General features: G+C 68.4%; 60 protein-coding genes and 1 pseudogene (2 of these 61 cut by a window edge). 45 read left to right on the top strand and 16 right to left on the bottom strand.

The window, feature by feature from the left end:
- The 3 genes in view from AB0M48_RS10170 to AB0M48_RS10160 are tightly spaced (at most 16 nt apart) and all read left to right on the top strand, a layout consistent with a single transcriptional unit that may run on beyond the window.
- Position 1: a 1-nt sliver of a TAXI family TRAP transporter solute-binding subunit gene (locus AB0M48_RS10170; RefSeq protein ID WP_363838242.1), read on the top strand. Its footprint begins 977 nt before the window's first position; a 1-nt sliver of its 978-nt coding sequence is all that appears in the window; its start codon lies off the left edge, out of view; its stop codon straddles the left edge of the window (only 1 of its three bases is visible, at position 1).
- Between the two features lie 16 nt (positions 2–17).
- Positions 18–1,274, top strand: coding sequence for a phosphoribosylamine--glycine ligase (purD, locus tag AB0M48_RS10165; RefSeq protein WP_363838239.1), 1,257 nt, complete (start codon positions 18–20; stop codon positions 1,272–1,274).
- Positions 1,271–2,179, top strand: a complete 909-nt coding sequence (locus AB0M48_RS10160; RefSeq protein WP_363838236.1) for an ADP-ribosylglycohydrolase family protein — start codon at positions 1,271–1,273, stop codon at positions 2,177–2,179. Before purD ends, AB0M48_RS10160 begins: the two co-directional genes overlap by 4 nt.
- Here AB0M48_RS10160 and AB0M48_RS10155 read toward each other — a convergent pair.
- Positions 2,169–2,993, bottom strand: coding sequence for an AraC family transcriptional regulator (locus AB0M48_RS10155; protein ID WP_363838232.1), 825 nt, complete (start codon positions 2,991–2,993; stop codon positions 2,169–2,171). The two genes, AB0M48_RS10160 and AB0M48_RS10155, sit on opposite strands and share 11 nt — an antisense overlap.
- A 138-nt stretch (positions 2,994–3,131) precedes the next feature.
- Between AB0M48_RS10155 and AB0M48_RS10150 the strand changes: the two genes are divergently transcribed.
- The 10 genes from AB0M48_RS10150 (at position 3,132) to AB0M48_RS10105 (ending at position 11,081) form a co-directional block, all read left to right on the top strand.
- Positions 3,132–3,278, top strand: coding sequence for a hypothetical protein (locus AB0M48_RS10150; RefSeq protein ID WP_363838229.1), 147 nt, complete (start codon positions 3,132–3,134; stop codon positions 3,276–3,278).
- A gap of 118 nt (positions 3,279–3,396) precedes the next feature.
- A complete protein-coding gene (locus AB0M48_RS10145) occupies positions 3,397–3,849 on the top strand; it encodes a hypothetical protein (protein ID WP_363838226.1) in 453 nt (150 codons plus the stop codon).
- 2 nt (positions 3,850–3,851) lie between these two features.
- Entirely contained in the window at positions 3,852–4,442 is a 591-nt protein-coding gene (locus AB0M48_RS10140; RefSeq protein ID WP_363838223.1) for a DUF3558 domain-containing protein, read from the top strand.
- 9 nt (positions 4,443–4,451) lie between these two features.
- A complete protein-coding gene (locus AB0M48_RS10135) occupies positions 4,452–5,750 on the top strand; it encodes a hypothetical protein (protein WP_363838220.1) in 1,299 nt (432 codons plus the stop codon).
- 23 nt (positions 5,751–5,773) lie between these two features.
- A complete protein-coding gene (locus tag AB0M48_RS10130; protein ID WP_319983242.1) occupies positions 5,774–6,511 on the top strand; it encodes an ESX secretion-associated protein EspG in 738 nt (245 codons plus the stop codon).
- A 135-nt stretch (positions 6,512–6,646) separates the two neighbouring features.
- Positions 6,647–6,952, top strand: a complete 306-nt coding sequence (locus tag AB0M48_RS10125) for a hypothetical protein (RefSeq protein WP_363838215.1) — start codon at positions 6,647–6,649, stop codon at positions 6,950–6,952.
- A gap of 1 nt (position 6,953) precedes the next feature.
- Complete coding sequence (locus AB0M48_RS10120; RefSeq protein WP_363838212.1) at positions 6,954–8,123, top strand: transglycosylase SLT domain-containing protein; 1,170 nt, start codon at positions 6,954–6,956, stop codon at positions 8,121–8,123.
- Positions 8,124–8,896: 773 nt separating this feature from the next.
- The gene (locus tag AB0M48_RS10115) at positions 8,897–10,027 is read left to right on the top strand and encodes a pyridoxal phosphate-dependent aminotransferase (protein WP_363838209.1); all 1,131 of its coding nucleotides are present in this window, start codon (positions 8,897–8,899) and stop codon (positions 10,025–10,027) included.
- Positions 10,028–10,167: 140 nt separating this feature from the next.
- Positions 10,168–10,317, top strand: coding sequence for a hypothetical protein (locus AB0M48_RS10110; protein ID WP_363838206.1), 150 nt, complete (start codon positions 10,168–10,170; stop codon positions 10,315–10,317).
- 38 nt (positions 10,318–10,355) lie between these two features.
- A complete protein-coding gene (locus tag AB0M48_RS10105; RefSeq protein ID WP_363838203.1) occupies positions 10,356–11,081 on the top strand; it encodes an ion channel in 726 nt (241 codons plus the stop codon).
- Here AB0M48_RS10105 and AB0M48_RS10100 read toward each other — a convergent pair.
- A complete protein-coding gene (locus AB0M48_RS10100) occupies positions 11,025–11,621 on the bottom strand; it encodes an HAD family phosphatase (RefSeq protein WP_363838200.1) in 597 nt (198 codons plus the stop codon). The two genes, AB0M48_RS10105 and AB0M48_RS10100, sit on opposite strands and share 57 nt — an antisense overlap.
- Positions 11,622–12,623: a GntG family PLP-dependent aldolase gene (locus AB0M48_RS10095; RefSeq protein WP_363838366.1), complete on the bottom strand. Its 1,002-nt coding sequence runs from the start codon at positions 12,621–12,623 to the stop codon at positions 11,622–11,624. It abuts the gene before it with no gap.
- Between the two features lie 123 nt (positions 12,624–12,746).
- Between AB0M48_RS10095 and AB0M48_RS10090 the strand changes: the two genes are divergently transcribed.
- Genes AB0M48_RS10090 through AB0M48_RS10060 form a run of 7 tightly spaced genes read left to right on the top strand, consistent with a single transcriptional unit; the run spans position 12,747 to position 18,153 of the window.
- Complete coding sequence (locus AB0M48_RS10090; RefSeq protein WP_363838197.1) at positions 12,747–13,265, top strand: SigE family RNA polymerase sigma factor; 519 nt, start codon at positions 12,747–12,749, stop codon at positions 13,263–13,265.
- A gap of 23 nt (positions 13,266–13,288) precedes the next feature.
- Positions 13,289–13,963 carry a hypothetical protein gene (locus tag AB0M48_RS10085; RefSeq protein WP_363838194.1) on the top strand — a complete coding sequence of 225 codons (675 nt, stop codon included), beginning with the start codon at positions 13,289–13,291 and terminating at the stop codon, positions 13,961–13,963.
- 27 nt (positions 13,964–13,990) lie between these two features.
- The gene (locus AB0M48_RS10080; protein WP_363838192.1) at positions 13,991–14,572 is read left to right on the top strand and encodes a TetR family transcriptional regulator; all 582 of its coding nucleotides are present in this window, start codon (positions 13,991–13,993) and stop codon (positions 14,570–14,572) included.
- A 57-nt stretch (positions 14,573–14,629) separates the two neighbouring features.
- Positions 14,630–15,163: a SigE family RNA polymerase sigma factor gene (locus AB0M48_RS10075; RefSeq protein ID WP_363838190.1), complete on the top strand. Its 534-nt coding sequence runs from the start codon at positions 14,630–14,632 to the stop codon at positions 15,161–15,163.
- Entirely contained in the window at positions 15,160–15,918 is a 759-nt protein-coding gene (locus AB0M48_RS10070; RefSeq protein WP_363838187.1) for a hypothetical protein, read from the top strand. The genes AB0M48_RS10075 and AB0M48_RS10070 overlap by 4 nt, the downstream gene beginning before the upstream one ends.
- Before the next feature lie 25 nt (positions 15,919–15,943).
- Positions 15,944–17,362 carry an adenylosuccinate lyase gene (gene purB / locus AB0M48_RS10065; protein WP_363838183.1) on the top strand — a complete coding sequence of 473 codons (1,419 nt, stop codon included), beginning with the start codon at positions 15,944–15,946 and terminating at the stop codon, positions 17,360–17,362.
- Between the two features lie 2 nt (positions 17,363–17,364).
- The gene (locus tag AB0M48_RS10060; protein ID WP_363838180.1) at positions 17,365–18,153 is read left to right on the top strand and encodes an MOSC N-terminal beta barrel domain-containing protein; all 789 of its coding nucleotides are present in this window, start codon (positions 17,365–17,367) and stop codon (positions 18,151–18,153) included.
- On the opposite strand, the gene AB0M48_RS10055 is transcribed toward AB0M48_RS10060, so the two are convergent.
- Positions 18,150–18,587 (bottom strand): hypothetical protein, encoded by a 438-nt coding sequence (locus AB0M48_RS10055; RefSeq protein WP_363838177.1) that lies wholly within the window; start codon positions 18,585–18,587, stop codon positions 18,150–18,152. The two genes, AB0M48_RS10060 and AB0M48_RS10055, sit on opposite strands and share 4 nt — an antisense overlap.
- Positions 18,588–18,675: 88 nt before the next feature.
- Between AB0M48_RS10055 and AB0M48_RS10050 the strand changes: the two genes are divergently transcribed.
- Together AB0M48_RS10050 and AB0M48_RS10045 are read left to right on the top strand one after the other, a co-directional pair.
- Positions 18,676–19,551 (top strand): phosphoribosylaminoimidazolesuccinocarboxamide synthase, encoded by an 876-nt coding sequence (locus tag AB0M48_RS10050; protein ID WP_363838174.1) that lies wholly within the window; start codon positions 18,676–18,678, stop codon positions 19,549–19,551.
- Between the two features lie 50 nt (positions 19,552–19,601).
- Positions 19,602–20,252 (top strand): DUF2334 domain-containing protein, encoded by a 651-nt coding sequence (locus AB0M48_RS10045; RefSeq protein ID WP_363838171.1) that lies wholly within the window; start codon positions 19,602–19,604, stop codon positions 20,250–20,252.
- On the opposite strand, the gene AB0M48_RS10040 is transcribed toward AB0M48_RS10045, so the two are convergent.
- Entirely contained in the window at positions 20,215–20,838 is a 624-nt protein-coding gene (locus AB0M48_RS10040) for an MBL fold metallo-hydrolase (protein ID WP_363838168.1), read from the bottom strand. The two genes, AB0M48_RS10045 and AB0M48_RS10040, sit on opposite strands and share 38 nt — an antisense overlap.
- 237 nt (positions 20,839–21,075) lie before the next feature.
- Between AB0M48_RS10040 and AB0M48_RS10035 the strand changes: the two genes are divergently transcribed.
- Entirely contained in the window at positions 21,076–22,029 is a 954-nt protein-coding gene (locus AB0M48_RS10035) for a serine protease (RefSeq protein ID WP_363838165.1), read from the top strand.
- Here the strand turns inward: AB0M48_RS10035 and AB0M48_RS10030 are convergent.
- A complete protein-coding gene (locus tag AB0M48_RS10030) occupies positions 22,013–22,993 on the bottom strand; it encodes an NAD-dependent epimerase/dehydratase family protein (protein WP_363838162.1) in 981 nt (326 codons plus the stop codon). The genes AB0M48_RS10035 and AB0M48_RS10030 overlap by 17 nt on opposite strands.
- A 149-nt stretch (positions 22,994–23,142) precedes the next feature.
- Between AB0M48_RS10030 and AB0M48_RS10025 the strand changes: the two genes are divergently transcribed.
- The 5 genes from AB0M48_RS10025 to purL all read left to right on the top strand — a co-directional run bounded on the left by AB0M48_RS10025 (position 23,143) and on the right by purL (position 27,075).
- Positions 23,143–23,463: a hypothetical protein gene (locus AB0M48_RS10025; RefSeq protein ID WP_363838159.1), complete on the top strand. Its 321-nt coding sequence runs from the start codon at positions 23,143–23,145 to the stop codon at positions 23,461–23,463.
- A gap of 19 nt (positions 23,464–23,482) precedes the next feature.
- Positions 23,483–23,677 carry a hypothetical protein gene (locus tag AB0M48_RS10020; protein ID WP_363838155.1) on the top strand — a complete coding sequence of 65 codons (195 nt, stop codon included), beginning with the start codon at positions 23,483–23,485 and terminating at the stop codon, positions 23,675–23,677.
- A 235-nt stretch (positions 23,678–23,912) separates the two neighbouring features.
- Positions 23,913–24,152, top strand: coding sequence for a phosphoribosylformylglycinamidine synthase subunit PurS (gene purS / locus AB0M48_RS10015; protein WP_030477798.1), 240 nt, complete (start codon positions 23,913–23,915; stop codon positions 24,150–24,152).
- Positions 24,149–24,820 carry a phosphoribosylformylglycinamidine synthase subunit PurQ gene (gene purQ, locus AB0M48_RS10010; protein WP_363838150.1) on the top strand — a complete coding sequence of 224 codons (672 nt, stop codon included), beginning with the start codon at positions 24,149–24,151 and terminating at the stop codon, positions 24,818–24,820. Before purS ends, purQ begins: the two co-directional genes overlap by 4 nt.
- A complete protein-coding gene (purL, locus tag AB0M48_RS10005) occupies positions 24,817–27,075 on the top strand; it encodes a phosphoribosylformylglycinamidine synthase subunit PurL (RefSeq protein WP_363838147.1) in 2,259 nt (752 codons plus the stop codon). Before purQ ends, purL begins: the two co-directional genes overlap by 4 nt.
- A gap of 33 nt (positions 27,076–27,108) precedes the next feature.
- Here purL and AB0M48_RS10000 read toward each other — a convergent pair whose 3' ends face one another.
- Together AB0M48_RS10000 and AB0M48_RS09995 are read right to left on the bottom strand one after the other, a co-directional pair.
- Positions 27,109–27,903 carry a lysozyme gene (locus AB0M48_RS10000; RefSeq protein WP_363838145.1) on the bottom strand — a complete coding sequence of 265 codons (795 nt, stop codon included), beginning with the start codon at positions 27,901–27,903 and terminating at the stop codon, positions 27,109–27,111.
- Positions 27,904–27,945: 42 nt separating this feature from the next.
- Positions 27,946–28,785, bottom strand: a complete 840-nt coding sequence (locus tag AB0M48_RS09995; RefSeq protein WP_363838141.1) for an aldo/keto reductase — start codon at positions 28,783–28,785, stop codon at positions 27,946–27,948.
- Positions 28,786–28,863: 78 nt separating this feature from the next.
- Between AB0M48_RS09995 and AB0M48_RS09990 the strand changes: the two are divergent.
- Positions 28,864–29,664 (top strand): annotated as a pseudogene (locus AB0M48_RS09990) (LysR family transcriptional regulator); the annotation flags it as partial.
- Here AB0M48_RS09990 and AB0M48_RS09985 read toward each other — a convergent pair.
- Positions 29,581–30,552, bottom strand: a complete 972-nt coding sequence (locus AB0M48_RS09985) for a hypothetical protein (RefSeq protein WP_363838137.1) — start codon at positions 30,550–30,552, stop codon at positions 29,581–29,583. The pseudogene AB0M48_RS09990 and the gene AB0M48_RS09985 sit on opposite strands and share 84 nt — an antisense overlap.
- A gap of 289 nt (positions 30,553–30,841) precedes the next feature.
- Here AB0M48_RS09985 and AB0M48_RS09980 point away from each other — a divergent pair, with 289 nt between their 5' ends.
- Positions 30,842–31,366 (top strand): hypothetical protein, encoded by a 525-nt coding sequence (locus tag AB0M48_RS09980; RefSeq protein ID WP_363838134.1) that lies wholly within the window; start codon positions 30,842–30,844, stop codon positions 31,364–31,366.
- 95 nt (positions 31,367–31,461) lie between these two features.
- Here AB0M48_RS09980 and AB0M48_RS09975 read toward each other — a convergent pair whose 3' ends face one another.
- Positions 31,462–32,328 (bottom strand): pentapeptide repeat-containing protein, encoded by an 867-nt coding sequence (locus AB0M48_RS09975; protein WP_363838131.1) that lies wholly within the window; start codon positions 32,326–32,328, stop codon positions 31,462–31,464.
- Between the two features lie 71 nt (positions 32,329–32,399).
- Here AB0M48_RS09975 and AB0M48_RS09970 point away from each other — a divergent pair, with 71 nt between their 5' ends.
- From AB0M48_RS09970 to AB0M48_RS09960, 3 genes are read left to right on the top strand one after another with little or no spacing between them, the layout of a single operon-like run.
- Positions 32,400–33,212, top strand: coding sequence for an SAM-dependent methyltransferase (locus tag AB0M48_RS09970; protein ID WP_363838129.1), 813 nt, complete (start codon positions 32,400–32,402; stop codon positions 33,210–33,212).
- A gap of 60 nt (positions 33,213–33,272) precedes the next feature.
- A complete protein-coding gene (locus tag AB0M48_RS09965; protein WP_363838127.1) occupies positions 33,273–35,438 on the top strand; it encodes an EAL domain-containing protein in 2,166 nt (721 codons plus the stop codon).
- Between the two features lie 20 nt (positions 35,439–35,458).
- Positions 35,459–37,255, top strand: a complete 1,797-nt coding sequence (locus AB0M48_RS09960; RefSeq protein WP_363838124.1) for a glycoside hydrolase family 15 protein — start codon at positions 35,459–35,461, stop codon at positions 37,253–37,255.
- Here AB0M48_RS09960 and AB0M48_RS09955 read toward each other — a convergent pair.
- Positions 37,252–39,891, bottom strand: a complete 2,640-nt coding sequence (locus tag AB0M48_RS09955) for a glycoside hydrolase family 2 TIM barrel-domain containing protein (RefSeq protein WP_363838121.1) — start codon at positions 39,889–39,891, stop codon at positions 37,252–37,254. The two genes, AB0M48_RS09960 and AB0M48_RS09955, sit on opposite strands and share 4 nt — an antisense overlap.
- A gap of 150 nt (positions 39,892–40,041) precedes the next feature.
- Here AB0M48_RS09955 and AB0M48_RS09950 point away from each other — a divergent pair, with 150 nt between their 5' ends.
- The 5 genes from AB0M48_RS09950 to AB0M48_RS09930 all read left to right on the top strand — a co-directional run bounded on the left by AB0M48_RS09950 (position 40,042) and on the right by AB0M48_RS09930 (position 44,947).
- The gene (locus AB0M48_RS09950; RefSeq protein ID WP_363838118.1) at positions 40,042–40,638 is read left to right on the top strand and encodes a DUF3558 domain-containing protein; all 597 of its coding nucleotides are present in this window, start codon (positions 40,042–40,044) and stop codon (positions 40,636–40,638) included.
- A gap of 123 nt (positions 40,639–40,761) precedes the next feature.
- Positions 40,762–41,136 (top strand): transcriptional regulator, encoded by a 375-nt coding sequence (locus tag AB0M48_RS09945; protein WP_363838115.1) that lies wholly within the window; start codon positions 40,762–40,764, stop codon positions 41,134–41,136.
- 15 nt (positions 41,137–41,151) lie between these two features.
- Complete coding sequence (locus AB0M48_RS09940; RefSeq protein ID WP_363838112.1) at positions 41,152–42,444, top strand: hypothetical protein; 1,293 nt, start codon at positions 41,152–41,154, stop codon at positions 42,442–42,444.
- The gene (locus AB0M48_RS09935; protein WP_363838108.1) at positions 42,441–43,247 is read left to right on the top strand and encodes an ESX secretion-associated protein EspG; all 807 of its coding nucleotides are present in this window, start codon (positions 42,441–42,443) and stop codon (positions 43,245–43,247) included. The genes AB0M48_RS09940 and AB0M48_RS09935 overlap by 4 nt, the downstream gene beginning before the upstream one ends.
- A gap of 56 nt (positions 43,248–43,303) precedes the next feature.
- Positions 43,304–44,947, top strand: coding sequence for a glycosyl hydrolase family 28-related protein (locus AB0M48_RS09930; protein ID WP_363838105.1), 1,644 nt, complete (start codon positions 43,304–43,306; stop codon positions 44,945–44,947).
- Here AB0M48_RS09930 and AB0M48_RS09925 read toward each other — a convergent pair.
- Both AB0M48_RS09925 and AB0M48_RS09920 read right to left on the bottom strand, forming a co-directional pair.
- The gene (locus AB0M48_RS09925) at positions 44,942–46,642 is read right to left on the bottom strand and encodes a hypothetical protein (protein WP_363838102.1); all 1,701 of its coding nucleotides are present in this window, start codon (positions 46,640–46,642) and stop codon (positions 44,942–44,944) included. The genes AB0M48_RS09930 and AB0M48_RS09925 overlap by 6 nt on opposite strands.
- Positions 46,639–48,180, bottom strand: coding sequence for a hypothetical protein (locus AB0M48_RS09920; protein WP_363838099.1), 1,542 nt, complete (start codon positions 48,178–48,180; stop codon positions 46,639–46,641). Before AB0M48_RS09920 ends, AB0M48_RS09925 begins: the two co-directional genes overlap by 4 nt.
- 60 nt (positions 48,181–48,240) lie before the next feature.
- On the opposite strand from AB0M48_RS09920, the gene AB0M48_RS09915 reads away from it, so the two are divergent.
- A complete protein-coding gene (locus AB0M48_RS09915; protein WP_363838095.1) occupies positions 48,241–48,618 on the top strand; it encodes a sterol carrier family protein in 378 nt (125 codons plus the stop codon).
- On the opposite strand, the gene AB0M48_RS09910 is transcribed toward AB0M48_RS09915, so the two are convergent.
- Complete coding sequence (locus AB0M48_RS09910) at positions 48,615–50,585, bottom strand: alpha/beta hydrolase (RefSeq protein WP_363838091.1); 1,971 nt, start codon at positions 50,583–50,585, stop codon at positions 48,615–48,617. The two genes, AB0M48_RS09915 and AB0M48_RS09910, sit on opposite strands and share 4 nt — an antisense overlap.
- The gene (locus tag AB0M48_RS09905; protein ID WP_363838088.1) at positions 50,582–50,905 is read right to left on the bottom strand and encodes a DUF2563 family protein; all 324 of its coding nucleotides are present in this window, start codon (positions 50,903–50,905) and stop codon (positions 50,582–50,584) included. The genes AB0M48_RS09910 and AB0M48_RS09905 overlap by 4 nt, the downstream gene beginning before the upstream one ends.
- A gap of 95 nt (positions 50,906–51,000) precedes the next feature.
- Here AB0M48_RS09905 and AB0M48_RS09900 point away from each other — a divergent pair, with 95 nt between their 5' ends.
- The 6 genes from AB0M48_RS09900 (at position 51,001) to purM (ending at position 55,423) form a co-directional block, all read left to right on the top strand.
- On the top strand, positions 51,001–51,747 hold the full coding sequence (locus AB0M48_RS09900) for a maleylpyruvate isomerase N-terminal domain-containing protein (RefSeq protein ID WP_363838084.1): 747 nt from the start codon (positions 51,001–51,003) through the stop codon (positions 51,745–51,747).
- A complete protein-coding gene (locus AB0M48_RS09895; RefSeq protein WP_363838081.1) occupies positions 51,747–52,064 on the top strand; it encodes a hypothetical protein in 318 nt (105 codons plus the stop codon). Before AB0M48_RS09900 ends, AB0M48_RS09895 begins: the two co-directional genes overlap by 1 nt.
- The gene (locus tag AB0M48_RS09890) at positions 52,064–52,366 is read left to right on the top strand and encodes a hypothetical protein (RefSeq protein ID WP_363838077.1); all 303 of its coding nucleotides are present in this window, start codon (positions 52,064–52,066) and stop codon (positions 52,364–52,366) included. The genes AB0M48_RS09895 and AB0M48_RS09890 overlap by 1 nt, the downstream gene beginning before the upstream one ends.
- Positions 52,366–52,728 carry a hypothetical protein gene (locus AB0M48_RS09885; protein ID WP_363838073.1) on the top strand — a complete coding sequence of 121 codons (363 nt, stop codon included), beginning with the start codon at positions 52,366–52,368 and terminating at the stop codon, positions 52,726–52,728. The genes AB0M48_RS09890 and AB0M48_RS09885 overlap by 1 nt, the downstream gene beginning before the upstream one ends.
- Before the next feature lie 97 nt (positions 52,729–52,825).
- Complete coding sequence (purF, locus tag AB0M48_RS09880) at positions 52,826–54,331, top strand: amidophosphoribosyltransferase (RefSeq protein ID WP_090066113.1); 1,506 nt, start codon at positions 52,826–52,828, stop codon at positions 54,329–54,331.
- Between the two features lie 30 nt (positions 54,332–54,361).
- Positions 54,362–55,423, top strand: coding sequence for a phosphoribosylformylglycinamidine cyclo-ligase (purM, locus tag AB0M48_RS09875; RefSeq protein WP_363838068.1), 1,062 nt, complete (start codon positions 54,362–54,364; stop codon positions 55,421–55,423).
- A gap of 71 nt (positions 55,424–55,494) precedes the next feature.
- Here the strand turns inward: purM and AB0M48_RS09870 are convergent, their stop codons facing one another.
- Positions 55,495–55,584, bottom strand: the final stretch of a protein-coding gene (locus AB0M48_RS09870) for a hypothetical protein (protein ID WP_363838065.1). 462 nt of this gene lie beyond the right edge of the window; 90 of the gene's 552 nt are visible here — the last part of the coding sequence; the start codon falls outside the window, past its right edge — the gene reads right to left on this strand; the stop codon is at positions 55,495–55,497.

Genomic DNA, 55,584 nt, shown 5'->3' with positions numbered 1-55,584 from the left:
AACTACTCTCAGGCCTCGTGCGCGTCCTGGTCATCGGGTCTGGAGCCCGTGAGCATGCCCTTGTCCTCGCGTTGTCGCGCGACCCGCAGCTGACTGCTTTGGCGTGCGCGCCGGGCAACGCAGGCATAGCCGGGCACGCCGAGATCTACGGCGTCGACGTCGCCGATGCCTCGGCCGTCGCCGGCCTCGCGAAGGAGTGGAAGGCCGATCTGGTCGTCATCGGCCCCGAACAACCTCTGGTGGTCGGGGCCGCTGACGCGGTCAGGGCCCTCGGCATCCCGTGCTTCGGTCCCTCGAAGGCCGCCGCCCGGATCGAGGGCTCGAAGGCGTTCGCGAAGGACGTCATGAACGCGGCGGGGGTGCCGACCGCGCACAGCGAGGTCGTGGACAACCCGGCCCGCCTGGACGCCGCTCTCGGGCGGTTCGGGCCGACGTGGGTCGTGAAGGACGACGGTCTCGCCGCCGGCAAGGGCGTCGTCGTCACGTCCGACCTGGCCGCGGCCCGTGCACACGCCATGACGCTGCTCGACGGCGGCCACCCCGTGCTGCTGGAGTCGTTCCTGGACGGTCCGGAGGTGTCGCTGTTCTGCGTCACCGACGGCGAGACCGTGGTGCCGCTGCTCCCCGCGCAGGACTTCAAGCGCGTGGGCGACGGCGACGCCGGCCCGAACACCGGCGGCATGGGTGCCTACGCGCCGCTGCCGTGGGCGCCGGAGGGCCTGGTCGACGACATCGTGTCGCAGTGCGTGCAGCCCGTGGTCGACGAGCTGCGCGCTCGCGAGACGCCGTTCGTCGGCCTGCTGTACGCGGGCCTGGCGCTGACGTCGTCCGGCGTGCAGGTGATCGAGTTCAACTGCCGCTTCGGCGACCCGGAGACGCAGTCGGTGCTCGCACTGCTGAAGTCGCCGATCTCGGCTCTGTTCCTCGCGGCGGCCAACGGCTCGCTGGCCTCGTTGCCCGCCCTGGAGTGGGAGAACGGCTACGCCGTGACCGTCGTGATCGCGGCCGAGGGCTACCCGAACCTCCCGCGCACCGGCGACGTGATCACCGGCTCCGAGGCCGACGGCGTCCTGCACGCCGGCACGCGCCGCCGTGAGGACGGCGCCGTGGTCTCCGCGGGCGGCCGCGTCCTGTCCGTCGTCGGCACCGGCAAGTCGCTGTCGAAGGCCCGCGAGCGCGCCTACAAGCGCATCGCGGACATCCACCTCACCGGCTCGCACCACCGTTCGGACATCGCGACGAAGGCCATCGACGGCAAGATCACCGTGCCGTGAGCCTCCTCGGGTGTGTGCTGGGCGGGGCCGTGGGAGATGGCCTGGGCGCGCCGATCGAGTTCTCGTCGATCGACACGATCCGCCATCTCCACGGCCCCGCGGGCGTAGTCGACCTGCCGTCGCTGGAGATCACCGACGACACCCAGATGGTGCTCTTCACCCTCGAAGGCCTCCTCCTGGCCCGCCGGCACGGCGTCGACCCGCGACTGACCGTGCGGGCCGCCTACGGGCGCTGGCTGCACACGCAGGGCGGCCCACTGGTCGCCTCCGACGGCTGGCTGATGGCGGACCAGCGCCTGCACTCACGGCGGGCGCCGGGCCACACGTGCATCACCGCGTTGAAGCACAACGAGAAGAACAACTCGAAGGGCTGCGGCGGGGTCATGCGCGCCGCCCCCGTCGCAGTCTGGTCACAAGACGTGCGCGAGGTCTTCACGCTGGCCGCGGACACCGCCCGCATGACGCACCACCACCCGAGCGGCTACCTGTCCGCAGGCGCTCTGGCAGTGATCGTCCAAGCCCTGCTGGCAGGCTCGGACCTGGTTTCGGCGGTGGCCGTGGCACGAGCGGAACTCGTCCGCTGGGAAGGCCACGAGGAACAGACCTCGTTGCTGGACAAGGTGATGGGCCTGGGCCCGTTGACCCCGGAGGAGATCGAGTCCGAACTCGGCGGCGGCTGGGTGGGCGAAGAAGCCCTGGCCATAGGCCTGCACGCCGCCCTCGTCGGCGCGAACTTCGCCGACGCCGTCCGGATCGCCGTGAACCACTCGGGCGACAGCGACTCGACGGGCTCGATCTGCGGCAACATCCTCGGCGCCCGCGACGGCACAGACGTGATCCCCGACGCGTGGCTGGCCGTTCTGGAACTACGAGACGTGATGGAACGCCTGGTACTCAGCTGGTGACAGGAATCCACAACTCGGCCGTGGCCTGATCACCGTCGATCTGCGTGCGCAACATCGACGGCCCCTCAACACTCTCGTAGCTGTTGGCCGGGAACCACTGCGTGTAGACGTCCCGCCACATGTGCTGAATCGTCTCGGGATACGGCCCAGCCGCCGTGAACACCGCCCACGTGTTCTCAGGCACCTCAAGGGTTTCCATGTCCTCCGGCGCCTCCTGGCTGGTCACCACCCCCTGGAAGTAGTCGAGCATGTCGCCCTCCTCGACCCCTTCCTGGTTGAAGGTGAGCGCCAGCATCCCCGCGGGCTCCCCGTCGCTGAGCTCCTTCATCCTGTCGAGCGTCGGCATCCCGATGCCCTTCACGAACTCGACGATCGCGGGGTTCATCCCCAAGTGCACCAACGGCACCCGCGTCCCCCGCCCGACAACCCGGAACGCGTCCTTCTCGACAACCCGGTACTCCATGTTCGTACTCCCCTCCACAACCAGTCTGAACGTGAGAATCTGCTGCGACTGCAACGCCTTCTTGCTGGCCCGAGCCTCCTGAGGCCCCACCCCGTGCATGGCCTTGAAGGCCCGGGCAAAGGCCTCGTTGGACCCGTAACCCCACCTGACCGCGATGTCGAGCAACGACCTCTGTCCACTGAGGACCTCGTTCGCCGCCTTGGTGAGCCGCCGGCGCCGGACGTACTCGCTGAGCGGAATCCCCGCCAGCGCACTGAACATCCGACGCAGGTGGTACTCACTGGTCCCCGCGATCCGCGCGAGCACCTTGACGTCGACCTCGCCTTCGAGGTCGTCCTCGATGCGGGCCATGGCCTCGTTGAGTCGCTCTAGCACGTGTCCAACGCTATTGGGCTCGTGGCGTTCTCACCCGACTTGCTGTGCCCTATCCGATCGCCTTCCGCACCTTCGACGCAGGCGACTGCGTCCCCGACCCTCTCCCGCACCGGCGTGGCGTTGCCGAGGGCCTGCCGTGCGGCGGAGCCCTGGGCGCAGTCGGGTTCGTTGATCGCCCCCATCGCGGCGTCGACGGCGTGCGTCTTCTCCAAGGCGCGGACGTACCGAATCGACGTCCCGCGCTACCAGGAACGGCACTGAGCGTGATGTGGAACCAACGAGGGGTGGTCTTCGTCCAACCACAGGTACGTCTTACGCAGGCGTTGGTAGCCTGCGAAGCGGGACCGAACCGTTACCAACCGTACGGGGGTAGGACGTCGTGACACAGGAGAGCGCGGGGGCGGATGCCGCTCTCAGTGCCGTCGCGGGTGTGGCCGGTGGCGCGGTAGCTGGAGCGGCGATGGCCTTCAAGGCCGCGTCGTCGATGATCGACAGGCTGACCGCCGGCCCGTCGTCGCAACAGTTCAACGTGGACAAGGACACCGTCTTGAAGGCCGGCAGGGTCATCCATGACCAGCTCGACCTGTTGGAGAGGGCGTACAAACGCAACGTTCCCAAGCTGCGAATCCCAGGCAGTGACGACAAGGTTTCCGAAGACGTCGTCAATGCGTGGAACGACAGGCTCGTCTACCACGAGGACTCGTACGCAAACAGAATCACCCTGTACATGGAAAAGCTTCGGAGTCTCTCTGAGCAGCTGCAGTCCTCGGCGCAGCAGTACGGTTACACCGAGGACGAGATTCAGGCCGTGTTCAGCAAGTCGAAAGAGTGAAGATGCGTATCTCCAAGCTCGCCGTTGCGGTTTTTGCCGTGATGGTCGCCTCGGCTTGCACGACCGGCGGGGAGAAGGGAAACCCAACCCCAGCTCCCCAGTCGAACACCTCTTCCGGAAGCGATTCCGGAAGCAAGATGCCTGAGCGTCCGCAGGCGCTCAAGTTGGACTCGATCGATACCTGCAAGCTGCTCACCGCAGAACAGATGAAGCAGATCAGCGCTGTTTCCGCCGATCCTGTTCAGCTGGATCTAGTGGAGGGCAAGGAGTCACCCAGCTGTGATTACGGCAGTGACGGCGGATTCGGCTACCAAGTCGGCGCGGTGACCCACGACGGTGTTTCTTATTGGCTGAAGGGTGGCGGCAACGTTGACGCGAAAGTGATCAAGGTTGGCGACTTCGGCGCGGTGGAGGTCAAGCTGAAAGGCGGGTCTGGGTTCGACTGCTCGGTGGCGATTGACGTTGCCGATGGCCAGCAGTTGATGGTCAGTTATATCCCGACCACCACCAAGGAAAAAGACCAGGCCGTGCTGTGCGGGAAGGCTGAGAAGGCCGCTGGTCTCGCGCTCTCGACGCTCAAGACATTGAAGTGAGGGGGAGCCATGTCGGGTTATCGGCAGCTCAACGACTGGAACTTCGACGGCTGGTCCAACCAGGACTTGGCTGACGAGGTCCAGAAGCTCTCAGGCACCACGATCGCGACGCAGTTCAGCGAAGCATCCGAGGCGCTGCGAACGTTGGCCAACACCATCGACGGTATCGATCAGACGATTCGCGCGCAGCTGAGAGAACTCAAGATCGAATGGGGCGGCGCGGCTGCTCAGAAGAGTCATGAGGAAACCGACGTCGTTGCCGCTGGTCTCGACGACAGCACCCAGGCGTCGAATGAAAGCTCTCATGCCATAACACAGCAGGGCGAGAGCACCAGCCATGCCCGCTACAGCACGCCCCCGTCGCAGGACCTGCGTGGCGACACCGAACAAAATCTCAAGGACAAGGTCGGAGGCTTCTTCGGCATCGAGACGGACCACGCCAAGGAGGTCGAGGCGACCAACAGGGCTCGCCAGCAGGCCATCGACAGCCTCAACGGTTACGTCTCGAACAGCCAGAACTCGCTCGACGGCTTCCGCGCTCCTGCTCAGGCACCAGACATCGTCGTGGCCAGTGGTGCCGTCGCCACGCCTGTCGGCCCTCAGGTCGGCACGCCGGCAGGCGGCCCTCCCGGCATCAACGGCGGCCCAGGCTTCACCGGCTCGCCCGGTAGCCCCGGCTCCCCAGGCGTCCCGGTCGGCCCCATCCCGAGCACGCCCGGCAACACCACCGGCGTCATGCCCGGCACGGGCACGCCCAACCCGCTCGCCGCAGGCCCCGGCCTGCCCAAGCCGTTCGGCACCCCGTCGATCGGCCTCGCCGCCGCGACAGCCGCTGCCGCCGGTCTCGCCGGTGGCACGGCCAGCGCGCGTGGAGCGCAGGTCGTCGGCGGTGGGCGTGGTCCGAGCCAGGCTCCGAAGACGCCCATCGCACCCACCGGACCGAAGGGCGCGCCCAGCACGATCGGCGGCACCAAGGCTGGTGGCGGCGGTGCTGGAGCCGGTGGTGCAGGTGCTGGTGCCGGCGGTACCGGTGCTGCGGGCAAGGGACCGGGTGGTGCGATGACGCCCGGCGGTGTCAGCGGCGTCGGACCTGAGGCGAATCGCGGCGGCGCTGCGGCTGCCGGCAAGGGTGGTGTGGCAGGCAAGGGTGCTGGTTCGCTCATGTCGCCCGCGGCCAGTGCTGCCAAGGGTGAGGGCGAGGAGGACGGCGAGCACGTGCGCAAGTACGGCGTCGACTCCGACGAGATGTTCGGCGATGACCGCATGGTGGTTCAGTCCGTCATCGGCGAAGACCCGAAGGACAAGTAGATCCCTTGAGCTCACCAGGTTCTGTGGTTCTGTCCACAGTGGAGTTCGCCGTGGTCTGGGAGGCGCAACGCCTCCCGGCCGCGCACGTCGCGCTCGACACGCGGATTCCCTCCATCACCCACACCGAGAAGTCCGAGGTGGTGAAGCGGGCCTGGGAGTCGCTGGAGGCGCGCGGCCTCGCCCGCAACGGGCGGGTCGTGCCCGAGCTCGCCGACGGGTTCGCGTTGCTGGCGAACCACCAGGTGTCGATCGACCTGTGGATCTGGGCCGACCGGCAGATCAGCGGACTCGCGGCGGCGATCGGGGACGAGGCGATCCTGGCGGTGCAGGATCGCGACGAGATGTGGTTGATCGAGGCGCGCGGCACGGCTCTCGCCGAGGCCGCGGTGTCGGTCGCCGGGGAGATGCCTGCCGGGTTCGGGCGGTCGACGAGCATGCCCTACGACGAGCTGGTGGCCGCCGCCAAGAACGTCGGGCTCGACGCTCAGGCGATGATCACCTCGCTGGAGCGGCGCGGAATGCGGCTCGGTGACGCGCAGGAGCTCGCCGGCATGCTCGACGGCATGTCCACGCGCGGTCAGTTCGGCGCGCAACGCAACGGACGGCGTGCGGATCGTGTCGTTTCCTTCCACGACACGCACAACGGGCGCTATCTCCGTCAGCTCAAGCCGAGCAGCGACGGCCGCAAGTGGTGCACCATCACGCCGGTCGACAACCATCGGCTCGCCGGGGCGATCTGGGAGCTCTTGCAGGAAGTCTGATCACGGAACCCTCGTACGTGCCCGCCCGTCGAACTCGACGGGCGGGCATCGTCGTCTCGAAAGAGCGAATCGGCGCACTGCCCGGCGCAATTCGTTCTAAAGTCGATGAGCAGACGTTGAGGGGGTAGGGCGCGCATGGCTGCGACGAAGTTCAACACTGAAGCCATGGAACAGTGCCGAACGACCGTGAGCAGTCAGGCCGGACAATTCGGCGCGATCGGTGACGGCTTTTCCGGCCAGTACGGCAATTCGGACATCTTCGGAAAACTCGGTTCGTCCGGTGCGATCTCCGCAGCGGTGTCCGCAATGGACCAGGCGGGCACCCAGGAGTTCGAGGCGGCCGAAAAGGTGCTGCGCAAGGTCGAGGGTGCGCTGGACGCGATCCAGACCAACGTCGCCGACGTCGAGGAAGCCAACAAGAACTCCTTGAAGGCGGTCTGACATGAGCGCGATGGACGAAGTCGCGGCGCTGCCCGGCGGCGCCGAACTGGCCGCGCTCGCGGACAAGATCGAGACCGCACAACCCCAGGCCGTGCGCGACATCGCGAACCGCTGGAAGCAGGCCGCGGGCAAGTGCGGCGACCAGACGAACGTCCTGCAGAGGTCCGTCACGCAGCTGGACGGCGCCTGGGAAGGCAAGTCCGCCGACGGTTTCGTCGCCTACATGGCCAACGTCACGAAGTGCGGCACCTCGATGGCCGAAGCGCTCAACAACGCCGCGACCGACCTGGAGGCGGCCGCGAACGCGTTGGAAACCGCGAAGACCTCGATGAGCCGCATCTGCGAAAACCTTCTGAGCCGCGCCCGCCAAGCGCGCCAGCAACTCCGCAACCAGCCACAAGAGGACGTCGACAGCCTAATCCGCAGCTACTGCGCCGAAGCCACCAGTGACGCCCAACCCGTTGTCTCCCAAGCAGAAAGCGCGGTCAACGCCGCCGCCGGCACCCTGAAGTCCCGCCCCGGCGCGCTGACCCCGAAGTTCTCGTCGCTCCAGGACCCGAACACCCAGTCCTTCACCCCGGCCCCCGGCAAGCCCATCGAGTGGGCTCCGGCCCCACCGCCGGACGAGTCGACCAAGCCGTCGTCCACATCGGACCCGCAGCCCGCGCCCGCCACTACGTCGAATAACGGCGGCGGTGGAGGAAGTGGCGGTGCCTCCGGCGGTGGAGGAGGCGGCGGTGGCGGCGGAGGTGAGGGCGGCGGCATGGGCGGCCTCGGCTCCAGCGGCGGCCCGCCCTCCGGCAGCCCGCCTCCCGGCAACGTCGAGGAGTGGATCCGCGAGGCCATCAAGATCCTCCAGGCCGCCGGGATTCCCGTCACCGACGAGAACATCGACGAGATCTGGAAGATCATCGAGAAGGAGTCGAGCGGCAACCCGCACGCCATCAACCTCTGGGATTCCAATGCCCAGGCGGGAACGCCCTCCAAGGGCCTCATGCAGTGCATCGACTCGACGTTCAACGCGCACAAGCTGCCCGGCCACGACGACATCTGGAATCCGGTGGACAACATCATCGCCGGCGTTCGCTACACGTTCTCGCGCTACGGCGGCTTCGAAGGGCACCCCGGCCTGAAGGCGATGTCCCAGGGCGGCGGTTACCAAGGGTATTAGCGCGCTCGATCGGGTGAGCTTTGTCCGGAATCCGGCACTTCATCGTCAGGTATCTCGTGACGGAGATGTGCCGGATTTCGGTTATCCACACCCACACGGGTAGCGCATGTCCTGAAACACTGTTATCTGCGCCCGCATATTGCGGAAGCGCGGGGGGTGCGACCGGAGGTGCTGCCCCCAGAGGGCGTTGTGAGTTGACGTGATTGGAGAGCTGAAGCTGGTACTGGGGTGTGGGTGCTGGGCTGGTCGGGACTTGGGTGCAGGGTGCTGGGGTGGCGGGACTGAGGTGGCGGGGAGCTGATGATGGGGAGCTGGGGTGTTTCGGTGGTGGTCGTGGGGTGGTGATGACCGGGACCTGAGAACGCGGACCGGGACCGGGACCTGAGAACGGGACCGCGGATCTGGGGACGGGACCGCGGATCTGGGGACGGGACCGCGGATCTGGGGACGGGACCGCGGATCTGGGGACGGGACCGCGGATCTGGGAACGGGACCGCGGATCTGAGCACGGGGACTGGAGAACCTGAGCACGGGGACTGCGGATGTGAGGACGGGAACCGGGGAACGAGGACCTGGGGACCGGGACCTGAGAACGGGTACCGGGGACGAGGACCTGGCGACCGGGGACCTCGGGACGAGGCCCCAGGGACCTTGGTGGGGAGCCGACGCGGTGAAGGCGGACGCGGAGATCCGAGGCGACGCGCGAACCCGACAGACGTGAGGCGCGAGACGGACAGAGGTCGGGCGAGGTAGCGGGCAGTTAGCCTGACGGCATGCTGACCGTGGCCGCCCGCGCCGACGTCCCGCCCTTCCACGTCATGGACGTGCTGTCCGCCGCCGCGCAGAGGCAGCGGACGCACGGTGACGTGATCTCCCTGGCCGCCGGCCAGCCGTCGAGCCCAGCGCCGCGTCCGGTGCGGGAGGCCGCGGCACGGGCTCTGGACGTGCACGCGCTGGGCTACACGGAGCAGCTCGGGATTCCGGAGCTGCGGCAGGCCATCGCCGGGCACTACAAGCGGCAGTACGACCTCGACGTGTCGGCGGACGACGTGGTGGTGACCACCGGGTCGTCGGGGGCTTTCACGCTCGCGTTCCTGGCGGCCTTCGACGCGGGTGATCGGGTCGCCCTGGCGCGGCCGGGGTATCCGGCTTACCGCAACATCCTCAAGGCGTTGGGGTGTGAGGTCGTCGAGTTGCCGTGTGGGCCGGAGACGCGGTTCCAGCCCACGGTCGAGATGCTCGATCCCGGGCTCAAGGGTGTGATCGTGGCCAGTCCGGCCAACCCGACCGGGACCGTCGCCGACGTCGAGCCGATCGCGGCGTGGTGTTCGGCCAACGGGGTTCAGCTGATCAGCGACGAGATCTACCACGGGATCAGCTACGGCCAGCCGTTGAAGTGTGCTTGGGAGACGTCGCGGGACGCGATCGTCGTCAACTCGTTCTCCAAGGCTTTTGCGATGACCGGGTGGCGGCTCGGGTGGATGTTGTTGCCGGAGCGGTTGCGGCGGGCTGTGGACTGCCTGACTGGCAACTTCACGCTGTGTCCGCCCGCGTTGGCGCAGTACGCGGCGGTCGAGGCCTTCCACGAGGACGCCTACGCGGAGACGGCCGAGCACCTCAAGCGGTACAAGGTGAACCGGGATCTGCTGGTCGGAGGACTCACCGACCTCGGTATCGACAAGCTTGCGCCGGCCGACGGGGCGTTCTACGTGTACGCGGACGTGCGGCATCTGACCGACGACTCGATGGGGTTCTGCAAGAAGCTGCTCGACGAGACCGGGGTCGCGATCGTGCCCGGGATCGACTTCGACCCCGTGGACGGGCACCACTTCGTGCGGATGTCGTTCGCGGGCTCGACGCGGGACATCGAGGAGGCCCTGCGGCGGCTGAAGGCCTGGCTCTGACCCACGAGACCCAACCAGACCCGCCAGACCCGTCACGCCCGTCAGACCAGGAGCCCACGAGACCCGCGCCACGCCGAGCGGAACCAAGAGCAACAAATCCGGGCGGCCGGACGTTCACGAAGCGAGGAACGGGAGGTCCTATGTGGGCGATCATCGGGTGGCTCGTGGCGATCTGGATCGTGCTGGCCGTCGTCGGCGCCGTGGTGAAAGGCCTTTTCTGGCTCGCTGTGATTGGAGGACTACTCCTCGCAGGCACGGCGGCCTTTGGCGCCATCAAATCCAAGCGATGACTCTGGATTAATGCGAACGCACCGCTCACCATGAGGCGGTGTTGTTAGCCAACGAGGCCCGCCTCGAGCGGTGGGAACGAAAGGTCGAGTGGCCGATGACGGCCCTCGCCGTGGTGTTCCTCGCCGCCTATGCGTGGCAGGTCTTCGATGATCACGGGGCGATGCACTTCACCCTGGAGATCGTGTTGTGGCTGGTCTGGGCTGTGTTCGCGGCCGAGTTCGCCATGAGGCTGACCCTGGCGCAGAACAAGCTGAAGTTCTTGAGAACGCATATTTTCGATCTTGCGGCAGTGATCTTGCCGATGGTGCGGCAGCTCAGGGTTCTCCGGTTGATCACGGTCATCACGTTGCTCAACAAGAAGTTCCAGCACAAGATCAGGCAACGCGTCAGCATTTACGTCGCGGCCGTGACGGTGATCGTCATGTTTTGTGCGAGCCTCGCGGTGCTGGATGCGGAAAGGCACGCGGAGAACGCCACCATCACCACGTTCGGTGACGCGCTGTGGTGGACGATGACCACCATGTCGACGGTCGGGTACGGCGACCGCTACCCCGTCACGGGTGAGGGGCGGCTCGTCGCCGGGCTGTTGATGGTGGGTGGCATCGCGTTGCTCGGTGTCATCACCGGCACGATCGCCAGCTGGCTCGTGGAGAAGCTGCGCGGTGTCGAGGAAGCCGAGCTCGAGACCGCGCAGGAACTCCGGAACCTACGGGCGGAGATCGCCGAACTCCGCAAGGAGCTCGACCCGCGCAGCGGCGGCTGACGTCCACAGCCGCGCGTCCCAGCCCGCGGCCCGTGCGCCCTCCACGTTGGACGCGCGGTCGTCGAAGAAGATCACGTCCGACGAGCCGAGCACGGACGACGTGTGCTCCCAGATCTCCGGGTCCGGCTTCGCGCAGCCGAGGTCACCCGAGAAGATCAGGTGCCGGAAGTGCTTGGCCCACGGCACCTTCTCGGCCAGCCGCCCGAGCGTCGAGGGCGCGTTCGACAGCAACGCCAGCGGCACGCCGAGGGACGCCAGGTCCTCGATCAGCGCGACGGTCTCCACCACCGGGTCGTCGAGCCAGCCCGCGTTGTCCATGGCGGTCAGTTCGCGGACCAGGGCGTCGTCGAGGCTCAGCCCGAGAACGGAACCGATCCGCGCCCAGTAGTCCGAGTCGGATCCGCCGCGGTCGTAGGCGTCGCGGTCCCAGTACGCCGTCTCGAAGACCTCCAGCGTCACCCCGAGCTTCGCCGCCATGGCGGGCCGAGCCGGGTTCCGCTGGCTGATCACCTCGCCGAAGTCGAACACGATCCAGCGCATCTAGATGTCCTCTCGCAGCCGGCGAAGCACCTCGGCGACGTCGGACGAGTCCACGTCGCCGTGCGTCACGAACCGAACCTTGCCCGACATGGGACTGGCCAGGACTCCGACATCACGCAACGACAGCAGCGTCTTCTCCAGATCGGGTGCCGACGCCAGCACGATGTTCGTCGAGGGCTCGTCCACCTCCCAGCCCAGCGCCCTCAACCCGGAAGCCAATCCATTGGCATTGGAATGATCGGCCGCCAGGCGGTCGATCCGGTCGAGAGCCACTAGACCCGCGGCCGCGAGCACACCGCCCTGCCGGACTCCGCCACCGAGCATCTTCCGGACGCGACGGGCCTCGACGACGAACGACGCGGAGCCGGCCACGACCGACCCGACCGGTGCGCCGAGCCCCTTCGACAGGCACACCTGAACGGTGTCGACGCCGGCCGTCAGCGAGGTCAGCGGCACCCCGAGAGCGACGGACGCGTTCCACAGCCGGGCGCCGTCGAGGTGCACCGCCAGCCCGATCGACCGAGCGGCGGCGACCAGGGCAGCGTGCTCGTCGACGGAGGTCACCGTGCCGCCGGAAGCGTTGTGCGTGTTCTCCACGCACAGCAACGAGGTGCGCAGCCCGTAATAAGGAGACTCGCCACCACCGGCCGCGATCACGGCCTCCGGGGTGAGCACCGGCAACGCGTGCGGCATCCCGCCGGCCAGCCACGCGGCGGTGCCGAGTTCGGCGTCCAGCACGTGCGCGCCCAGCGGGGCGAGGAACCGGTCACCGCGCCGCAGGTGCAGGAACAGGGCGATCAGGTTGCCCATGGAGCCGGAGGGGACCCAGAGCGCGGCCTCGACCCCGAGCAGCCCGGCGACCCGCTCCTCCAGGGCGGCCATGGTCGGGTCGTGGTCCAGCACGTCGTCGCCGACTTCCGCCGCCGCCATGGCGCGGCGCATGGCCTCATCGGGCTGGGTAACGGTGTCCGAGCGCAGGTCAATGGGGGTCACAGCCCCGATCACATCACATCAGGTGAACGACCGAGGGGGTGATGTAGCTCTCGCCGCTGGTTCGTGCAACCGTTGGTGCCTCAGTTTCCGTCCAGTCAGTGCAACTCGAGGAACGAGCGGAGAGCAGTCCGCGTGGATCAGCGCGACGAGCAGGAGTTCGCGGAGTACTTCGTGGCTCGCCGTGAGGCCGTGCGCCGAACGGCATACCTGCTGTGCGGCGACTGGCACCGCGCTGACGACTTCGCGCAGACGGCCTTCGTCGCGGTGCACAGGAGGTGGCGGAAGATCAGGGACAAGCAGGCCCTCGACGCCTACGTCCGACGTACCGTCGTGCGCGCGGTGATCGACGAGTCACGCCGTCCGTGGCGGCGCGAGAAGTTCACCGACGAGATGCCGGAGTCGCCGACGACGGACAACGAGATCGGTGACACCGTCGCGACGCGCGAAGCGTTGATGAAGGGTCTGCGCAGGGTTCCGCCCAGGCAACGGGCCGTGCTCGTGCTGAGGTTCCTCGAGGGCCTCGACGTCACGGCCACGGCCGAGGCGCTGAAGTGCTCGGAAGGAACTGTGAAGAGTCAGACCGCCCGAGGGCTCGCCGCACTGCGGGAAGCTCTGGGTGACGCGATCGACGACCTGCGACCGGCGTCGTGACCAGCGAGAGGAGGACGACGTAGATGGACGAGCAGAAGCTCGCGGACCTGTTCCGCGACGCCGCACACGACGCACCACCGGCGTCCTTCGACGCGGGCGACGTCCGCAAGGCCTCGCGCCGCGCCACGCTGCGCCGGCGCAACGCCATCGCGGCCGGCACCACCCTGGTCGTCGTGCTCGGCTTCGGCGGGGTTTTCGCCGCCAACGGCTGGGTAAACCAGGACACGAAAACTTCGGACAGCGCGGGTTCTGGGCAGAAGCAGGACAACGCGGCAGAATCCCCGATGACTCCACTGCAGGCGCAACCGCCCACGAACTTCTCCGGTGAAGGCAAGTCCACGCAGGGGGACGGGTCGATGCCGGGAAGCACTGGTCTTTCGGCCAGTGAAAGCACAGTGCAGGGCTGTGCAGGTGTGGACCGAGAGCTCGCCGACGCCCTCGCCGTCGAGCTTTCGGTCTCACCGGACTTCGCCGTGGCACCCACGCAGACCTGCTCGCCCGACTCCCGCTCCGCCGCGTTCAAGATCGACGGGCTGACGGTCACCGCGATCGTCACGCCGCAGCCGTTCGACGCCCCGTCCGGCGCGGAGAAGCTGAAGACCCCCAAGGGGCAGGACCTCTACGTGTTCACGCAGGGCGACGGCGAGCTGAAAGGCCAGGCCAAGCGGATCGCGGACGCACTGGCCCCGAAGTTCTGATCGTTCGCCCAGTACCCTGGCTCGACTATGACGGCAGCAACCCCCAAGGGTGAGCGCAGGCGGCAGGCGCTCGTGGAGGCCGCGTCCGGCCTGTTCTCCGAGGGCGGCTTCGACGCGGTCAGGCACCGCGCGGTCGCCGAACGCGCAGGTCTGCCGCTCGCGTCGACCACGTACTACTTCGACTCGCTGGACGAGCTGATCACCGCGGCCGTCGAGCTCCACGGCCGCAGCGAGCTCGCGAGCTTCCGGCAACGGCTCTCCTCGATCCCGGAGAAGATGACCGACGACGTGCTCGTCGAGTTCATGCTGGACCTGCTCGTCGGCGAGGACGCGACGGACATCGAGGCCGTGCTGCTGCGCTACGAACGCCTCGTCGCGACCGGCCGCCGCCCGTACCTGCGGCCGTTGATGCGCTCCCTGTCGACCGAACTGCGCGAGCTGGTCGCCGACGTCTTCGCCCGCGCGGGCCGTGACATCGACGGCGACCGGGTCGAGGAGCTGATCGCGCTGGTCGACGGTTCGGTGGTCAACTCGTTCATCGAGCTCAAGTCGGATCCGCGGGGCGTGGCGGCCAGGATGCTCCGTTCGGCCCTTTCGCGTCACGCGTGATGCAACCCCGCGTTCCTCCGACGCGTTCCCCTGGTTGAGGACGCGAGAGGGGTACGCATGCGCAAGGCCGACGAACAGGGCTTTCGCGAGTTCGCGGCAGCCAATGCCGCGTCCTTGCGACGTACTGCGTACCTCTTTTGTGGCGACTGGCACACAGCGGAAGACCTGATGCAGTCGAGCCTCATGAAGATGTACCTGGCGTGGAAGCGCATCAAGGACCTGGACAACCTGATCGCCTACGCCCGCAAGGTGCTGTTGCGCACCTGGCTGGACGAGAAGCGCAGGCCGTGGCGCAGAGCCGAGCAGCGTGACGGGGAACTTCCCGACGCCGCCGACGCCACCGTGGACCCGGAGACGACCAGCGCCAAGCTGTGGGCACGTGAGCTGGTGCACACCGCGTTGCTGCAGGTGCCGCCACGTCAACGGGCGGTGCTCGTGCTGCGTTATTTCGAAGACCTGTCGGTAGCCGAAGTGGCAGTGGCCATGGGCTGCACCGAGGGAACGGTCAAGAGCCAGACGGCGCGTGGTCTCGCGACGCTGCGCACCATCGTGGAGAAGCTCGACAGCAGTTCGGGGAGGGTCGCGTCGTGAGTGAGCAGGAGATCCGCGAGGGAATGCTGCTGGCCGTCTGGGACGAGCCGCCGCTCGACTTCGACCCCGACACCCTGATCAGGCGGGTCGAGCAGAAAAAAAGTCGCCGACGAGCGCTGGTCGCTGTGGGCGTGGCTACGGCGGTGATCGCCGTGGCGTCGTTCTCACTGCCCGGCCTGCTGCCGCGCGACCGGGACACCCAGCTCGGTTCCGAGACGCAGACGACCTCGTCGTCACCGTCCGCCGAATCGGCGGAGAAGAGGGCTCAGCGCGTCGGCGACAAGCTCGTGGAGTCGCTCGGGGTCCGGATGACGAACTTCAAGGAGCTCTACGCGGCGTTCAACCCCGGCCGGAACCCGGTCTACCCGCCGTCCCAGACGAGGGCGCCGGAGTGGAAGCAGGACGAGACGGAGTACTCGGGCTTCCTGTACCTGACCGACGGCATCGGACCGACCGCGTTGCAGGTGAGGGTCTCCAAGAAGACGTTCTCCAAGAGCGCTTTCTGCGGTGAGGCGACGACGTGCCAGGAGGTCAAGCGGGAGGACGGGTCGGTCGTCCACTCGGTCGAGCAGCTCTACGGCTCCCCCCAGGTCCAGCAGGCCGGTGTCGTGCGCGAGTTCGAGAGCGGGCTCGTCGTGGAGATCACCGCCTACGCGTACAACCCCTCGAACGGCAACGGCCAGCGCGAGACCGTCCCGGTGCGCGTGGGAGTGCTCACAGAGCTGGTCATGGAGCCCGGCATCAACTGGGAGTGAGTCCCGTGTGCACTAATCTGAGGGCGTGACGAAGCCCCGCATCGCCAACGTCCTCGCAGGTCGGTACGCCTCCACGTCGCTCGCGACGCTCTGGTCGGCCGAGCACAAGATCGTGCTGGAACGCCAGCTGTGGCTCGCGGTCCTGCGGGCACAGGCCGCCGCGGGCATCGACGTGCCGGCCACCGCGGTCGCGGACTACGAGCGCGTGCTGGAGCAGGTCGACCTGGAGTCGATCGCGGCGCGCGAGCGGGTCACCCGCCACGACGTGAAGGCGCGCATCGAGGAGTTCAACGCGCTCGCGGGCCACGAGCAGGTCCACAAGGGAATGACCTCGCGCGACCTGACCGAGAACGTCGAGCAGCTGCAGGTGCTGCGGTCGCTGGAGCTGATCCGCTCCAAGGTCGCCGCCGTCCTCGTCCGGCTCGCGCGCCTCGCGGCCGAGCACTCCGACCTCGTCATGGCCGGTCGTTCGCACAACGTGGCCGCGCAGGCCACGACGCTGGGCAAGCGCTTCGCGACCGGCGCCGACGAGCTGCTGGTGGCGTTCGGCAGGCTCGACGAGCTGATCGCGCGCTACCCGTTGCGCGGCATCAAGGGCCCGGTCGGCACGGCCCAGGACATGCTCGACCTGCTCAGCACCCCCGAGAAGCTGGAGGAGCTCGAGCAGACGGTCGCAGGCCACCTCGGCTTCGAGCGCGTGCTCACGAGCGTCGGCCAGGTCTACCCGCGCTCGCTCGACTTCGACGTCGTCTCGACGCTCGTGCAGCTCGCCGCGGCGCCGTCGTCGGTGGCGAAGACGATCCGGCTCATGGCGGGCCACGAGCTGGTCACCGAGGGCTTCAAGCCCGGCCAGGTCGGGTCCAGCGCCATGCCGCACAAGATGAACACCCGCTCGTGCGAGCGCGTGAACGGCTTCGCGGTGATCCTGCGCGGCTACCTGTCGATGGTCGGCGAGCTCGCGGGCGACCAGTGGAACGAGGGCGACGTGTCGTGCTCGGTGGTCCGCCGGGTCGCGCTGCCGGACGCGTTCTTCGCGTTCGACGGGCTGCTGGAGACGTTCCTGACGGTGCTCGACGAGTTCGGCGCCTACCCGGCCGTCGTCGCCCGTGAACTGGACCGCTACCTGCCGTTCCTCGGCACCACGAAGGTGCTGATGGCGGCCGTGCGCGCGGGTGTCGGCCGAGAGACCGCGCACGAGGCCATCAAGGAGAACGCGGTGGCCGTCGCGCTGGCGATGCGCGAGCAGGGCCTGGCGCAGAACGACCTGCTGGACCGGCTCGCCGCGGACTCCCGGCTGCCGCTCGACCGCGCCGCCCTGGACGCGCTGCTGGCCGACCGCCTGTCGTTCACCGGCGTGGCGTCGGCGCAGGTCGCGTCCGTCGTGGAGCAGGTCGCCGCGGTCGTCGACAAGTACCCGGTCTACGAGCCGGAGCCGATCCTGTGATCGTGTCCGACCTGGTCGTCTACCCGGTCAAGGGCTGCGGCGGGTACTCCGTCGCGTCCTCGGCCGTCGAGCCGACGGGGTTGCGCGACGACCGGATGATGATGCTCGTCGACGACGAAGGCGTGTTCCTGTCGCAGCGCAAGGTTCCGGAGATGGCCGCGCTGCGACCGTCCCTCGTGGACTCGGCGTTGACGATCGGTGGTGAATCCTTCCCGGTCGTCGTCGACGGGCCGCGGGTTCCCGTGGTCGTGCACGTCTGGCACGGCACCGGGATCGACCAGGGTGACGAGGCCGCCGCGTACTTCTCCGACGTGCTCGGCAGGTCCGTGCGGCTCGTGCGGACACCGCCGGACATCCACCGCGAGACGACGGGCGAGACCACCGGAGTCATCGGATATGCCGACGGCAACGCGTTGCTGGTGCTCTCGCTGTCCTCATTGGACGGGTTGAACGAGCGCATCCTGGAACGCGGCGGGGAGCCGGTGCCGATGAACCGCTTCCGCCCCAACGTCGTCGTGTCCGGCTGGCCGGAACCGCACACGGAGGACCGGGTGCGGCGCGCGGCGATCGGTGACGTGGAACTGGCCTACGCCAAGGACTGCGTGCGTTGTGCGGTACCGATGGTGGATCAGGAGACCGGGCTGAAGAACGGCCCGGAGCCGATTCGTTCGCTGGCGACCTACCGCCGTGACCCCGACGGCGGCGTCACGTTCGGCATGAAGGCTCAGGTAGTGCGCACCGGCACGATCAGCGTCGGCGACAAGATCGACGTGCTGGAGTGGCGCGGCTAGGCCTTCTGCCAGCGCAGCCTGTCACCGCGGTTGGGATCCTTGCGGCAGGTCAACGGCTCGTCCCGGAAATCGATTCCGTTCGCGCCTTCGGGACTGCAAGTCGCGCCTTCGACGACGAGCAGTCCTCGTTGCGGGGGCTCGGTGGTCGTCGGCTGCTGCACGGGCGGAGGCTGCTGGGCCGGTGGCGGCTTCGGCTGCGTGGTCTTCGTCGTGGTGGTGGTCGTCGCCTCGGATGAGGAGCCCTTCACCGTGATGTCGGCGACGTCGGGGGTCGGCACGATGCTCACCGACTGGGTCGTGCTCGGGTTCAGCGAGCCGCCCGACGAGGGGGATGAGATGGGACTGGAGTCGAAGCTCCACCCGGCCACGCCCAGCACGATGAGCAGTCCCAAGCTTGCCAAAGCCGGGATCCACAGGGCCTTTCTAGGGAGCACGGGTGCACCTTAAGCTTCTTTGCCCTTGATCTGTAGTGGTGGCGGGGTGTACGTCGGTTTCAGGACAAGGCCCCGTAGGCTGACCAGCGTGCCTACGCTCGCTGACTACCAGCACGTCGCCCGCGGCAAGGTTCGCGATCTGTACGACGTGGACGACGAGCTGCTGCTGTTCGTCGCGTCGGACCGCATCTCGGCGTACGACCACATCCTGAGCTCGGAGATCCCCGACAAGGGGCGCGTGCTCACCGCGATGAGCGTCTTCTGGTTCGAGCGGCTCACCCCGAACCACCTGGTCGCGTTCGACGACCCGCGCATCCCCGCCGAGGTCCGCGGCCGCGCGTTGCTGGTGCGCAAGCTGCAGATGGTCGACGTCGAGTGCGTGGCGCGCGGGTACCTGACGGGCTCCGGCATGGCCGACTACACCGCGACCGGTGCGGTGTGCGGGATCGAGCTGCCGGCCGGGCTGGTCGAGGCGTCCGAGCTGGATCCGCCGATCTTCACGCCCGCGTCGAAGGCCGAGATCGGTGCGCACGACGAGAACGTGTCGTTCGACGTCATCGCCGAGAAGCACGGTGTCGAGCTGGCGTCGAAGTTGCGCGACCGCACGATCGAGCTGTACAGCGAGGCGCGCGCGTACGCGTTGACGCGTGGCCTGATCCTGGCGGACACGAAGTTCGAGTTCGGGCTGGACGCCTCGGGCGAGCTGATCCTCGCGGACGAGGTCTTCACGCCGGACTCGTCGCGCTACTGGCCGGCCGAGGGCTACGAGCCCGGCCGCGTGCAGCCGTCGTTCGACAAGCAGTTCGTGCGCGACTGGCTGACGTCCTCCGCGTCCGGCTGGGACCGCAAGAGCGACGTCCCGCCGCCTCCGCTGCCCGCCGACGTCGTCGAGGCGACCCGTCAGCGGTACGTCGAGGCTTACGAGCGGCTCACTGGCCGGTCCTTCGCTGACTGGCTTGCGTGAGTTAGCTCCGCTTTCACGCGGATGTCACCACGGCGTGGCGCACTCATACCGTGCACTCACAGCTCGTGGTCTCCCTGTCCGGCATCGGTCCGCAGACACTCGACCGATGCGCTGATCTCGCCGCGGCCCTTGATCCGCGGCAGGTGCCGTTGTCGCTGCTCGTAGCACCTCGCGAGCTCGGCAGGGCGCAGGAATGGGTGCGGCACCGCACCTCGCTCGGCGATGCCGTCGTGCTGCACGGTCTCGGTCAACGGCGGCTGCCCGCCTACGAAGCCGGGTTGTTGCTGATGGGCGCGCGTCTGCAGATGGACGCCATCGGGCTCAGCGCCGACACGTTCGCGCCACGGCGTTGCGTGGCGTCGCCCGGTACGTTGATCGCGCTGGCCAAGCACAAGTTCAGCCGCTGCGCCGACGCGCACGCCGTCCGCGAGGTCGGCAGCGGACTTGCGACCCTCGGTCGCCTGCACGCGCTGACCGAACGCACCAGCTTCGGCGAGCTGCGGTCGCTGGCGCTGGTCTACGCGGCGGCCAGGTCCGCTCGCCGCGGCGGGCTGACCCGGATCACCGTCGACGCCCGTGACCTGCACCGACCTGGTGCGCGGCAGGCCGTGCTCGACGCCGTGGACATCGCTCTCGCCCACGACGCCGCGCCGACCACCTACGTCAGACTGCCGTCTCCTCGCCTGGCGTCAGCGGCCTGACCTCGGTGCCCTCCGGCTTGAGCATCTCGAAGAGCCGGTGGGCCATCTGCGGGCTCGCGAGCGTCTTCTCGTGGATCGGCACGGCGACACGCGGCTTCACGGCGCGCATGAAGTCGACCGCCTCGCCGGTGCGCATCCACGGCGCGCCCGCGGGCAGACCGAGCACGTCGACGTCCTCGTCCGGCACGAACAGCGAGTCGCCGGGGTGGTAGAACGCGCCGTCGCCGACCACGTAGGCGGCGTTCGGCACGATCGGGATGTCCTCGTGGATCATCGCGTGCTGCCCGCCGACGACCCGGACGGTCGTGTCGCCGACCTTGAAGGTGTCACCCGGCCTGGCGACGGTCGCGTTCTCGACGGTGGGCGCGGTGCCCTCGTCGACGATGAGCTGCGCCCGCGGGTTGGCCCTGAGCAGCGCGGGCAGCTTCTCCAGGTCGACGTGGTCGAAGTGCTGGTGCGTGATCAGCACCGCGTCCAGGTCCTCCAGGCCCTCGAAACCCGTGGAGAACGTGCCGGGATCGATCAGGATCCGCGTCGCCCCCGAGTCCAGCAGCACGCAGGCATGACCGAAATGGACAAGTTGCACAGATTCCTCCATTACCGACGTTCGGCGGGCTGACACGGTCAGGTGACGTCGGAAGTATCAAATGGCATGAGGAAAACCCTGCAACTCCTCACGGCACTGGCTCTTGCCCTGCCGATGACGTCCATCGTCCCTGCTACCACCACCTCTACACCTGCTCAGGCTGCTTCGCCGCAGAGCCAGGAAATCGGAACTGAGGAATCGGTCTCAGTCCGCGTGGGTGGCGCGAATCGTTCGACGGTGATCGAACGACCGGGGTCCGGTTACGTGAAGCTGCATTTCACGGACCTGCGGATCCTCCCCGGTGACGTGCTGACGGTGTCGAACCCTGACGGCACCGAGAAGTACACGTACACGAGAGACCTGAAGGCCTCGCTGACCGCCACGGTCGACGCGTCGGGCTTCTGGGCCATGTCGATCACGGGTGACCGGGCCGTGGTGTCGGTGACGAACCCGCTGTCCCGCGTCCGGATCGACAAGCTCACGCGTGGCTACACCGAGGCCGAGATGTCCTCGCAGCCGTCCGTGCAGAGCATCTGCGGCACGAACGACTACAAGGACGCGGTCTGCTACCAGTCCAGCAACCCGACCGAGTGGGGCAAGACCGCGTCCGTGGCGAAGCTGCTGCGCAACGGCAGTTCGCTGTGCACGGCGTGGCGGGTCGGCCCCAACAACCGCATGCTGACCAACGAACACTGCTTCACCAGCACCAGTGGCATCGAGGTGTGGTTCAACTACCAGTGCCCGACCTGCGGCGGAACCACTTCGGCCACCGTCACGAAGGTGCTGGCGGCCCAGGTCCTGAAGTACAGCGCTGCGCTGGACTACACCCTCTTCACCGTGAACAACTTCGCCGCCATCAGCTCGTTCGGTTACCTCGAACTGGACGCGCGCGTTCCGGCCGTGGGTGAGGAGATGTACATCGTCGGCCACCCGGCCGGGAAGCTGAAGAAGTTGTCGTTGCGCGACAACAGCAACGGCGGCGGCTACTGCGTCGTGCGCGCGGTGCGCGTGAACGGCAGCTCGTCGCAGTCCGACATCAGCTACATGTGCGACACCGAAGGCGGCTCGTCCGGCTCACCCGTGCTGTCGAGGCGCACGCACAAGGTGATCGGGCTCCACCACTTCGGCGGCTGCCCGAACCAGGGCGTGCGCATCGACCTCGTCGCCGCGCAGATCAACTCACTGCTGTGAGGATTTCCTGCTCTTCCTGCTGAGTGAGCCCCGCCTTGCGGGGCCGGTCCAGCCCGAGGCCGCGTTCGTACTCCAGCGAGTCGAGCGCGGTCTCGGCCAGCGGCCTGACCCGCAGCCCGTTGGCCAGCGCGTTGCTGACGTCGCGGCCGACCATCTTGGCCCACTCCTGCGGCAGCCACAGCGGCAGCGACCGCGGCCCGGCCCACGGGTTGACGCCGAGCTCCTTCAGCACGCTCTCCGGCACCGGCACGAGCTGCGTTCCCGGCTGAGCGGTCGCGCCGGCGATCTCGCCGATGGCCATCTGGAACGGCATGACCGGCCCGGTCGAGTCGTACGTGCCCGTCACCCGCTCCTCGGCCGCGAACACGATCCACTGCGCCAGGTCCCGCGCGTCGATGTGCTGGAACCCCAGGTCAGGGCTGTCCGGCACGACCACGCGCCCGCCCTGCGCCATCCGCGCGGGCCAGTACCCGAACCTGTCGCTCGGGTCGTCCGGCCCGGTGATGAGCCCGGCCCTGACGATGAAGTCCCGCCCGGCGACGGCCTCCCTGACCGCGATCTCACTGGCCACCTTGACGCTGCCGTACCGCTCGGCCGTGAACTCCTCGGCCGGGTCGTCCTCCAGCGGCGGCAACAGCTCGTCGCTGCCCGTCGAGTGGTCCGCGTAGACGGAGATGCTGGACACGAACGTCCAGTGCGGCGTGGTCGCCCCGAACGCCTCCAGCGCGTCCCGCACCCAGTTCACCGAGTACTTGGACACGTCGATCACCGCGTCGAACTGCTCACCGGCCAGCGCGTCGAACGCACCGGGCTTGTTCCTGTCGACCGGAACGAGCGTGGCTCCCTCCGGCACCCCGCCGGAGGCACCGCGGGCAGCGCAGACCACGTCGTGGCCGCGGCGGACCGCCTCCGCCGTGATGGCCTTGCTGAGGAACACGGTTCCGCCGAGCACGAGGATCTTCATGATCTCCAGCATCCGTCCGATCGGGCTCGGCTGCCAGTGGTCTCGCTTTGGGCGAAATAGCTTGTTGGAATAGGTCCAATACTTGATCGTTCGGCCCCGATCAGTTGGAGTTGTTGAACTGTTGTTCGGGTTCTGCCGATGGACGTTCCGTGAGTCTGCATGCCTTCGTCGACGAGTCGCGACGAAACAACACGTACCTGCTGGCGGTGGCCCTGGTGCCACCTGGTCAGCTGCACAAGTTCCGCAAGGCCCTGCGTTGTCTGCTGATGCCGGGACAGCGGGAGCTTCATTGCAAGAAGGAGACCCCCAGTCGACGCAAAACGATCGCGTCCCGGATGGTGGACGAGAAGGTCTCCGTGCGGCTGTACAAGCGCAGCTGCGATCAGGGTGACGAGCAGGCGCGTCAAACGTGCGTCCGGAGGCTTGTCGAGGATCTGCTGAACGCCGGCGCCCCATCGGCTCGTCCTTGACTCGCGTGCCCAACGGGACATGCATGACCTCCTGACGATCCGCACGTCACTCGGCCACGTCGCGTTGTCCACGAACCTCGTCTACGAGCACTGCCGCAGCAGCAACGAAGAATTGTTGTGGATCGCGGATTTCGCGGCTTGGTGCTACGGCTCCGGCGGTGAGTGGCGGGAGCGGGTGATGCCAATCGTCGAGTCGATCGTCGACCTGGACTAACCCCAGAAAGCGCGATACCCAGCCGTCGACCGTCCGGACGTGGGCTGGGTACACTTCCTCGGCTTACGGGCCTCGGCTGACACCACTCTACCAAACGGTCCCGCCGAGGCAAGCTCGTTCACCCGAAGGTGGACCGGTGACGATGTGCCCCCGAACACGTGTCGGGAGGATGAACGCACAGGTCAGATAGGCTCTCGAGGTACCGCCAGCCCCTCAAACCCGGGAGCAGTCTGTCGTGGCCCGAGTCGTCGTCGACGTCATGCCGAAGCCCGAAATTCTCGACCCCCAAGGCCAGGCGGTGGCGAACGCGCTGCCCCGTCTCGGCTTCGACGGCGTCACCGCCGTCCGTCAGGGCAAGCACTTCGAGCTGGAGGTCGCCGACGACGTCGACGACGCCACGCTCGCCAAGATCGCCGAGACCTTCCTCGCGAACCCCGTGATCGAGGACTGGACCGTGCGCAGGGTCGAGGCATGAGGGTCGGTGTCATCACCTTCCCCGGCACCCTCGACGACGTCGACGCGCAGCGGGCCGTCCGGTACGCCGACGGTGAGGCCGTGCCGTTGTGGCACGGGGATCACGACCTCAAGGGCGTCGACGCGGTCATCGTGCCCGGCGGGTTCTCGTACGGCGACTACCTGCGGTGCGGTGCCATCGCGCGGTTCGCGCCCGTCATGCAGGAAGTGATCGAGGCCGCGGACAAGGGGATGCCGGTTCTCGGCATCTGCAACGGTTTCCAGATCCTCGCCGAGGCCCATCTGCTGCCCGGTGCGCTCACCCGCAACCACAAGCTGCACTTCGTGTGCCGCGACCAGTGGCTCGCGGTCGAGAACAACACCACGGCCTGGACCACCCGCTACGACGCAAACGCCGAGATCCTCGTGCCGTTGAAGTCGGGCGAGGGCGGCTACCAGGCCGACGAGGACACGCTCAAAGAACTCGAGGACAACGGCAGGGTCGTTTTCCGGTACGTCGGCGGCAACCCCAACGGCAGCCGCAACAACATCGCGGGCATCACGAACGCCAGGGGCAACGTCGTCGGGCTGATGCCGCACCCCGAGCACGCCATCGACGCGCTCACCGGCCCCACGGACGACGGACTGGGCATGTTCCTGTCCCTGCTGGACGCGGTGGTGAAGGCATGATCGACACCGTCAAGAACGCCGAGGCGACGCCCGACCAGGAGCAGCCCTACCGGGAACTGGGCCTCAAGGACGACGAGTACGCGCGCATCAAGGAGATCCTGAAGCGCCGCCCGACCGACGCCGAGTTGGCCATGTACTCGGTCATGTGGAGCGAGCACTGCTCCTACAAGTCGTCCAAGGTGCACCTGAAGTACTTCGGCGACACCACGACCGACGAGATGCGCAGCAAGATGCTCGCGGGCATCGGCGAGAACGCCGGCGTCGTCGACGTCGGTGACGGCTGGGCCGTCACGTTCAAGGTCGAGAGCCACAACCACCCGTCGTACGTCGAGCCCTACCAGGGCGCCGCGACGGGCGTCGGCGGCATCGTGCGCGACATCCTCGCGATGGGCGCGCGGCCGCTCGCCGTCATGGACCCGCTGCGGTTCGGCAGGCCCGACGCCGAGGACACGAAGCGCGTCCTGCCCGGCATCGTCGCGGGCGTCGGCGGCTACGGGAACTGCCTCGGCCTGCCGAACATCGGCGGCGAGGTCGTGTTCGACGAGTCGTACCAGGGCAACCCGCTGGTCAACGCCCTGTGCGTGGGTGCGATGCGCGTCGAGGACCTGCATCTCGCGCACGCGAGCGGCACCGGCAACAAGGTCATCCTCTACGGCGCGCGCACCGGCCTCGACGGCATCGGTGGCGTGAGCGTGCTGGCGAGCGAGACGTTCGACGACACCGCCGGCAAGCGCAAGAAGCTGCCGAGCGTGCAGGTCGGCGACCCGTTCACCGAGAAGGTGCTGATCGAGTGCTCGCTCGAGCTCTTCGAGAAGGGCATCGTCGCCGGCATCCAGGACCTCGGCGGTGCGGGCCTGTCCTGCGCGACGTCCGAACTGGCGTCCGCGGGTGACGGCGGCATGCACGTGCGGCTCGACCGCGTGCCGTTGCGCGCCACCGGCATGACGCCGGCCGAGATCCTCTCCAGCGAGTCCCAGGAACGCATGTGCGCGGTGGTCGAACCGGCCAACGTCGAGGCGTTCATGGAGGTCTGCGCGAAGTGGGACGTCATCGCCACCGAGATCGGTGAGGTGACCGAAGGCGACCGCCTGGTCATCACCTACCACGACGAGGTGGTCGTCGACGTGCCTCCGCGCACGGTCGCGCACGAGGGCCCGGTCTACCACCGGCCGATCCAGCGGCCCGCCGACCAGGACGAGCTGCAGGCGAACACGCCGGACAGCCTGCCGCGGCCGGGCCGGGACGAGCTGCTCGCGTTGATCAAGACCATGGCGGCCAGCCCCAACCTGGCCTCCAAGAAGTGGGTCACGCAGCAGTACGACCGCTATGTCCGCGGCGGCACGGTCCTCGCGCAGCCGAGCGACAGCGGCATGATCCGGATCGACGAGGAGACGGGCCGCGGCGTGGCGCTCTCCACGGACTGCAACGGCCGCTACACGAAGCTCGATCCGTACGAGGGCGCGAAGCTGGCGCTGGCCGAGGCCTACCGCAACGTCGCGGCCACGGGTGCCACCCCGGTCGCCGTCACCAACTGCCTCAACTTCGGCTCGCCGGAGGACCCGGCGGTCATGTGGCAGTTCGAGCAGGCCGTGAAGGGCCTGGCGGACGGCTGCGCCGAGCTCGGCATCCCGGTGACCGGCGGCAACGTCAGCTTCTACAACCAGACCGGCTCCACGGCGATCCTGCCGACGCCGGTCGTGGGCGTGCTGGGCGTCATCGACGACGTGCGCCGCCGCATCCCCACCGGGATCGGGGCCGAGGCCGGCGAGACGCTGCTGCTGCTCGGCGAGACGCACGACGAGTTCGGCGGGTCGGAGTGGGCGCACCACGTCCACGGCCACCTGGGCGGACTGCCGCCGAAGGCCGACCTGAAGCGGGAGAAGCTGCTCGGCGAGATCCTCGTCGCGGGCTCGCGCGACGGCATGGTCTCCGCCGCGCACGACCTGTCCGAGGGCGGCCTGGCGCAGGCGCTGGTCGAGACGTGCCTGATCGGCGAGGTGGGCGCGCGGGTCTTCCCCGAGGGCGACCTGTTCACCGCGTTGTTCAGCGAGTCCGCCGGCCGCGTGCTGGTCGCCGTGCCGCGCACCGAGGAGCAGCGGTTCACCGACATGTGCACCGCGCGCCGCCTGCCGTGGCGCAAGATCGGCGTCGTCGACCCGGAGTCGAACGCCCTGGAGGTCCAGGGCCTCGGCGAACTGCCGTTGGATGAGCTGCGCGAAGCCTGGGAGGGCACCCTCCCGGCGCTGTTCGGCTGAGCACGAAGGGCCCCGTCACCGACGGGGCCCTTCTCAGCTCGACGCGACGCGTTGCAGCTGTTCGAACCTGCCGTTGAACAGGTTCTGGTCACCGGGGAAGAGCCCGGCCGCCTGCCACTGCCAGATCGTGTGGAAGTCGAACCCGACCGGCAACGGGCCGAGCTTCGAGTTGTAGTGCGCGATCCACAACGGGTTGTGGTCGCCGAACTTCACCGAGCCGCCGACGCACTTGTTCCACCAGTTCGTGGACGTGTAGATCACCGGGTAACGCTTGGTGCGCGCGTAGACCGTGTCGCTGAACGCCTTGACCCACGCCGTCATCGCGGCCTGGTTCATGTTGTAGCAACTCTCGCCGTACGGGTTGTACTCCATGTCGAGCGCGGGCGGCAGCGTCTTGCCGTCGGGCGACCACCCACCACCGTTCTCGACGAAGAAGTTCGCCTGCTGCACGCCGTTGGCGCGGTCCGGCAGCGCGAAGTGGTACGCGCCGCGGATCATGCCGACGTTCAGGGAACCGTTGTACTGCTGGGTGAACTTCGGGTTCAGGTAGTGGGTGCCCTCGGTCGCCTTGACGTAGGCGAACCGGGCGCCTTTGTCCCAAGAGGACTTCCAGTCGACGTCGCCCTGGTGGCTGCTGACGTCCATGCCGGGCACCTTGCCCTCGGTGGGCGGGGAGTCCGAGGCCGAACGAAGGTCACCCGTGCCTTCGTGCTTGAGGATCTGGGAACCCGCTGTGTGGTCCGCGGAGCCCTCGGGCAAGGGCGCCGCGGACGCGGGTGCCGGCGTCATGCCGGCGACGATCGCGACGATGCTGATCAAGGTCCGCATGGACTAGATCGTGCGACCATTTGTCGCAATTGGCTACCGGGGTCACCCGTCCAGGCGGGACAGCTCCTCGGCGGACAACTCCAGGTGGGTGGCCGAGGCCGAATCCCGGATGCTCGCCGGTCGGGAAGCACCCGGAATGGGGACTACCACTTCGGACTTCGCGAGCATCCACGCGAGGCAGACCTGGTGAGCGCTCACGCCGTGGGCGTCACCGACCTCCTTGAACGGACCGCTCAGCTCGCCGGCCTTGCCGATCCCGCCGAACGGGCTCCACGGCAGGAACGCGATGCCGAGCTTCGCGCACAGCTCCAGCTCGGGTTCGCTCGACCGGAACACCGGCGAGAACTGGTTCTGCACGGCCGCGAGCCGTCCGCCGAGGATGTCGTTGGCGAGCACGATCTCGTCCGGGTTGAAGTTCGAGACACCGGCGTAGCGGATCTTGCCGTTGTCCAGCAGCTCCTTCAACGTCCCGACCGAGTCGGCGATCGGCGTCTTCGGGTCCGGCCGGTGGAACTGGTAGAGGAAGATCTGGTCCACGCCGAGCCGCTGCAACGACCCGTCGACGGCCTTGCGCAGGTACTCCGGCCGTCCGTCGAGCGCCCAGCCACCGCCCGGCACGCGCGTGTGCCCGCCCTTGGTCGCGACGAACACCTCTTCGGAACGGCCGCGCAGCGCTTCGGCGATGAGCGACTCGTTGTGCCCGAAGTCGGTGTCGTCGAGCGAGTAGGCGTCAGCGGTGTCGATGAACGTCACGCCCGAGTCCAGTGCGGCGTGGATGGTCTCGATCGCCTGCGCGCGGTCCGGCCTCCCCTGCACGGAGACGGGCATGCCGCCCAGGCCGATGGCGCTGACTTCCACTTCTCCGATACGACGCTTCTGCATGCACTCCACTCTGGACCCTGGCGATTAAGCTGTCCAACGCAGAGAACTGATCTCATTGAGCACTGCGGGTGATGAATCGTGGAACTCAGACAGCTCGAACATTTTCTCGCGGTCGCCGAAGAGTGCCACTTCACGCGGGCCGCACACCGGCTGCACATGGCTCAGTCCGGTCTTTCGGCGTCGATCCGCGCGCTGGAGGTCGAGCTGGGCGCGCCGTTGTTCCTGCGCACCACCCGCCAGGTCGAGCTGACCCAGGCCGGACGGGCGCTGCTGCCCGAGGCGCGCCGGGCGTTGAGCAGCGTCTCCGCCGCCAAGGACGCGGTCGCCGCCGTCCAGGGGCTGCTGCGCGGCACGTTGTCCGTCGGCAGCCTGCAGTGCCTGCACGTGGTGCACCTGCCCGCGGTGCTGGCCCGGTTCCACGAGCTGCACCCCGGCGTGGAGATCAGGATGCGCCAGTCCGGCAACGCCGAACTGGTCGAGGAGGTGCGCGCCGGCAGGCTCGACCTCGCGTTCGTCACCCGTCAGCACAGGATGGCGGACGACCTGCGGGTGTCCACCCTGTCCAGTGAACCGCTCGTGCTCGCCTGCGCGCCGGACAGCCCCTTCGCCACCAGGGACTCCGTCGAGCTCGCCGAGCTGGCCGGTCGGTCGTTCGTCGACTTCAACGCCGACTGGGGCACGCGTGACGAGGTCGACCGCACCCTCGCGGCCGCCGGGGTCGAGCGGCACGTCGCCGTCGAGGTCAACGACGTGCACTCACTGCTCGACTTCGTCACGTTCGGGCTGGGTGTCGCGTTAGTCCCGCAGTCCTTCGCTGTCAAGACGGACCGCGCGTGCTTCGTCGGGCTTCGCGGGGACGTTCCCGTTGCCGAGACGGTCGTCGTCACCGCGAACACCGTCGGCGCCTCGGCGAGCGTCCTGCTGGACATGGTTCTGGAGGCCAGGTCCGGCCGCCTTCGTGCTGCCGGTTAGGTGCCACCCCGTCGCGGGCTCGCGGAACTCGGTCCCCTCCAGCACCTTCATCTCGCCGTCCTGCTCGGCGGGTGGCGTCGGTGACGGGTGGAAGAACCTGCCCACCCTGGCGAAGCCCATCTTCGGGTTGCCCAGGTTGACCACCTGGGCGAAAGTCGTCTCCTGGAAGGAGATCCCGCCTTCGAAGTTGCCGTTCTCCAGCTGCAGCCTGCCGTGGAACGCACCGCCGGAGAACAACGCGACGCTCTGCACGTGGACGTTGCGGAGGTTCGTGATCCCGTAGAACCGCGCGCGCCGGGCGACGAACCGGTTGACGTGCCTGCCGTCCAGCGAGAAGTACTCCAGGACCGCCCCGGTCAGGTCCAGGTCGAGGTGGTCGTGCTCCCGGTCGCCCCACGACAGCGTGTCCTTGATCAGCCGCTGTGCGGTGAGCCGGACCTGGTGCTCCAGCCTGATGTCGTGGTCGACGTCGAGGAAGGCCTTGTCGGGGTCTTCCGGCTTGGCCTCGTGCGCGGGATGCGTGAAGGGACGCCGGAGGTACGCGCAGAGGACGTCGAGCACCGTCTGCCGATAGCGCGGGGTGGACTTCGCCAGCCACGCCAGGGCGTGCATGGCGCCCACCCGCACCTGGTCGGCCTCGTTGCCCAGCAGTTCGACCGAGCGGGCGAACCTCTCGTCGGCGACCTTCTCGCTTTCCAGCGAGTGCCGCGCCTCCTCGGTGCGGCGCCGCTTGTCGTTGAGCCACAACGCGTACAGCGCGACCACCGCGCCGCCCGCGACCCCCGCGGTCTTCACAATCTCGATCTTCGAAGCACTTGGATCCCAGAGGTAGAGCCCAATGCCAGAGGCTGCTGACAGGATGATTGCGGCGATTGTGGCCGTAAGCCAGCGCATTGCTCCTGGGGCGTTTTGTCGCTTCATACCGCTAGATGGTCGCTCCTGTCTCGTACGGCAAGGTCAACATTTAACGGAACTATGACGTAGGTCACAGTTTTTGTCGGCTTGGATTGAGGGTTTGTTTCTTTGCTACGGTGTTTGGCGGGGAAGAAATTGCAGTGCTCAACTTATAGATCTTGGGGGATCTATGTTCAGCAAGTCTGTTGGCCGATTCGGTGCTGTGGTCGCCGCAGTGACGCTGCTCATTGTTGACGGTTCAGTCAATGCGTTAGCGCAGCCTACTGTGGCTCAGTCGGCTGCACCTGTTGAATGTGTTGCCAAGTATGAACCTGCGGATGGGCGTTCCGTAGGTGGGGCAGTGGTGCTGGTGCTCAAAAGCTACTCGTGTGGCGATGTTACGAGCCAGTGGTGGAGCTCGATCAAGCTCTTCAAGGATGCGAACTTCAGTGGCGACTCGCTGACGCTAGAGATCCCGGCTCCTTATAGGAGCTGCGATCAAGACGGAATGCGTATTGACTCCTTGCCGTCGGAGTGGGATGCCGTGACGTCATCCTTCCGTGTGTACAACGAGTGCTGGCATTCGAGGTTGTACACTGAAGCGCTCACTGCGGGCGATTGTCGCAAATACAAGGATGACGTCTCGTATGTGGGGGATTTCATGAATGACAAAATGATGTCAGTTCGGTTGCAGTCAGTTGAACGCGCCTGTTGAATCATGTGAACCTTGAATTGAGTCAACGTTGTTGACCTTGATTGGGGTAGGTCGATGATGTCCAGGCCTGCCCCAATCAAGGGTTGCGAATCTCGTCAGTTCCTCCACGCGTCGGGAAGATCGGCTTCCAGGGCGAACGCACAGCCGTCCGCCTTCACGTCGGTCCACTCCGAGTCCGCGAACTTGGTCTCCCCGCCGAACTTCGTCTCCGTGAAGACCGCGAGCCCGCGCGCCTTGACCCTGCTGAACCACGCCTTGCGGCGGAAGTCGTTGTGGTGCATGTACAACCGGCCGGTCACCTCGGCGTCGGTGAGGTAGACGTCGCCGTGGACCACCATGTGGTGGAAGGCGTTGGACTCGTTGAGGTGCGCGACCCGCATGATCAGGTCGCCGACCTGCCGGTACGACAGGTCCATGTACTCGAGGTGGGCCTTGGTGAGGTTGAGGTCGTAGATCGGCGGGTTTTTCTCCTCCAGGCGCGGCAGCAGGTCCTCGATCAGCCGCTGCGAGGTGAGCCGGACCTCCAGCTCGATCTCCTCGGGATCGTTCTTCGTCTTCCGGTACGGCTGGCGCAGGTAGGCGCAGAGGATGTCGAGCACGGTCTGCGTGTACTCCGTCCTCGACTTCGCGAGGCCGGCGAGCGCGTGCATCGCGCCCACCCGCACCTGTGCGGTCTCGTGGCCCAGCAGCTCGACGGCGCGCGCGAACCGTTCGTCGGCCACGCGGGACCGGTCGTGGTCGATGCGCTGGCTCTCGATCTCCTGGCGTGCCTCCTCGACCTTGCGGCGCCGGTCGTTCAGCCACAACGCGTAGAGGGCGATGATCGCGCCGCCCGCGAGACCGCCGGTCTTGATCGCCTCGTGCTTGGGCGCGCCGGGGTCGACGAGCAGCAACGCGCCGCCGACCAGCACGAACACGCCGATGGACGCGAGAATGGTCGACAGCAGCAAACTTTTCCTCACGAGGTCGGCATTCTGCCAAGCGCCGAGGGCATGATGGGCTCGAACGGTCCGAACGCGAGTGGGGTGAGCGAGTGGAGCGGCCGAACTGGGCGCCTGCGGACATCGACCTGGAGCGGCCCAGTGTCGCGCGGGTGTACGACTACTGGCTCGGCGGCGCGCACAACTTCGCCGCGGACAGGGCCGTCGCCCAGAAGACGCTGGAGACCATGCCCGAGTTACGCGGGGTGGTGCTCAACCACCGCGCGTTCCTGCGCAGGGCCGTCCGCTACCTGCTGGGCCGCGGCGTCCGGCAGTTCCTCGACCTCGGCTCCGGCATCCCGACCGTCGGCAACGTGCACGAGATCGCGCAGGCCGCCGATCCCGGGGCCAGGGTCGTCTACGTGGACGTCGACCCGGTCGCCGTCGCGCACAGCCGGTCGTTGCTGGCCGACAACGACCACGTGAGCGTGCTGCACGCCGACGTCCGCGACTGGGCGGGCGTGCTGGCCTCGGACGAGGTGGCCAAGCAGCTCGACTTCGACGAGCCGGTCGCCGTGCTGATGATCGCGCTGCTGCACTTCGTGGCGGACGAAGAAGACCCGTGGGGCGTCGTCGGCGGGTATCGCGACCGCCTGTCGCCCGGCAGTTTCCTCGCTGTCTCGCACGCCGGTTACCAGGCGGACGAGGAGACGGAGGCCTACCGGCAGGCCCGCGAGATCTACGACCGCGGCGTCACGCGGATGACGTTCCGCGACTCGGCCGAGATCAGCCGCCTCTTCGACGGGTTCGCGCTGGTCGAGCCCGGTGTCGTACGAGTCCCCGCCTGGCATCCCGAGTCCCCGGCCGACGTGGAGGAGTCCGGGGAGGGGTTTCCCGGGTTCGCCGCGTTGGGCCGGAAGGCTTAGAGATGACTCCGGAGGGCGACCGGCCGTATGCTGCGCGTTCGTGGCGTTAGGGCCGAGAAGATGACCGATCGGGTTGACCAGCGGGTGCGTGAGGATCGCTCTCCTTTGAGTCCGGCCGTACTGGCCGGTGCCGAGGCGTTCGCGCGCAGCTGGGCCTCGGCCGTGATCGGGTCGAGTTACGTGCCGATGACCAGGGCGGAGGTCGCCCAGCACCTCCAGGACCTCACCGAGCTGCTGGTCGAGGCGCTGTTCGCGAACCCGTTCCGCCCGGCACCCGGCCACGAGATCGGCTCGCGGCTGGTCGACGCGCACTTCACCGGCACCGACACGCTCGGCCGCACCGTCCAGCTGCTCGGCGACGACCTGCTGGTCGAGCTCGGCTTCCCCGGCGACGCCCGGCTGACGTCCCGCCTGACCGCCCTGCAGGGCGCGCTGGCCGCCGGGTACGCCCGCGCGCTGCGGGAACGCACGCTCGCCGAGCAGGAGGCCATCAGGGCGGCCGTGCTGGACGCCCGCGACCAGGCCGAGTCGATGCTGCGGGCCTCGGAGGCCCGGTTCCGCGCCATGTTCACCGAGGCCGCGATCGGCATCGGCATCGCGGCCATCGACGGCCGGATCCTGGACGTCAACCAGGCCCTGCAGGACATGCTCGGGTTCAGCGTCGAGGAGATGCGCCAGTACAACGTGCGCGACCTCATGCACCCCGAGGACGCGGGCAGCGTGTGGCGGCTCTACGACCAGCTCATCGCGGGCGAGTGCGACCACTACCGGGCCGAGAAGCGGTTCCACCGGGCCGACGGCGAGCAGGTGTGGACGCACCTGACGTTGTCGCTGGTCCGCGACGACCACGGCGAGCCGCAGTACCAGGTCGCGATGATCGAGGACGTCACCGACCGGCACCTGCTGCAGAACCGGCTGCGTTACCAGGCGTTGCACGATCCGCTCACCGGGCTGCCGAACCGCGCGCTGTTCCTCGAACGCCTCGGGCGCGTGTTCAACAACCGGGCCAAGCACGTGCGGGCCGGTCTCTGCTACCTGGACCTGGACGGTTTCAAGGTCATCAACGACTCGCTGGGCCACGACACGGGGGACCAGTTGCTGGTCGAGGTCGGCCGCCGGCTCGACCACTCGGTGTCCGGCGAGGGCAAGCTGGTCGCGCGCATGGGCGGCGACGAGTTCGTGATCCTGGTCGAGGGCTCGTCCGGCGAGCAGGACATCGTGGACGTCGCGGACCGGGTGCTGACCGAGCTGGAGGCACCGATCCGCATCGCGGGCCACGAGCTGTCCGTGTCGGCGTCGATCGGCATCGTCGAACGGCAGCTGTCCGGCACCACGTCCGCGGACCTGATGCGCGACGCGGACATCACGCTGTACTGGGCCAAGGCGGACGGCAAGGCGCGCTGGGCGTTGTACGACCCGGAGCGCAACGCCCGCGAGGTCGCCCGGTTCACGCTGTCCGCGACGATGCCGCGTGCGTTGGAACGCGGCGAGTTCTACGTCGAGTACCAGCCGCTGGTGCGCCTGGAGGACTCGAAGGTCACCGGCGTCGAGGCCCTGGTGCGCTGGCAGCACCCGGAGTTCGGGCGGCTCGCGCCGGACCGGTTCATCGAACTGGCCGAGGAGACCGGCCTGATCGTCCCCTTAGGACGGTGGGTGCTGCGCAAGGCCTGCGAGGAGGCGCGGCGCTGGCTGGAGGAGTTCGGCGACGCGGCGCCGTTCGTGTCGGTGAACCTGGCCGTGCGGCAGTCCCGCGACCCCGAGCTGGTGCGCGACGTCAAGCAGATCCTGGACGAGTGCGCGCTGCCGCCGCACCACCTGCAGCTGGAGCTCACCGAGTCGGCGATCATGGGCACCGCCGACGAGCCGCTGGAGGCGCTGCGGGCGTTGTGCGACATGGGTGTGCGCATCGCGATCGACGACTTCGGCACCGGTTACTCGAACCTGGCGTACCTCAAGCACCTGCCCGTGCACGAGCTGAAGATCGCCGGTTCGTTCATGGAGGGGCTGCGGGCCGAGAACGAGGAGGACCCGGTCGACGCGCAGATCGTCGCGACGCTGGTCCAGCTCGCGCACGCACTCTCGCTGGGCGTCACGGCGGAGGGTGTGGAGACGCCCGCGCAGGCCGCCCGGTTGCTGCGCCTGGGATGTGACACGGGCCAGGGCTGGTTCTTCGCACGGCCGGGACCGCCGGAGAACATCGACAGCCTGTTGCGTGGTGATCTCTAGCCCGGGGAACACCCCAGGGCATGAAGCCATTGGCCCTGGTCGTACTCCTGCTGATCATGTCGGCCCCGGTCGCCCGTGCGGCCGAAGTGGTTCCCCTGCCCGCGGACAAGCAGGCGCTCGGCACTGCCCGGTCCGCCGCCAGCCCGGTGTGGTTCACCCTCGGCCACCAAGGGCTGTCCGAGATCTTCTACCCCGACCTCAGCACGCCCGCGACTCGCGAGACGCGGCTGCTGGTCGACGGAAAGCCCGGTCAGGCCTACACCGAGCCCGCTGACGACAGGTCGCTGACCTTCCGCCAGCACCTGCGAGGTGACGGCTGGCGGGCCGAGATCACCTACGTGACCGATCCGCAGCGGGCGGCCGTGCTCGCGGACGTGTCGGTCACGGCCCAGCGCCCGGTCCGGCTCTCGGTCGAGCACGTGCCGATGAAGGGCGCCGGCGAGGTCAGGACCACCTTGCCCGCCGAGCCGGTGCGCCGCGCCCGCGGGACGTTCGCGGTCGGGTTTGGCCAGGGCGTCGCCCAGGCGGCGCTGGACCGGGGATTCCGCGCCAGCGCGAAAGAGTACGCACGCGGCTGGCACACCTACCTCGACGCGCTGTTGCGCCCGAGGTCCGCGGACCGGCGGCTCTACGACATGTCGGTGATGGTGCTGGCGGCGACCGAGGACAAGACCCACCCCGGCGCGTCGATCGCCTCGCCGAGCTTCCCGTGGGCCTTCGGGTTCGACCGGGAACTGGCGCCGGAACTCGGCCCCTACGCGCTGGTCTGGCCGCGCGACCTCTACCACGTGTCCACGGCCATGATCGCCGCCGGTGATCGCGGGTTCGCCGAACGGTCGCTGGACTTCATGCTGCGCGAACAGCAGGAGCCGGACGGCCACCTGCCGCAGAACACGCGCGTCGACGGAACCCCGGTGTGGACCAAGGTCCAGCTGGACCAGACCGCGGCACCGCTCCTGCTCGCGTGGCACCTGAGCCGGACCGACAAGTCCACAATGGACTCCTTGCGCCGCTCGGCCGACTACCTGCTGAGCTACCCGAAGTCGCCGTTCAGCGAGCAGGAGCGCTGGGAGAACCAGGACGGCTACTCGCCCGCCACCATCGCGTCGGTCGTCGCCGGGCTGGTGTGCTTCGCGGACCTGGTGCAGCGCAACGGGGAGAACGCGGACAGGTACCTCCAGGCCGCGGACGAGTGGCAGCGGAAGGTGGAGGGCTGGACCGCGACGAAGACCGGGCCGTACTCGCCGAAGCCGTACTACCTGCGCCTGACCAAGGACGGGCAGCCGGATCAGGGCACGAAGTACAACCTCGGCGACAACAACCCCACCGACATCGACCAGCGCGCCGTCGTCGACCCGAGCTTCCTCGAACTGGTGCGGCTCGGGGTGAAGCGCGCCGACGACCCGGTCATCCGCAACACCGTGCGAGTCGTGGACCAGCAGTTGAAGGAGCAGGGCTACTGGCACCGCTTCACGCAGGACGGCTACGGCGAGACCGCGGACGGCAGGCCGTGGGGCATCAACTGGCCGACGCCGACGCGCACCTACGGCAGGTTGTGGCCGTTGCTCAGCGGTGAACGCGGTGAGTACGAACTGCTCGCCGGCGACAAGGCCCTCGCCGCCAAGCGGCTGCGGGAGATCGCCGCGACCGCCAACAGCGGCCTCATGCTGCCTGAACAGGTGTGGAACGGCCGGGGAACCGGCTCGGCCACCCCGCTGGCCTGGACGCACGCGCAGTACGTGCGGCTGGCGTGGTCGCTCGACGCGGGCCGTCCCGTGGAACGACCCGACGTCGTCGTGAACCGTTACAACAGTTAGCGCCTGCTCACGTTGTGCCCGGAGAGCTGGACGACCGGCTGAGCGCCGCCCAGGTCGGACGTCCGGTACTCGGCCCGGATCGTCTGGCTCTCACCGGGGAACAGCGTGATGTAGTTGTCGCTCCAGTCGACCGGCAGCACCTCGGCACCGCCCTGACCCTTGCGCAGCGACGCCCGCATGAAGAACGCCACGGAGGTACCGGTGTTCTTCACCGTCACGCTCGTGGCCTGCCTGCCGTTCGTGCCCGTCGTCGTCGTGGAGGTCACCGACACCTGACCGGCCCTCAACGAGCTCAACGACTTCAGGTCCGTGTACTGGGCCTGCGGCGTGTACCACCAGTCGCCGGCGTTGTAGTTCAGCGTGTCCGCCTTCGTGGACAGCCAGTAGACGTTGCGGTCGATCTCCTTGCCCGTGGCGTCCTTCAGCAGCAGCCGCACGAAGTACGCGGGCGTCAGGCCGGAAGGCTGGGGCAGGGTGCCGACCCGCACGGAACCGTTGGCCTTGGCCGGAACCGGACGCGTCTCGTTCGCCTTCTGCGTGCCGTCGGAGTTGAAGACCGTCACCTGCAGGTTCATGCCCTGCTTGGCTTCCAGGCCCATGTTCACCACGGCGAGCGACTTGTCGTCGTAGGAGTACTGGGCGTGCAGCGCCTTGTTCGCCGTCTTGGCACCGAAGTACGACCCCGCGGTCGCGAGGTTGTAGTTGTAGAGGTGCCAGAAGAGCTTGGGCCACGGGTCGTTCTGCATCCAGTAGATGAGGCCCTGGGCCTGGTTCGCGCCGGTGTCGGAGAAGTCGCGGCCGAACGCCTCGAACTGCGCGCGGTTCGTCTCGTACTGCTGCAGCTGCGCCTTCTTGACGAAGTCGTCGACGCTGGACGGCTTGCCGTAGCGGTTGTCGAGCGCCGTGCCCCAGAAGCCGATCTTGCTGAAGTTGGCCGACGGCGACAGGTGGTACTGCGTCGCGTTGTAGTCGGTCAGTTTGCTGATCTCGGCCTGGCTCAGGAACTTCTTGAGCTCGTCCATCTCCGGGATGGCGAGGCCGGGACCGATCTCGGACGCGAAGCCCGCGCTGCCGCCCTTCTGGTTGTCGTACCAGTAGACCGGTGGCTCCCACCAGTACGGACCCTCCATCTTCATGCCCGAGTCACCGAGCTGCGGAGAGCTGCGGCGCGCGGCCGCGGTGACGATCGGCGTCTGCCAGTCCGCACGCTTCAGGGCGTCCAGGTAGATCTTCTCGACGTCGGCGACGGGGGCCTCGTCCGAGCCGATCAGGAACGTGAACACGCTGGGGTGGTTGCGGATCCGCTTGGCCTCGCCCTCGGCGGACGCGCCGGCGACCCTCTTGTCCTCCGTGCTGAACCCGCCGGTGTTCTGCCACTTCGAGCAGCACTCCCAGCCGGTCATCAGCAGGATGCCCATGCGGTCGGCCAGGTCGTAGATCTCGTCGTTCTCGGGCTTGCCCTCGAGACGGATCGTGTTGAGGCCCATGGACTTCGTCAGCATCATCTCGTCGGCGATCTTCTGCACGTTGGTGCGCAGGAAGAGATCCGACGCCCAGCCGCCACCGCGGATCAGGATCGGCTTGCCGTTGATCTGGTACTGGAGGTTGCCGCTGATCATCTTCGAGGTGACCTCGCGGATGCCGAACGTCGTCTTCTGCTCGTCCGACTTCGTGCCGCTCACGGTCGCGGTGGCGGTCGCGTCGTACAGCGGCTGCGCGCCCATCTGGTACGGCCACCAGATCTGCGGGTCGGCGACGTTCAGCGTGAACGTGACGGTCTTCGTCTCGTTCGCGGCCAGGCTCACGGTCTGGCCGTAGTTCTGGCCCGCGGCGCTGCCGGCGACGGTCGTGGTGACCGCGCTGCCGGTGTTGTTGCGCGCGTCGACCTTCACGGTGACCGCGGCGGTGTTGAGGTCCGGCAACGGCAGGTCGGACAGGACGTGCAGGCCGCGCAACGAGACCGCGCCGCTCTGCACGAGGTCGACGTCGCGGAACAGGCCCTGGTTGCGGTCGGGCGGGAGCTGGGCCCAGTCGATGAAGTGGATCACCAGGTCCTTGGCGGGATCGGACGGCGACGCCTTGATCGCGAGCGCGTTGCCGCCCTTGCGCAGCAGGCCGGTGACGTTGAACTCGAACGTCGGGTAGGCGCCGACGACGGTGTCCGTGCCGGCGACCTTCGTGCCGTTCAGCCACACCTCACCGCGGGAGATCACACCGCCGTTGAGCTTGAGGAACGTGTTGACGCCCGGCTGCGGGTCGGCCTGGAAGACCTTGCGGTACCACCACGGCACCTTGAAGTCGCCGGGGTTCGCCCTCTTCAGGTTCTCCGAGTGGTTGACGTCCCCGTACTTGCCGTTCGCGATCAGGCCGGCCATCACCGTCGACCGCGCGGGCACGGTCAGCCACCCGGCGTCCGAGTAGCCGGTCCCGGAGATCACGCTCCCGGCCTGGGTCGCGGTGGTGCTGGTCTGCATGCGCCAGTCCGGGATGGTGGAGGTCTGTCCGGGGACGGCGGCCACGGTGAGCGCCGTTCCCGTGCCGGGCACGGGGCCCGCGTTGGCTGAGGTGCCTGGCACGAGCAAGGCCAGACCCACCGCCGCCACGACCATGGTCGGTAGTGGTCGGTTGCGCAGCATGTCGCTCCTCGACGCATCGGGGCGGCGGCGCTTCGGGGTATCGTAAAGAAGGTTTCCTTTCGCTGAGGTGACCGGCAATGCGGCTAACGGGTGACGCGGGACACCGCGTTCGCGACCCTGCGTGCCCGGTGATCCGATACGTTGGCCGTCATGCGTCGACTCGCCATCCCGTTCTTGCTGGCAGCGGTCCTGGCAGGGTGTTCAGCGACCGAGCCGGGCAAGCCCTCCGCGGGTGACCAGACGGGCTCCGCTCCGGCGACCGGATCTTCGACCGGTACGGCCGCCCCCGTGAACAGGCCCAAGGCCGTCGATCTGACGACCGTCGAGCCGTGCTCGCTGATCACTGCCGAACAGAGGCCCGCTTTGGGTTTGAGCAAGGTCGAACCGGGTAACCCGCTTCCCGATTTCGGGGAGGGGAGCAAGCGGTGCAATCAGACCTATGCCTCGGTCAAGTTCGTCTCGAGCATCCACACGCTTCTCAACGGCGGCGTGGACAGGTTGAAGCAGACGACGGGTGAGTCGAAGCTCACCCCTCTCCAGGTCGCCGGGTATCCCGCGTACCTGACGCAGCGGGAAGCGCCCGGAGGCGCCCCGGTCTGCGAGATCTACGTCGACGCCCACGACGGCCAGTTGTTGCTGGTGGACGCGGGTGGGGTCTTCGGCGAGAAGGGCAACACCCCGGAAGCCGCCTGCGTGCAGGCCAAGGCGCTCGCCGAAGCCGTCGCCACCGCGCTGGCGGCCAAGTGAAGGTTGAGTAGAACTACCCGCCTTGTACCGGGAACCGGTCACTCGCGTAATGCATCAGAGCTAAAGTCGTCCCAAATGCACACATGGCCCGTTCCCTGAGGGCCGTACTGAGGAGGGTGTGCCGTGTTTCTCGCGGATGGTGGAGGTGGAGGCGTCTCATCGCCCCCGGAGTTCGGGCAGCGCAAGCTGAAGGTGGACCCGTCCGCCATTCCACAGGCGAGGAAGGCCTTCGAACAGGCGCTTGCCGAGTTCGACAGCAAGATCACGCAGGCCGTCAACGACCTGCCCACCAGGCCGTGGGCCGCCGACCCGATCAGCAGTGAGACGTCGCAGGCGTTCAACGAGCAGACGTCGGAGAAGGCCCTCGCCGCGCTCAGCTCCTACAAGAAGCAGCTCATCGGCGTCATCGATCAGCTCAAGGCGATCGAAGAGCAGTACCGCATGACCGAAGGCGACAACGCCGCCATGTGGGGCAAGCACCTTCGAGACCAGGGCTGAGAGGGGGACTGACCGATGACTGACCACCGCTTCCAGGGGTACGCGCACCCCGAGCTGTACAAGATGATCAACTCCGGTCCCGGCGTCTCCGCCTCCATCCCGGTCGAACAGGGCTGGAAGCAGATCGCCGCGACGCTCGCCCAGATCGACGCCGACCTGCACGCCGGTCTGACGAAGATGGGCGCTGACTGGGAGTCCGACGCCGCCGACGCCGCCCAGGGCGCGCTGTCGCCGCTGGCCGAGTGGGCCGGTTTCGCCGAGACCGGCGCGACGACCATGGAGAGCTCCGCGCGTCTGCAGGGCGAGTACATCGCCGAGGCGCGCAAGAAGATGCCCGAGGTCGTCCCGGTCACGACCGAGAAGCCCGGCTTCCTCGACTACGCCGGTGGCGCGCTGACCGGTCCGCTCGGCATGGCGCACGTCATCGGCCAGCAGCAGGACCACGAGCGGCAGGAAGCCGCGGCGGACAACGCCGCCGCCCAGGCCGTCAAGGTCATGGAGGACTACCAGTCGGACAGCCGCTGGAACTCCTCGACGCTCGGTGACTTCCCGACGCCGCCGCAGGTCGTGATCGACACGCCGCCTCCCGGCGACACGGGTACCGGCAGCACGCGCGCCGGCTACACGTCGACCGGCTCCGGTGCGCCGACCGGCCACAACACGACGACCCCGTCGTGGACCGGCACGCCGACGCCGACCCCGCAGCACCAGGTCTCGACCGGCTGGACGCCGCCGCCCACCGACACCACGCACACGTCGTGGACGCAGCCTCCGACGACGACGCCGACGCCGCCCCCCACGTACACCCCGCCTCCCACGAGCCTGCCGCAGCCGACGCCCACCCCGACGCCGGTCCCCGGTGGCCCGGTGTTCACCCGGCCCGGCCAGGGCGGTCCCGGTGGCGGGCCCAACGGCGCCAACGGTCCCAAGGGCCAGGGCGGTTCCACCGGCGTTCGCGGTGGCCAGCTCGGTTCCGGAGCCGGCAAGGCGTTCGGGCCGATGTCCGGCTCGCTCGGCGCGGCTGGCCAGCAGGGCGCGATGAAGCCCGGCGGGATGCCCGGTGGCATGTCCGGTCTGGGTTCCGGTCCTGACGCGCTGCGCGGCGGTGCCGCGGGCGCCGGTGCGGGTGCGGGTGCGGGCAAGGCCGGTGCGGCCGGTGTCGGTGCCGGTGGCGGCGCGGCCGGCCAGCGGGGCGAGGGCGAGGACGACATCGAGCACAAGGCAGCCGACTACCTGGTCGAGACCGACGACGTGTTCGGCGACGAGCGCATGGTCGCGCCACCGGTCATCGGTGGCCTGTCAGAGTGAGCCTGTTCGGCGCTCCGGCGGAGAGAGAACCGATCACTCTCTCCGCCGAGGAGTTCGACGTGCTGTGGGAACGCATGAACGTCGGCCCCATGCCGCTCATTCTGAAAGTTCCCACGCCTGGTAAGACCCGCGACGAGCGCATCCAGCTCGAGAACCGCGTCTACCAGCAGTTGGACCACCGGCGCCTGGGCAACTCGCGCGGGCTCTCGTCCGAACTGGACGGGCTCCTGCGCATGTTCGTGAAGCCCGAGCGGGAGGCGGACGGTCGCCTCTGGCTCGGCTACAGCCTGCGCGTCCTCGCCGTGGCGAACGGCGACTGGGGCGCGCTGGCGACGTTGCGGGACGACCAGCTGACGTTCCAGCCGTGGGCGGGCTCCGGGCTCGCCTCGGCGGTGCTGTCGGTGCTGCCCGCACACCCCGCCGGGACGGGTCTCTCGGTGACGCTGCCGAGCGCGGACATCGAGAAGGCGATCGCGCAGACCGACGGCTCGCCGAAGTCGATGGAGGCCGCGTTCCGCGGTGTCGGGTTGCGCGAGGCCGACGCGAAGGCGCTGGTGAACATGTTCACCGGGCTCGTGCACACCGGGAACTTCGGCGCGGCCGCCCGCGACAAGTACGGCAAGCGCTGGCGGCCCGAGCGCGTGGTGGCGTTCTTCGACACCGAAGAGGGCCGCTACCTGCAGCAACGTCGTGCGTCGAACGGCCAGCCGCCGTGGAGCACGTTCACGCCGACCGACGCGCGCCGGATGATGCACCAGGTCGAAGAGCTGATCTCCGAGGCGGTCCGTTCCGCGGGCGTCTGATCTCTGGTTTGATCTGACCACCGCCGCCGTGGCCAAGACCCCTTGGAGACGGCGAAATGAGCATCGACAGAAGGCTGTTCCTGCTGGCTACAGGGGCTGCACTGGTCGGGACGTCAGCGATGACGGGGACTGCCACCGCGCAGTCCTCCGCGTCGCTGTGGCACGAGTTCGTTGCCAACCCGTACAACCACCCGCAGATCCCCAACGTCGCCTACGCCGGCTACCGCACGGGCGAGAAGCCCGCTCGTCGACCGGTACTCGCGAACGTCCTCTTCTTCGGCGCCGAGCGAGATGGCTCGGCCGACGCCTCCGCCGCCATCAACAAGGCCGTCGAGTTCGTCGGCAGGCTGGGCGGCGGCACCGTGTTCGTGCCGCCGGGCCGCTACCGGATCGACGACATCATCCGCATCGGCTACGACAACGTGGTGCTGCGCGGCGCGGGCAGCGCGAAGACGACGTTCTGCGCGACCAGGTCGCTGGAGGAGATCGTCGGCATCAACCGCAGCCGCTACGGCTCGGAGAACTCGGCGTGGAGCTGGTCCGGTGGCCTGGTGTGGGTCTGCCACCGCGACCGGTACCAGCCGCTGGTGGACGCGATCAAGGCCCGCAGGTGGCCGTTCGAGGGCTGGACGGGCAACGAGCTGGAGCAGGGCTCGACGCTGACGGCCGTGACCGGCTCCGCCGCAAGGGGTTCGTTCGTCGTGACCGTCGAGAACGGACGTTCGCTGCGGGCGGGTCAGCGCGTGCTGCTGCGGCTCGACGACTCGAACTACTCGTTGCCCAAGCACATGTGCGGGGACGTTCCCGGTACCGCCACGTACAGGTGGGACGACAAGGACAAGCTCCTGTCGTACTTCCCGTTCCTGTGGCCAGTGCGGGTGGAGTGGGCGCGCGGCAACAGGGTGAAGCTCGCGCAGCCGCTGCCGCTGGAGATCCGCCCGGAGTGGAAGGCCCGTTTGACCACGATGGCGCCGGTCGTCACGGGCGCGGGTGTCGAGGGCATCAAGATCGAGATGTTCAAGGTGCCGACGCCGAAGCATTTGCAGGACAAGGGGTACAACGGTGTCGCGTTCCAGTGCGCGTGGGACTGCTGGGCCGACGACGTGCACGTCCAGGACGTCGACAACGGCTTCCTCCTGGTGTCCTCCAAGGGAATCTCGCTGCTGAACACGCGCGTGTCCGGCCGCGGCCACCACCACGCGTACGCGGTGCGCGAGCAGTCCCACGACAACCTGACCGACGGCTTCGTGATCGAGGCCCCGTCCGAGCCCTCGCAGGCGGGCGCGGGCAACCACGGCCTGAACGTCGAAGGCCTGTCCTGCGGCAACGTCTGGACCCGCGGCCGCATGGACCACGACGTCTTCGACACCCACCGCGGCCTGCCGTTCGCGAACGTCCGCACCGAGATCACCATCAACAACGTCGGCGCGCACGGTGGCAGCGCGAACGCGGGCCCGTTGTACGGCGCCCGTTTCGCGCACTGGAACGTCACCGTCACCAACCAGCGCGCCGGCAACGTCCGCATCGACCAGGTCGCGCCGTGCAGTGCCACCGTGGCGATCTCCGAGGTCCGCGACTTCGGCCAGATCGACAAGCCGGACTTCACCGGCGAGCTGAACTCCCGCCTGGAGCTCTACGGCACGACCGATGTGACACCGCGCAACCTCTATGACGCACAACGGAAGTTGCGCCGCTCATGAGTTAGCCATCGCCACCGGCAGGGACCACGCCACGTCGTTGAGGTCGGTGGGGAGCAGGAGCCTCTCCACCGACCTCCCGATGCGCCGCGTCCAGCCCTGGCCGGTGAGCTCCAGCCGGTACGACGAGTGCTCGCTCGGTGTCGTGTCGGACAGCAACAGGTGCTGGCCGTAGGTGCGTCCCGCCGTGGCAAGGGTCTGCAGGATCTCCCTGAACTCCGGCCGTTCCTCCAAGAGCCCGTGCACACCGTCGACGCAGACCAGCAGCTCGGGCAGTGTGTGTCCTGCCGCGCGGTGGTCCCAGATGGTGCGGTGACGATTGTCGGCCACCGTTCTCGTGCGCTGTTCGTGGTCTTCCAGCAGGTCCACGATGCCGTGCCGCACGTGCGGTGCGCCGTCCAGGCCCGCGAACACGCCGTTGCCGTGGAAGTCGATGAGGACGACCTGGAGTTCGTTCGGTGAGTGCCGCAGCATCTGGCCGAGAACCAGCGCACGGATGCCTTCCGCCCGTCGTCCCTCCGGCGCGACCACGTCGCCGTGCGGCCCCATCCCGTCCTGCAGGTGCTTGGACTTCAGGTCGATCTCGACCGGCTGCCCGTACTCGTCCACCCCGACCGCGACCCGGTACTGCAGCTTGACCGGCCGCGGCCGCCACACGTGCTTGTTCGGCATCTCGTGCAGGGTGAAGAAGTCCGGCACCGGCTCGTCCTGAAGCATCAAGCGCGGCAACGACTGCGCCACCTCGTCGAGGTTCGCGGGCACAGCGCAGTCGTCGACCCGCAGGTCCGCCACCTCGTGCGGACCGTCGAGCAACAGCTGCACGCCGGACTTCCCGACGTCCTGCGCGATGGTCAGCAGCGCCGCACCTAGCTCGGTCGCTTCGAGATCGGCGAAACCCCTGACGCAGACGAGGAGCTGGGGCAGCACCTGGTCGAACCCGCGGTGGTCGAAGATCGTCCAGGTGTTGCCGACGACTTCGAGCCGGCGTTCCGACTCGGCCAGGAGCTCCTCCGCGACCCTTTGCGGGGCAAGGGATGCGTGACGATGATGTGCCAGCACGTGCGGGGCCTGATCAAGCCCGGCGAACACGTCCGTGTCGTGCGCGTCGATGAAGACCGCCTGGAACAGCTTGGGCGAGTGCGTGGTCATCAACCCCAGCACCAGGCTCCGGAACGCTTCCGGCGCGGTGACGCTCAGATGTGATCCCGTCCGCCACTTCCCGTCGGCGAAGTGCGTGAGCTCCGCGACCACCGGCTTGCCGCTCGCGCTGACACCGACCGGAACCTTCCACCACCGCCCCTTCCACGCGAGCGCCTTGGTGAACCGCGCCAACCCGTGCAGGGAAAGGAAGTCCAGCACCTCGACCCGCAACGGCAGCCGCTCCGGCAGCTCGTCCACGGCCCGCGCGGTGATGACCACCCGCACGTTCCAGGCCGCCGCCGCGATCCACCGGACGGAGTCGGCCAGCCCCGGATCGGCGTCGCTGCAGAACTTCCAGTCGTCGATCAGCAGCGTCGCGCCGGGCTCGGCCCCCCGCTCGAACCACGCCAGCAGGTTCTGCCGCCGCCGCTCGTCGGAAGGCTCGAAGCTCACCGCGACCCCCGCCGCCTCGCCCCGCCCGATGCGGTAGATCCCCGGTATCGCGGCGATCCGGCGCTTGACGAGCTCGGGCGGGCCGATGAGGGCGAGATGGTTCACGGGAGCGCGATCTGCGCGGGGAGGCGGTGCGGCACGGAGAGGCCGAAGCCGGGCCGGTCCGGCACGCGGGCGGCCAGGCCGGGGTCGACGAGCGAGGTGGCCGGGTCGTCCAGGCGGAACTCGACGGCGAAGGCCAGGCTGTTCCTGATGAACGGCGGCACCTGGTCCCACGTGCGGGCGGTGACGACGATGTGGCGTTGCGGATCGAGCGGCTCGCCGGGGCCGTCGAGGAGCTGGTAGCGGCCCGGATCACCGAGCACGGCGGCGAGGGTGCGCAGCGTCGTGCTCTTGCCGGTGCCCGGTCTGCCGACGATGGCGCCGTGGCGGAGTTCCTCGGTGAACGTCGGAACCAGCACGTCACGTCGTTGCTCGAAGGGGTTGTCCACCAGGCCGATGGCGCCGGGCGGCAGCATCTTCAGCGTCAGTTCCGGCTGGCTTTGGCGCTGTGGCGGCACCATCTTCAGCGTCACGTCCGCGTGGCTCTGGCGCTGTGGTGGCAGCGCGAGGACATGGGCGGGCGGAGCGGAGCCGATCAGCATGGCCGGCAGCAGTTCCGCCCAGTCCTCCAGGTCGTGCGGAGGCACCGCGGAGGGCCATTCGGGAATCCGGAAGGGCAACGAGGCCGGGAACGCGTCACCGGAGTAGAGCAGGTGGATGCCCAGACCGCGGCCCGCTCGGGTGAGGGACTCCAGGACGTGCTGGAAGCCGGGGTGCCGCTCGATCAGCACCTCGGCGCTGTCCACGCAGATCAGCAGCACCGGCAACGGTTCGCGGCCGAGGAGCCGCTGCCGCCGGTCGAGCTCGCCGGCGAGCCCGTCCTGGAACCGCTCGAACAACTCGCGGTCGTCCTCGCCGTTGAGCGCGAACGACACGTGGGGCGCCGTGTCCAGACCGTCGAAGACGCCGATGTTCTTCATGTCGATCAAGCCGAGGTTCAGGTCGTCCGACGAGTGGGTGACCATGAGACCCAGCAACGCGGCGAGGAGCCGCTGTTCGCGAACAGCGGCAGGGCCGAGGTAGGTGCCGTGCGGCCCGTCGGCGCCGATGTCCAGGTACACCGGCCATCCGCTGGCGTCCCCGCCGACGGCGGCGCTGAGGTCGTGGCGCTGGTGCTTGTTGCTCAGGTCGGACTCGATCTCGTGCAGGCCGAGGAAGTCCGTGGCCTCACCGTGCAGGTGCCGCCGCAGCCGGTCCGGCACGTCCGCCCAGTTCCGCGCCGTGACGACGACCTGCACTCCCCTGGCAGGACCGAAGGCGGCGATCCACTCGACGGTGCCGACCAGGTCCGGGTCGTACCCGGCGCACAGCGACCAGTCGTCCACCAGCAGCACCGCACCCGACGGCGCGCCGCGCTCGAACCAGTCCAGCACGCTCCGGCACCCCGGCTGGTCGGAGGGGTCGAAGGTGGCCGAGACGGGTAACGGGTCCGCGCCCCGCCCGATCCGGTAGGTCGAGATGTTCGGTGCCGCCGCCAGAGCCGCCGTCAACCGCTCCCTGGTCGCCTGCCCGGGACCGACGACGGCGAAGTTCCTGATCACAGCCCAGAGGTATACCAATAGCCCGGGGAGCGCCGCTGCCCCTTCGCTAATGTGGGCGACGTGCCAGCCAAAGCCGTCGACCCAGCCGAGATGCGAGCCGCCGTGCAGGCGGTGCTCCCGTGGTTGCGAGGAGAGGCTGACCAGCCAGAACGTCCCGCGCTCGCCGCCGCCGTCCGGCTGAGCCTGCGCACCCTCGAGCAGATCGCGCCCGGCCGCAGCGTCGAGGTGCGCGTTCCCCCGTTCGCGGCGGTGCAGTGCGTCGAAGGGCCGCGGCACACCCGCGGCACGCCCCCGAACGTCGTGGAGACCGACGCCCGCACGTGGCTGGAACTGGCCACCGGCGCGCTCGCCTGGACCGACGCGCTGGACGGTGCCCGGGTCACCGCTTCGGGAACCCGGGCCGACCTCTCACCCCTGCTGCCAGTCGTGAAGTTCTAGAACCACGACCCGATCGTCTTCACAGCGCCGCCGACGCCGTCGACGACGTCGCGCCCGAGCTCCACCGCGTTGCCCACGGTGTCGACCACGACGTCGCCCGCGTCGCTCGCGACCTCGCCGACGGTGTCCACCGCGTGCCCGGCCGCGTCACCCCAGCGGCCGTTCGAGATGTCGTCCACGACCTGACCACCACCGCGCCAGACGTCCTCGCCCATGTCGACGACCTCCTTGCCGGTGTTGACCCCCCAGTCGATGACCGGCCCGACCCCGGGAATGTCCGAACCGGGCACCTCACGCGGCGTGGGTGCGTCCTGCCAGCGCTGCTCGGTGACGCTCCCGCCGTCGCCGTTGGCGATCTTGGCGAGGTTGTTGAGCGACTCGGAGTCCTTGTCGTAGTAGGACGAGTGGGCGTGCCCGATCCACGACTCGCCGGACGTGCCGAACGTCTTCGCGCCGAACGAGGAGTCGTAGGGACCGGTCGACGACCCGTCCTTGGTGAACCAGTCACCACTCGTCGCCTGGATGACCGGATCGTGTTCGGTGCCACCGACGTAGACGTGCCCGCCGCCGGCCGACAGCTGGTCGACGTTGGACGCACCGACACCCGGCGAGCCGACGAACACGATGTCGTCCGCCTTCAGGCCGTTGTCCATGGCCGAGTAGCCGACGACCGTGCTGCCGTAGCTGTGGCCGATCACCGTGACGTGGGCGTTCGGGTTGGTGGCGCGGTAGCCCTCGACGTCCTTCGCCAGGATCTGACCGCCCTCGATCGCCTGTGCGGGGTCGTTCACCTGGCCGGGCAGGAACTCCGGTGCGTCGTAGCCGAGCCACTGGATCGCCGCGCCGTCCGGGCCCATCTTCGCGCTGAGGTTCGAGGCCTGGTCCAGGCCGAAGCTGCTGAGCGTGGACGTGGTGCCGGGCACGCACACCGCGACGTTCTTCGCGGTGTCCGGGTTGCCGAACGCGACGGCGATCGCGCCTTCCTTGGCGCCGGCGCCGTCCGGGCTCCACGCGAGCACGTACGCCTGCTTGCCGCTCTCCTTGCTCATCTGTTCGGCTTGGACCAACGCGCCGACCGCATCGTCCGCGTTCTTCGCGCGCCGCGCCGCCTCGTCGTACTGCGACATCAGCTGCGAGCCCTGGGCGTCGTTGCGCAGCGCGCGCTGGCCCTCCGACGAGTTCGGGTCGACGCCGAGTTCGCGTGCACGGTCGGCGAGCTGCTGCTTGAGCTGGTCCTTCTCCGCGTTGAACCGCGCCGCGTCCTCGGGGATCCGCTTGCGGTTCGCGTGGTCCAGCACGTCGGCGGGAAGCCCGCGGAGCTGGCCGAGCTCCTGGTACTTGGTGTTCTTGAGCGCTTCCTGCTGGTCCTTGCTGAGCGACTTCCACCAGTCGGCGACGGCCTTCGGATCGCTGCCGGGCGGCGGCACCGGCGGCAGGGCACCGCCCGCACCAGCGCGCTGGGCAGCGCGGTTCCAGCCGCCGTCCGTGCGCGCGGACTCCTCAAAGCCCGGCGGAATCTTCGTGAGCGCGCTCGCATACGAGCGCAGGACGTTGTTGTAGCCCGACTTCACCTTGTCCAGGTGCTCGTTGACCTGGTTGGCGAGCTGGCGGGTCTGTTCCGCGTCCATGCCCGGCGGACGGCCACGCCACACGCTGATCGCCTGGTCCGCCGCACCGCGCATCTGGCCGTAGGCACGCGAAGCGGCCTGCACGATGTCGACGCCCGCGCCGAGTCGTTCGGCAGCAGCCTTGGCAGCGGTGGCGGACAACTGGGCCCGCGCGGTGAACTTCGAGGCTGCGTCGCCGGTCCAGTTGCTCGCGGCGGTCTTGCCGGCGTTGGTGACGGACTCCCCGGCACGGCCGACCGCGCTGATCGCGCCGGTGATCGGGTCCGCGGCGGAGGCGATCCGGCCGACGTCACCGGACGCGAGCCTGCCGTACAGGCTCTCGGGATCCGTGTAGCTCACTGCCCGCCCCCGAATCCCTGCAAGAGCTTCTTCAACGCGGACGCGTGGTCGTCATCGGTGCGCTGGTAGGCCTCGGCGTTCGACACGAGACCCTCTGCAGCGTCGGTGAACCAGGAGGAACCGCGCTGCAGGTCCTGGGAGTGCGTGCCGACGAACTTCGACAGCGCGTCCGCGAACTCCGCGGCGGCGTCGACCTCCCCGAACGCGCCCGCGTCGAGCTGGAGCATCGAGATCATCTCCGCTGCCTCGCGCACCGCGTCGGAGCCGTTGCCGAACTCCTTGGACGCGGTGCGCAGCAGCTCTGGCTCAACGCCGAACATCGCCACCCCCGTGTTGGTCTTCGATCACTGCGACGCAGACACATCATGACCGGTTCCCCACTCGCGGGTTGAACGTTTCGGGCACGATGTCGCTCATGGTGCAGACAGGGTGGACGGCTCAGCGGTGGACCGCTGTGTTCATCGAGCAGGCGGAGTTGTTCCGCAAGGCAGTGACGGACGCGGACCCGGCCGCCGAGGTGCCGACACGTCCCGGCTGGACCGTCCAGGACCTGGTGATCCACCTCGCGCGCTTCCTGCAGACCTCCACCGAGTACCTGCGCACCGGCAGCCGCACCGCGATGCAGCCGCCGCCCCCGCCTGCCGGGCTGTCGCCGCTGCAGTACCTCGACCTGCAGCTGACCGCGGCCGCGGAGATCCTGACGGCCGTGCCGGGAAACCGCCCGGTGTGGACGTTCTCGCCGGCCGCACCCGACCTGGCCTGGGTCTGGCACCGCCGGATCGCGCACGAGACCGTGCTGCGCCGGTTCGACGCGCAGACGGTCGTCCGGCAGGTCGCGGCCACGGACGCCGACCTCTGCGCAGACGGCATCGACGAGGTGCTGAGCACGATCGTCGCGGCCCAGCTCGACGGCGACGTGCCGAGCACCGTGACCGGCACCGCATTGGTGCGTCCCACCGACGTGCCGGAGTCGTGGCTGATCTCTCTCGTGGCGGGCGAAGTACCGGAGATCCGGGCTGCTGCTCCCGGTGAAGAGGGCGACGCGCAGGTGACCGGTGAGGCCGAGGTCGTCTACTTCTGGCTCTGGAACCGCATGACCTTCAAGGAGATGACCGGCGACCGGCGCGTGCTGGACGTCCTCCAGGTCGGACGGGGGCACTGATGCGCAAGCTCGCTGCGGTGGTGCTCGGTTGCCTGTTGCTCGCCGGATGTGCGGCGTCCTGGCAACAGGAACTCCGATACAAGATCGTCTCGTCGCACAACACCAGCTCGTCCGAGTTCTTCGACCTCGAACTGGTGGGAGAGGTGCCCGGGGGTTCGCTGAAACCCGAGGACCTGAAGAGCACGCCACTGCTCACGAGCCAGGCCGGAGGCGCTCAGGTCGGTGACGAGGTGCTTTGCTCCGTTGAACAGGAGAAGGGCAACGCGTTCGGGAACTCGAACGTCGTGACGCACATCAGGAAGTGCAAGAAGGCCTGATGCGCAAGATCATCGTCACGTTCGCCGCCTGCCTCGTGCTGACCGCCTGTGGCGACGGGCGGTTCGAGGGCGACGTCAGGTTCAAGGTCACCGAGGCGGACTCCGAGGGGTACGAGCTGGTTCTGGCGCAGGATCAGCCGGTCGACATGGTCAGCGACTGGTACTCGGGCCGCGTCCTCGCCAGGGAGTTCCCGGAACCTGTCGCGATCGGCGACGAGGTGGTGTGCCACGTCGTGCAGCAACGGGTCGACGAGAAGCACATCGCGACCCGCTCCCAGACCACGAACTGCAAGAAGGCTTGATGCGCAAGATCATCGCGGCGCTCGCGGCCTGTCTGGTGCTGACCGGCTGCGGCCTCGGCCGCTGGGAGGGCGAGATCCGCTTCCGGGTCTCCAGCATCAACACCTGCTACGACGGCTACAGCGACGTCATCTGCGCCACCCGCATCTACCTCGACCTCGTGGGAGGCCTGCCGGGCGGCGCACCCGAGCCGGGTGCCTTCAAGGGCGCCTTCGTGGAGCCGGACGACTTCGTGGACGAGTCGAAGGTGCGCGACCAGGTGGCGGTGGGCGACGAGATCATCTGCGTGGGCGAGGAACAGTCCGAGGGCTTCGAGTACCTCAACGGGAACCCGCTGCAGCTCTCGAAGTGCCGGAAGGCATGAGTTTCATCACCTCACCAGGGGTCTGGAGGGGGTAGTTGGCCCCCTGCTCCACTTACACTCGGGTTGAAGCCAGCCCCATCGTTAGGGAGCCAATTCGGTGGTCGACGACCATTCCCAGTCCGAACAGGAACCCCGTGAGGAGTGTGGCGTCTTCGGCGTCTGGGCTCCGGGTGAAGACGTCTCCAAGATGACCTACTACGGGCTCTACGCCCTGCAGCACCGCGGCCAGGAGGCCGCGGGCATCTCGGTCGGAGACGGGGCGCAGGTCGTCGTCTTCAAGGACCTCGGACTCGTCAGCCAGGTGTTCGACGAGCAGGTCCTGCAGAGCCTCAAGGGCCACGTGGCCGTCGGCCACTGCCGCTACTCCACCACCGGGTCCACGACCTGGGAGAACGCGCAGCCCACGTTCCGCACCACCGCCGCCGGTTCCGGGCTGAGCCTCGGCCACAACGGCAACCTGGTGAACACCGCCGAGCTGCTGGAGAAGGCCAAGAGCCTCGGCATCGTCGAGCGCAACGGCGCCACCACCGACTCGGACATCCTCTGCGGCCTGCTCGCCCACGCGGCGGCCGACAAGGGCATCGAGCAGGCCGCGCTGGAGCTGCTGCCGACGGTCAAGGGCGCGTACTGCCTCACGTTCTCCGACGAGTCCACCCTCTACGCCGCGCGCGATCCGCACGGCGTCCGTCCGCTGGTCCTGGGCCGGTTGGAACGCGGCTGGGTCGTCGCGAGCGAGACCGCGGCACTCGACATCGTCGGTGCGAGCTTCGTGCGCGAGGTCGAGCCCGGTGAGCTGATCGCGATCGACGGCGACGGGCTGCGGTCCACCCGCTTCGCGACCCCCGAGCCCAAGGGCTGCATCTTCGAGTACGTCTACCTGGCGCGGCCGGACACGACGATCTCCGGTCGCGGCGTCCACGCCACGCGCGTCGAGATCGGCCGCCGCCTCGCCAAGGAACACCCGGTCGAGGCCGACCTGGTGATCCCGGTGCCGGAGTCCGGCACGCCGGCCGCGATCGGTTACGCGCAGGCCAGCGGCATCCCGTACGGGTCGGGCCTGGTCAAGAACGCCTACGTCGGCCGGACGTTCATCCAGCCGTCGCAGACCATCCGCCAGCTCGGCATCCGGCTGAAGCTGAACCCGCTGCGCGACGTCATCCGCGGCAAGCGCCTGGTCGTCGTGGACGACTCGATCGTGCGCGGCAACACCCAGCGCGCGCTCGTCCGCATGCTGCGGGAGGCCGGTGCGCTCGAGGTGCACGTGCGGATCGCGTCGCCGCCCGTCAAGTGGCCGTGCTTCTACGGCATCGACTTCGCCTCGCGGGCGGAGCTCATCGCGAACGGCCTGGACGACGACGGCATCCGGCGTTCGGTCGGCGCCGACTCGCTCGGGTACGTGTCGCTGGAGCAGCTCGTGGCGGCCACGGAGCAGCCCAAGTCGCGGCTGTGCTCGGCGTGCTTCGACGGCGAGTACCCGATCGAACTGCCGCAGGACGCCCTCATCGGCAAGCACCTGCTCGAGGGCCTCAAGGGCGTGTCGGGCTCGGCGGCTCCCGTTCTGGCGAGCGGCTATGGTGCCGAAGACGCCTTGCGTCGCCCCTGAGCACCCGATATCCAAGTGGAAGAAGTTGACGTGACCGACAGCGCCAAGGCCACCTACGCCGCCGCCGGAGTCAGTATCGCCGCAGGTGACGAGGCGGTGGAGAAGCTCAAGCCGTGGGCGGCCAAGGCGCACCGGCCCGAGGTGCTCGGTGGCATCGGTGGCTTCGCGGGTCTGTTCCAGCTCAAGCTCGACCGCTGGAAGGAGCCGATCCTCGCCTCCTCCACGGACGGCGTCGGCACCAAGATCGCGATCGCGCAGGCGCTCGACAAGCACGACACCGTCGGCATCGACCTCGTCGCCATGATCGTGGACGACCTGGTCGTGTGCGGCGCCGAGCCGTTGTTCGTGCAGGACTACATCGCCGTCGGCAAGGTCGTCCCCGACAGGATCGCCTCGCTGGTCAAGGGCATCGCCGAAGGCTGCGTCCAGGCCGGCTGCGCGCTGCTCGGCGGCGAGACCGCGGAGCACCCCGGCCTGATGGGCGACGACGACTACGACATCTCCGGCACCGGCGTCGGCGTGGTCGAGCACTCCAAGCTGCTCGGCCCCGACCGCGTCCGCGACGGTGACGTCGTGATCGCGATGGGCTCGTCCGGCCTGCACTCCAACGGCTACTCGCTCGCCCGGCACGTGCTGCTGGAGATCGCGCGGATGCCGCTGGAGGGCCACGTCGAGGAGTTCGGCCGCACCCTCGGCGAGGAGATGCTGGAGCCGACCAAGATCTACGCCAAGGACTGCCTGGCGTTGATCGCCGAGACCGAGGTCCGCGGGTTCTCCCACGTCACCGGTGGTGGCCTGGCCGCGAACCTGGCCCGCGTGCTGCCGGACGGCCTGCACGCGACGCTCGACCGCGGCACCTGGACGCCCGCGCCGGTGTTCCAGCTCATCGCCCAGCGCGGCCGCGTGGAGCGCGAGGAGATGGAGAAGGCGTTCAACATGGGCGTCGGCATGGTCGCCGTCGTCGCGCCCGAGGACGTCGACCGCGCACTGGCCGTGCTCACCGCCCGCCACGTGCCGGCGTGGGTGCTCGGCGAGATCACCAAGTCCGAGCAGGGCGGCGCCGCACTCGTCGGCGACCACCCGCGGTTCTGACGGTCAGCCCAGGGGACGGTGCCGGCGATCTCGCCGGCATCGTCCCTGCTCGCTGCGGAGCGAGACCGCTCTCACCGGTTGTCGAACTTCTCGTACTCCCAGTCCGTGGGCTCGACCATCGGACGTTGCTTCACCACGCCGAGCAGTCGATGTCCCTTCAA

Source organism: Lentzea sp. NPDC051208 (assembly GCF_040682435.1).
Classification (GTDB): Bacteria; Actinomycetota; Actinomycetes; order Mycobacteriales; family Pseudonocardiaceae; genus Lentzea; species Lentzea kristufekii.
Note: the sequence above shows the minus strand (reverse complement) of the source record. Positions and strands in the feature narration are given on the sequence as shown.

What these genes read in the sequence shown, in the direction of transcription:
- AB0M48_RS10155 (WP_363838232.1), bottom strand. Translation starts at nt 2,993, where the DNA reads ATGGCCCGCATCGAGGACGACCTCGAAGGCGAGGTCGACGTCAAGGTG.
- AB0M48_RS10140 (WP_363838223.1), top strand. Translation starts at nt 3,852, where the DNA reads ATGCGTATCTCCAAGCTCGCCGTTGCGGTTTTTGCCGTGATGGTCGCC.
- AB0M48_RS10135 (WP_363838220.1), top strand. Translation starts at nt 4,452, where the DNA reads ATGTCGGGTTATCGGCAGCTCAACGACTGGAACTTCGACGGCTGGTCC.
- AB0M48_RS10125 (WP_363838215.1), top strand. Translation starts at nt 6,647, where the DNA reads ATGGCTGCGACGAAGTTCAACACTGAAGCCATGGAACAGTGCCGAACG.
- AB0M48_RS10120 (WP_363838212.1), top strand. Translation starts at nt 6,954, where the DNA reads ATGAGCGCGATGGACGAAGTCGCGGCGCTGCCCGGCGGCGCCGAACTG.
- AB0M48_RS10115 (WP_363838209.1), top strand. Translation starts at nt 8,897, where the DNA reads ATGCTGACCGTGGCCGCCCGCGCCGACGTCCCGCCCTTCCACGTCATG.
- AB0M48_RS10110 (WP_363838206.1), top strand. Translation starts at nt 10,168, where the DNA reads ATGTGGGCGATCATCGGGTGGCTCGTGGCGATCTGGATCGTGCTGGCC.
- AB0M48_RS10100 (WP_363838200.1), bottom strand. Translation starts at nt 11,621, where the DNA reads ATGCGCTGGATCGTGTTCGACTTCGGCGAGGTGATCAGCCAGCGGAAC.
- AB0M48_RS10085 (WP_363838194.1), top strand. Translation starts at nt 13,289, where the DNA reads ATGGACGAGCAGAAGCTCGCGGACCTGTTCCGCGACGCCGCACACGAC.
- AB0M48_RS10080 (WP_363838192.1), top strand. Translation starts at nt 13,991, where the DNA reads ATGACGGCAGCAACCCCCAAGGGTGAGCGCAGGCGGCAGGCGCTCGTG.
- AB0M48_RS10075 (WP_363838190.1), top strand. Translation starts at nt 14,630, where the DNA reads ATGCGCAAGGCCGACGAACAGGGCTTTCGCGAGTTCGCGGCAGCCAAT.
- AB0M48_RS10030 (WP_363838162.1), bottom strand. Translation starts at nt 22,993, where the DNA reads ATGAAGATCCTCGTGCTCGGCGGAACCGTGTTCCTCAGCAAGGCCATC.
- AB0M48_RS10020 (WP_363838155.1), top strand. Translation starts at nt 23,483, where the DNA reads ATGCATGACCTCCTGACGATCCGCACGTCACTCGGCCACGTCGCGTTG.
- purQ (WP_363838150.1), top strand. Translation starts at nt 24,149, where the DNA reads ATGAGGGTCGGTGTCATCACCTTCCCCGGCACCCTCGACGACGTCGAC.
- purL (WP_363838147.1), top strand. Translation starts at nt 24,817, where the DNA reads ATGATCGACACCGTCAAGAACGCCGAGGCGACGCCCGACCAGGAGCAG.
- AB0M48_RS10000 (WP_363838145.1), bottom strand. Translation starts at nt 27,903, where the DNA reads ATGCGGACCTTGATCAGCATCGTCGCGATCGTCGCCGGCATGACGCCG.
- AB0M48_RS09995 (WP_363838141.1), bottom strand. Translation starts at nt 28,785, where the DNA reads ATGCAGAAGCGTCGTATCGGAGAAGTGGAAGTCAGCGCCATCGGCCTG.
- AB0M48_RS09980 (WP_363838134.1), top strand. Translation starts at nt 30,842, where the DNA reads ATGTTCAGCAAGTCTGTTGGCCGATTCGGTGCTGTGGTCGCCGCAGTG.
- AB0M48_RS09965 (WP_363838127.1), top strand. Translation starts at nt 33,273, where the DNA reads ATGACCGATCGGGTTGACCAGCGGGTGCGTGAGGATCGCTCTCCTTTG.
- AB0M48_RS09960 (WP_363838124.1), top strand. Translation starts at nt 35,459, where the DNA reads ATGAAGCCATTGGCCCTGGTCGTACTCCTGCTGATCATGTCGGCCCCG.
- AB0M48_RS09955 (WP_363838121.1), bottom strand. Translation starts at nt 39,891, where the DNA reads ATGCTGCGCAACCGACCACTACCGACCATGGTCGTGGCGGCGGTGGGT.
- AB0M48_RS09950 (WP_363838118.1), top strand. Translation starts at nt 40,042, where the DNA reads ATGCGTCGACTCGCCATCCCGTTCTTGCTGGCAGCGGTCCTGGCAGGG.
- AB0M48_RS09940 (WP_363838112.1), top strand. Translation starts at nt 41,152, where the DNA reads ATGACTGACCACCGCTTCCAGGGGTACGCGCACCCCGAGCTGTACAAG.
- AB0M48_RS09930 (WP_363838105.1), top strand. Translation starts at nt 43,304, where the DNA reads ATGAGCATCGACAGAAGGCTGTTCCTGCTGGCTACAGGGGCTGCACTG.
- AB0M48_RS09905 (WP_363838088.1), bottom strand. Translation starts at nt 50,905, where the DNA reads ATGTTCGGCGTTGAGCCAGAGCTGCTGCGCACCGCGTCCAAGGAGTTC.
- AB0M48_RS09900 (WP_363838084.1), top strand. Translation starts at nt 51,001, where the DNA reads ATGGTGCAGACAGGGTGGACGGCTCAGCGGTGGACCGCTGTGTTCATC.
- AB0M48_RS09895 (WP_363838081.1), top strand. Translation starts at nt 51,747, where the DNA reads ATGCGCAAGCTCGCTGCGGTGGTGCTCGGTTGCCTGTTGCTCGCCGGA.
- AB0M48_RS09890 (WP_363838077.1), top strand. Translation starts at nt 52,064, where the DNA reads ATGCGCAAGATCATCGTCACGTTCGCCGCCTGCCTCGTGCTGACCGCC.
- AB0M48_RS09885 (WP_363838073.1), top strand. Translation starts at nt 52,366, where the DNA reads ATGCGCAAGATCATCGCGGCGCTCGCGGCCTGTCTGGTGCTGACCGGC.